Source organism: Herbidospora yilanensis, assembly GCF_001570565.1.
Lineage (GTDB): Bacteria > Actinomycetota > Actinomycetes > Streptosporangiales > Streptosporangiaceae > Herbidospora > Herbidospora yilanensis.
In genome coordinates, this window is sequence record NZ_BBXE01000015.1 from 172381 (window position 1) to 229018 (window position 56638).

The following is a 56638-nucleotide window of genomic DNA, read 5'->3' on the forward strand; positions in this document are numbered from 1 at the left end:
CCCGGAAAAGCGGCCACGCCCCAGAAAACCGCCCCCCATCCAGGCAGCGGCCGCGGCAACCCCCCGAGCCCCCCAAACCCCACAAGGGGAGGCGAACACACCCCCCAGGAGACCCGTCACCCCAGGACCCGACCCAAGAGAAGCAGCCAGGCAAGCCTGCCCTGACGAATGGACCGACACGTGGCTCTGGGAGATGTGCCAGGAGGAGGCCCGCAAGCCGGCCTGAAAACCCCTGCGAACGGTCCACAAGGCGCACAGGGCACAAGACACGTGAATCGGTATGTAACGGCTCCTACGACTCGGCCACGACCACGCATCCTGCTGTAGTAACGTGCGTCCCTGACCGAGGTCACGAATTCGCAAACGGAGGAGTCGAGCGTGCGATCAGCGGGACTGGTCGCGGCCGTCATGCTGGCGCTCTCTATGACCGCGCCGGCTCAGGCCGCGCCGACGCAGACCGCGCCGAAGAAGGATCCTGCCACGCTGACCGAGCTCCGACGGGATGCCGAAGAGGCGGCCAAGGGCATCGAGGCCGCCACCAAGGCGCTCGTGGCGCGACAGAAGGAGTTCGACACCTCCAACAAGCAGCTTGAGGCCAAGCTGACGCAGCTTCGGGTGGCCGACCAGCAGCTCGCGCGCATCCGGCAGCCGTTGTCCGACCTGATCGAGGTCATGTACCAGAATCCGGCCAGCCGGAACCTCGGGTCGCTCCTGACCAGCTCGAACGGTGAGGCGTCCCTGCGGGCGATGAGTGACGCCAACCAGCTCATCGCCGGGCGCAACATCGTGGTCGTCGACGCCACGCGCCTCTTCCAGGAGCGGGAGCAGCTGGCCGCGGAGGCGCAGGAGCTGCGGGCCACGAAGCTCCTGCAGGAGGCTCAGCTCACGTTCGAGATCGACACGCTGCGCAAGCAGTCGCAGAAGACGGTCAAATCGCTCACCACCGCCCTGGCCAAGCTCGGCGTGAAGCGGGGTGGGGGCGCGTGCGACCCGACGCGGGTCGTGCTGGCGGAGGAGTACGCGAACGGCCTGCTGCCCACGAACGTGCTCTGCCCGCTGCCCTTCAAGGGTGAGGAACTGCGCGCCGATGCCGCGATCGCCTTCGCCGACCTCAATCTGGCGTACAAGAAACGCTTCGGCCAGCCCCTCTGCGTCGTCGACAGCTACCGCAGCCTCCGTGACCAGCAGATCGTCTACTACCAGCGTCCCGGCCTGGCGGCCATCCCCGGCCGTAGCAACCACGGCCTGGGGTTGGCGATCGACTTCTGCGGCCCGATCCGCGTGTACAAATCCACCGAATTCGTCTGGCTCGAACAGAACGGCAAGAAATTCGGCTGGATCCATCCCGCCTGGGCCTACGTGAGCCCGTTCGAGCCCTGGCACTGGGAATACGACCCCAAGATCGGCTCCCTCCTCTAAAACCTTCCTGCTCCGTTACGGCTCCGCCCACCCCACCCCGCCCGCCGCCGAGCCCCCGCCCCGCACCCGGCGCCAACCGGCCGCGCTCCATCCGCGCCGCGACGCCGCGAAAACCCGCGTCTAACGTGGATGAATGGCGATCGACAACCGCGCCCCGGCCTGCGCCCGAGCCAGCGACGCGGCCTGACCGGTCGTCGTGGCCAGCACGAGCAACCCGCCCTCCTCCGACTGTGCCTTGGTCAACACGGTCACGCGTTCGGCCGCGGTCTCGGCATGCGTCTCATAGGCGGCCAGCACGTCGATCACATCCCCGGCCGTCACCAGCCCGGCCGCATCCGCGTCCTCGACCCGCACCGGCGTGGCCACCACCCCCCGCGCATCCGAGGCGAGCAACCCACCGCCCAACAGCCGGGCATCGGTGAGCACCTCCCCCCGCCGCGCGGGCGCGGTGAGCACCTTCCCGACGACAGGGGAACCGGCCGCCAGATAGCCATCAGGCAGCGCCGACGCGGGCACCCGGACCGTCGAAAGGTCCTCAGCCGCCAGGCGCCCGCCGGAAAGGTCGCGAGCCGCCACGAGAACGGCCACACCCGACGGAGACCGTACGGAAACGAGCACCCCGGCCACCGCCAGCCCCAGCAGAACAGCCGAGATCAACCGCCGACGCCGGGCAAGCACACGAGTCCACCGCGCCGGCACCGCGACACGCATGACGCATCTCCAAGGGCAGAAGGGGAGCAGCACCGGGTCGGCGAGCTCTCGCTGTGGCGTAACGAACATCGCGGGAAGAAGCGAGCGGCTCCCGCAGAACAGACAGATCGCGCTCGCCCGCACCCCTACGGCAAGAAGTGGCCCAGTGAAGTCGTCAGCCCGGGGGAAGATCTACGGCGATGGGACCGCACGGTCAGGGCAGTTCGAACGGCAGCTTGATCCCGTCCAGCGCGTTCCCGCAAGAACAGGCCCGTTCCTCCGGCAACGCCTGCACCACCTGCCCCACCAGTGACCGCATGCGTTCCACGTTGGCCGCGAAGAAGGCCAGCACCTCTTCATGGGTGACCCCTTCGCCGGTTTCCACCCCCGCGTCGTGATCGGTCACCAGGGACATCGACGTGTAGCAGAGCGCCAGTTCCCGAGCCAGCACCGACTCGGGGAAGCCCGTCATCCCGACGATCGAGCCCCCCATGCCGGCGAACCACTTCGACTCGGCCCGGGTCGAGAACCGAGGGCCCTCGATCACGACGAGGGTGCCGCCGTCGGTCACGTCCCATCCGGATGCGCTCGCGACGGAGACGGCGGCCGAGCGCCCGTCGGGGCAGTAGGGGTCGGCGAGGGACACGTGGACCGCGCCGCCCGCGTCGTAGAAGGACTGGACGCGGCCGGAGGTGCGGTCGATGAACTGGTCGGGGACGACCAGCGCGCCGGGGCCGAGTTCGGGGCGGAGGGAGCCGACGGCGTTGGGGGCGAGGACCTGGCGCACGCCGAGGGAGCGCAGCGCCCACAGGTTGGCGCGGTAGGGGATGCGGTGGGGCGGGAAGCCGTGGTCCCGCCCGTGGCGGGGGATGAAGGCGACGGTGCGGCCGCCGATGCGCCCGACCGTCACCTTGTCGCTGGGGGGCCCGTAGGGGGTCGCGACATCGATCTCCTCGGCGTCGTCGAGCAGGGAGTAGAACCCTGAACCGCCGATGACACCGATGTCCACACGATTGACCATGGCGCCGACACTAGCGCCCTGGGCCCCACCCGGTGAGGCCCCATACGCCTTCCTGTGGACAACCCGCTTCGTCGCAGGTCAGGCCGCTGGAGTGCTCGCGGGGGCGGGGCTCGCGGGGGTGCTCGGGGTGCTCGTCTCGGCCGGCTTGCTCTCGGTGGCCGGCTTTGACGGCGACGACGAGGTCGTGGACGACGACGTCGACGAGCGGTTGTCGGTCCGGTAGAAGCCGGAGCCCTTGAACACGATGCCCACCGCGTTGAAGACCTTGCGGAGGCGGCCCTGGCACGCGGGGCACTCGGTCAGGGCGTCGTCGGTGAACTTCTGGACGACTTCGAGCTGCTCACCACAATTGGTGCAGGCGTACTGGTAGGTGGGCACGCGGTCCTCCTCAGTGACTTGGCACTCGACCCAAGTGACTGCTAAATGATAAGGCAATCGGCAAGCTGCAACGTTGCCGCAGGGGAGTTTAGTCCCCTCTCTCCCCATACCAGCCTGCGAGTTTGCCTCTGCGAGAGACCGCGCGCAGGCGCTTTTCGACGGTTCGGCGCTGGGCGGCCGTCGTCACGACGAGCAGTTGGTCGTCGCGGCGCAGGCGGGTGCTGCCGTCGGGGACGAACGAGTGGCCGTCTCTGACGACCATGGTGACCGCGGCGTCCGACGGCAGGCGGAGCTCGAAGACCTCGACGCCGTGCAGCCTCGACTCGGCCGGGATCCGCACCTGGAGCAGGTCGGCGTTCAGCTCCTCCAGGGGGGCGGCCTCCACGTCGAGGTCGCGGGCCTCGCCCTCGTTCGACAGGCGCAGCACGCGGGCCAGGAACGGCAGGGTGGGGCCCTGGAGCAGGGTGAAGACCACCACGATGACGAAGACCTCGTTGAACAGCGCCTTCGCCCCGGGGACCCCGGCCGCCCATGGGATGGTGGCCAGGACGATGGGCACCGCGCCGCGCAGCCCGGCCCATGACAGGAAGACCTGTTCTCGCCAGCTGACCCGGTCGACGCGGGTCACCCGTACCGCCAGGGACGACAGGACGACCGAGATCGGGCGGGCCAGGAGCACCAGCGCCAGGCCGGCGACCAGGCCGGGGATGATCTGGCCGGGCAACTCGCCGGGGCTGACGAGGAGGCCGAGGATGACGAACAGGCCGATCTGGGCCAGCCAGGCCGCCCCTTCGGCGAACCCTCTCGTCGCGGCCCGGTGGGGGAGCCGGCTGTTGCCGATGATGAGCGCGGCCAGATACACCGCGAGGAAGCCGGAGGCGTGGAGCAGGACCGCGCCGCTGTAGGCGATGAACGACACCGCCAGGACCGCGATCGGATAGAGGCCCGAGGCGGGCAGCGCGACCCGGCGCAGCGCGTAGGCGGAGATCGGGCCCACGGCGCAGCCGACCGCCGCGCCCGCGGCCAGTTCCCACAGGGCGGTGCCCAGAACGTTCCACGCCGACGGCATGGGCGCGCTGACCTGGCTCAGCATCACGACGACGATCACCGTGGGGGCGTCGTTGAAGCCCGACTCGGCCTCCAGGGTGCCGGCCAGGCGGGGCGGCAGCGGGAGCCGGCGCAGCACGCTGAAGACCGCCGCGGCGTCGGTCGAGGCGAGGATCGCGCCCAGCAGCATGGCGGTGCGCCAGTCCATGCCGAGGAAGCCGAACACGGCCAGGGCCAGCACGATGATGCTGACCGCGACGCCGAACGTCGCCAGGACCAGCGCGGTCGGCACGGCCGTGCGCACGTGTTCCCAGTTGGTGGTCAGGCCGCCTTCGGCCAGAATGATCGCCAGCGCGATCATGCCGATCTGCTTGGCCAGCCCGGCGTCCTCGAAGTGGATGCCCAGGCCCGACTCGCCGAGGGCGACGCCCAGAGCGAGGTAGAGGAGCAGTGACGGCAGACCGGTGCGGTGCGCGATTCTGACCGATACCACGGCCGCGAGGACGATCACGGCGGACAGGAGGAGCCATCCGTCGATGTCCAGGCGCACCAGGTCCCCTTTCGTGATTTATGTAGATTCTTTCACAGGAATAACACGGATCCCGGACGGCAACGCCGCATACCTCACCCGCTGATCATGCGGTTCGGCGGGCACGCCCGGACGCAGTTCGCCCTCGTTGAGGAGGGCGACGGTCGGGACGTTGGGGCCCACCCTGGCCAGGGCGCGGTCGTAGGAGCCGCCGCCTCGCCCGAGGCGTACACCCGAATGGGGATCGACGGCGAGCGCCGGGACGATGACCAGCGCGGCCGTGCGGATCGTGTCGACGCCACGCCTGGTGTCGACCGGTTCCATGATCCCGTGGCGGCCGGGCGCGAGGGTGTCGGGACCGTCGTAGACCGCCCAGTCGAGGTCGTCGTCGTCGCGCAGCACCGGCAGGATCACGGTCGCGCCGTGTTTCCACAATGCGAACACCAGGCCCTCGGTGGCGGGTTCCGTTCCGGTCGACCAATAACAGGCGACGAGGCCGGCCATCTGGACCCATGGCTGGTCAAGCAGGTTTTCCCTGATCCGGCGAGCGCTCTCACGGCGGTCATCGACGTCCATGATGGAACGTTCACGCAGAATTTCACGCCTCAGCTCGAACTTGTCCAAAGAGGCCTCCACTAGCCTTCATCCATGGGTGCTGACTTCGACTCCGTGACCAAAGCCGTTGTCCCCGCCGCCGGTCTCGGGACGCGATTCCTGCCCGCGACCAAGGCCACTCCGAAGGAGATGCTGCCGATCGTCGACAAACCGGCGATCCAGTATGTCGTCGAGGAGGCAGTCTCCGCGGGGCTGCTCGACGTGCTGATGGTCACCGGGCGCAACAAACGATCGATTGAAGACCACTTCGACGTGGCCGCGGAGCTGGAGGGCGCCCTCCGGGCGAAGGGCGACGAGAAGCGCCTTTCCCAGATTCAGGAACCCGTCGACCTCGCGACCATGCACTACGTCCGCCAGGGCGAGCCGAAGGGCCTCGGCCACGCCGTGCTCTGCGCCAAGCAGCACGTCGGTGACGAGCCGTTCGCCTGCCTCCTCGGCGACGACATCATCGACCCGAGCGACCCGCTGCTCAAGCGCATGATCGAGGTACGCCAGCAGCGCGGCGGCAGCGTCATCGCGCTCATGGAGGTGCCAGAGGAGCAGGTCTCCCAGTACGGCTGCGCCGCCATCGAGGCGACCGACGAGGACGACGTCGTGCGGATCACCAACCTGGTGGAGAAGCCCCCGAAAGAGGAGGCGCCGTCCAACTGGGCCATCATCGGGCGATACGTGATCGACCCCGCCGTCTTCGAGGTGCTGGAGAAGACCCCGCCCGGCCGAGGCGGCGAGATCCAGCTCACCGACGCGCTGCGCACGCTCGCGTCGAGCACCCCCGAAGAAGGCGGCCCCGTCTACGGCGTGTTGTTCCGCGGCCGCCGCTTCGACACCGGCGACAAGCTGCAATACCTGCAGACCGTGGTGGAGTTCGCGGCGCGGCGGCAGGACCTCGCGCCCGAGTTCCTGCCCTGGCTGCGAGAATTCCTCAATGAGGCACAGCCCTAGCGATCTCAAACCGGTCGATCGGCACCTCGCCGACATCCTGGCGACCGTCCGCCCTCTCGCGCCCCTCGAACTGGACCTAGAGCGGGCGCTGGGGGCGGTGCTCGCCGAAGACGTGACCGCGCCGGTCGACCTGCCGCCCTTCGACAACTCGGCGATGGACGGCTACGCGGTCGTCGCCGCCGACGTCGCGGACGCGCCGGTCACGCTGCCGGTCACCGAGGACGTCGCGGCGGGCGACCCGCTGATCCGCGCCATAGGGCCCGGTCTCACCGCACGGATCATGACCGGGGCGCCGTTGCCGGCGGGCGCCGACGCGGTCATACCGGTCGAATACACCGACGGCGGCACCGCCAATGTGGTTATCCACAAGCAGGTCGAGCGCGGCAACGCGATCCGCCGGGCCGGTGAAGATGTGCGGGTGGGAGATGTGGTCCTGGCCGCGGGCACGCGCATCGGCGCGGCCCAGATCGGCATCCTGGCGGGGGTTGGGCGGCGGCGCGTGCTGGTCCGGCCGGTGCCCCGGGTGGCCGTGCTCTCGACCGGCGCCGAGCTCGCCGAGCCCGGAACCCCGCTCGGCTACGGCCAGATCTGGGAGTCCAACAGCTTCATGCTGGCCGCCGCGGTCCGCGAGGCCGGCGGCGAGGCGTTCCGCGTTGGCTCGGTGACCGACGACCCGCGCGTCTTCATGGAGACGCTCGACGCGCAGCTCGTTCGCGCTGACGCCGTGATCACCAGCGGCGGCGTCTCGATGGGCGCCTACGAGCCGGTGAAAGAGGGGCTGAGCCCGCTCGGCACGGTCCGGTTCGAGAAGGTCGCCATGCAGCCCGGCATGCCCCAGGGCTTCGGCGTGGTCGGCGACGACCAGATCCCGATCTTCACCCTGCCCGGCAACCCGGTCTCGTCCTATGTCTCCTTCGTCCTGTTCGTGCGCCCCGCCCTCCGCCGGATGCAGGGCCTGCCCGCCTCGCTCCCCTCGACGGTCCAGGCCGTCTGCGGCGCGAGGCTGCGGTCCCCGCAGGGCCGCCGCTCCTACCTCCGCGCCGTGCTGACCGGCGGCACGGTCACCCCCGCGCGCGGCCAGGGCTCCCACCAGCTCGCCGCGCTGGCCGCGGCCGACGCGCTGATCGTCATACCGGAAGACGTGACCGAGGTCCCGGAAGGGACGACTGTTGAGGTGATCCCGCTGTGAATCTCACCCATCTCGACGAATCGGGCCAGGCCCGCATGGTCGACGTGTCAGAAAAACCCGTCTCCGTCCGCACGTCCACCGCCTCCGGTCGTGTCCTGCTCTCCGAGGAGGCCGTGGCGATCCTGAGGTCGGGAGACACCCCGAAGGGCGACGCGCTCGGCGTGGCCCGCATCGCCGGGATCATGGGCGCCAAGAAGACCCCCGACCTGATCCCGCTCTGCCACCCCATCGCCCTCCACGGCGTGAAGGTCTCCCTGGAGATCGTCGACGAGGGCGTGGAGATCACGGCCCGGGTGAAGACGGCCGACAAGACGGGCGTCGAGATGGAGGCCCTCACCGCCGTCACCGTGGCCGCCCTCGGCCTGATCGACATGATCAAGGCCGTCGACCCCGCCGCCGTCATCACCGACGTCCGGGTCGAGGAGAAGACCGGCGGCAAGACCGGCGACTGGCGGCGCCCGTGATCCGCGCCCTGGTCATCACCGCCTCCAACCGCGCCGCCGAGGGGGTGTACGAAGACCGCTCGGGCCGGATCCTCTCCGCGCTCCTGGAGGAGCACGGCTGCACGGTCGACGGCCCGGTGGTGGTCCGCGACGGTGAACCGGTGTATGAAGCGTTGGTGAAGGGCCTTGAGTCGGCGTACCACGTCATCGTCACCACCGGCGGCACCGGGCTGACCCCCACCGACCTGACCCCCGAGATGACCCGGCGTGTCCTCGACCGCGAGATCCCCGGCATCGCCGAGGCGATCAGGCAGGTCAACCGGGAGAAAGTACCCACATCAGTGCTCTCCCGCGGCCTGGCCGGGCAGGCGGGCGCCACCCTGGTCGTCAACCTGCCCGGATCGACCGGCGGCGTACGCGACGGAATGGCCGTCCTGGGCCCCGTCCTCAGGCACGTGGTCGACCAGATCCGCGGCGGTGACCATCGCGTCTGATGGCGCGATTCGGTGAACAAGAGGGATGATTGACAAGTGGATCGACTTCGCGGCTGGCCCGCGACCCTGGCGGAGGGCCCGACCGGCCTCCGGCCGCTCCGGCTCCGCGACGTGCGCGTCTGGCGGGAAACCCGCCTGCGCAACGCCGACTGGCTGCGCCCCTGGGAACCCAGCAACCCCGAGACGCCCCTGTTCCGCACCGGCCTCAGCCCTTACGTCTCCATGGTCGGCACCCTCCGCCGCGAGGCCAGACAGGGCCTGGCCCTGCCGTGGGTCGTGACGTACAACGGCGCCTTCGCCGGCCAGCTCACCGTCGGCGCCATCGTCTGGGGCTCGGCCCGCTCCGCCCAGGTCGGCTACTGGGTCGACGGCGCCCTCGCCGGCAAGGGCATCATCCCCACGGCCCTGGCCATGGCCGTCGACCACTGCTTCTTCACCACCGGCCTCCACCGCCTCGAAGCCAACATCCGCCCCGAGAACCACGCCAGCCGCAGAGTCGTCGAAAAACTCGGCTTCCGCGAGGAGGGCGTACGCCGAAGGCAACTTCACATCGACGGAGCGTGGCGAGACCACATCTGCTACGCCCTGACCGTGGAAGACGTGCCGAGAGGCCTGCTCGTCCAGTGGCGCCGGGCCCGTGACTCATCGGCCGCACGTCACGGCGAGTCCCCGTAGGCGACAACAGCTTCGACGATCTCGCGACACACCGGACCGAATGCTCGTCAATCAGTGACACGCCGCCTTACGGTGCGTGACGTGAGCATGCAGGCGGGCCGAGTCCGGGAGGAGAGCAGCCGATGAGCAGCGTCCTCCTATATCTCGCCATCGTCGCAATGTGGCTCGGCGTCCTCGTCCCGATGTGGCTACGCCGCGACCGCTATGTCCTAATGGACGAAGACAAGGACAACACCGAGGGCGACACCTTGATCGAAACCCCCGATCAAGCCACCCCCTCGCCCGCGACGTCGGAAGAGGAGGCATCGGTGTCCGAACCCGCCGCCGCCTCCGACCCCCAGTTCGCGACCAACCGCCGCCGCGCCCGCATCAGGGTCCGCCGGCGCCGCACCCTGTTGTGGTGCGTGGCCATGGTCCTCGTCTCCTCGATCGCCGCCTTCCTCGGCGCGGTGCCGTGGTGGGGGGCCGCTCCGGCCGCGCTCCTCCTCGGGCTGTACGTGACGCTGCTGCGGGTGGCGTCCAAGCTGGAACACGAACAGCAGGACCTGGCGGCCCGGGTCCGGGCCGACCGGCTCCGGCGGGCTCGTGCGGAGGCCAGGCAGGCGGCTGCGGCGGCACTTGAGGCCGAGATCATCGAGCTGGAGAAGAAGCGCGGTGGCGTGTTCGACCAGTACGCGGATCACCGGCGAGCGGTTGGGGACTAGAGCGCGGATGGCGCGAAGGGGTGCTGGAGTTTGGTAGCCTAGATCTCGTTCACGGGGCTATAGCGCAGTCCGGTAGCGCACTTCGTTCGCATCGAAGGGGTCTGGGGTTCAAATCCCCATAGCTCCACCACGTGATAGCAGGTCAGAAGGGGTTTCGGAGATAATCCGAGGCCCCTTTTTCGATCTTTGAGGCCGTGGGGAGCCAAACGGGGAGCCACCTCACGCAGACTTACGCTTGCTCTTCTTGGCTGTGCCGAACACCTTGTTCATGGTGCCCGCGCCCGTGGCGATGACGGGCTTCAACTGGTGGCGGTAGACCTGTTCGGTGACGCGGGTGCCAGCGTGGCCTACGAGATCGGCGATCGTCTCTAAGGGCACGTCGTTGTCACTCATGATCGAGACAAACGAGTGACGGAGTTCGCGGGGGACCCAGTCACCTTCAAGGTTCGCCCGCTTGATGATGGCGCGGAATGGGCTTGATCCGGTTTGACGGACATCTGAGATCACGGGTTCGTCCCCGGAAGGATGTCCATTATGGAGAGCATGGGGAAGAAAAAGCGTCCTCGCCGCTCGTGTACGCCGGAGTTCAAAGCCGAGATCGTCGAGCTGTGCCGGCGCGGTGACCGTTCGGTCGGCCAGGTGGCCAAAGACTTCGAGTTGACCGAGACCGCGGTGCGGGCCTGGGTCCGCCAGTCCGAGGTCGACACCGGAGCGCGGGAAGGGCTGACCAGCGCCGAGCGGGAGGAACTGGCCGCCCTGCGGCGGGAGAACCGCCGGCTGCGCGAGGACGTCGACGTCCTCAAGCGGGCCACGGCTTTCTTCGTGCGGGAGACCCGGTGAACGTGGACCCGTTCATCGAGGCGGAGAAGCAGGGCGGCCACAGCGTCAAACGGGCGTGTGAGCTGCTGGAGGTCTCCCGCACCGCCTTCTACGCACGCCGCGAGGCCGTTCCCGGCCCTCGCGCCGTCCGCGATGAGGAACTGAGCGAGCGGATCGGCGGCGTGCACCGCGAGTCGCGCGGAACCTACGGCGCGCCCCGGATCCATGCCGCTCTGCGGCAGGAGGATGAGCGGTGCGGGCGCCGGCGGGTGGCCCGGCTGATGCGCACGCTGGGGTTACAGGGCAGGCACCGGCGACGTCGGCAGATCACCACGATCCCCGGCCCGGCCGCCGCGGAGCGGCCCGATCTGATCGGCCGAAACTTCGAGCCCGACGCCGGTGAGCTGGACGCGCGCTGGTGCGGCGACATCACCTATGTCAGAACCGATGAGGGCTGGTTGTATCTGGCGACGGTCATCGACATCGCCTCCCGCCGGGTGGTGGGCTGGGCCACGGCCGACCATTTGCGCACCGAACTGGTCAGTGATGCTCTGCGGCAGGCGTGGCGCAACCGCCGCCCGAGGGGCCCGGTGATCTTTCACTCCGATCGCGGCTGTCAATACGGCAGCGCCGCCTACGCCCGCCTGGCCGAGCGGCTCGGGGTTCGGCTGTCGGTCGGCCGCACAGGCCAATGCTGGGACAACGCCTTGGCCGAGTCGTTCTTCGCCACGATCAAGGGTGAACTCCTGGACGAACGCCGCTGGCCCACCCGGGCCGCCGCTCACAGCGCGATCTTCGAGTTCATCGAGAGCTGGTACAACCTGCGCCGTCTGCACAGCAGTCTCGGCTACGTTAGCCCCGCCGCTTACGAGGAAACTCTCGCGGCCTGACCACCACAACGACGGTGTCCGTCAAAGCGGAACAAGCTCAGTCAGGAAGACGTCAGGCAGAAGGGGTGGCCAGCCGGATCCAGGAGTACCCGCCAGCGTCCGTCGCCGGGCTGATGGGCCGGTTTGGCCGCGCCGAGTTCCAGCGCCAGCTCTTCCATCGCATCGAGGTCGTCAGCGCGGAAATCCAAGTGGAACTGTTGTGGCACGTCCTGACCCGGCCACTGCGGAGCCCGGTATCCGTCGACCCTCTGGAATCCCAGATCACAGCCGGAGTCGTCCGTCAGAGCGGCGAACTCGTCCGTACTGAATAGCTCGCGCATCCCGGTCAGTGCACCGTAGAAGCCCGCCAGCACCTGCGGGTCGGCACAGTCCAGAGTCACCCCTCGCAGTACAGCGCCTGGCACCATTCGCTCCTTCGTGTCCGCGCGTCTGTCTCCGTGAGCCGCCGCTGCACGCGATCACCGGCCACAGCCACACCGTACCCGCCACCTCCACCGCTGAAGTAGCGGTTTACCCCTGCCTCAGAGCGCCCCAGAGACTCGGCGAACGCTCTGACCAGCGAACTCTTCCCGATGCCTGGGGCGCCCCAGAGGAAGACGGGACGCACCAGGGCGACGTTGAGCAACACCTCGGGAAGCGCGGCCGGCGTGACGGTGACGGTGGCCTGCATGCCCACCAGCTTCTCGGATCACCTGATCTCCGGCCATCGGTTTACGAGCGCGCCCTTCGGGCCCGGCCCCGACGACTTCGGGGCCGTTCCCTCAGGGCCGTGCCGCCCCTGCGACTGCCCCTGTCAGCCGCAGTTGGTGCCGCGTTTGCCGCCCTCGGTGCCCGTGATGCGGCCCATCCAGTCGACGCAGCGGCCCGCCGCCGAGATGTAGATCGGGCCCGCGTAGGAGGTGTAGTTGCCTCCGTCGTACTGCGGCCAGTGGGTGCCGACCGGGTTGAGGCCCAGGCCCGCCTCGATCAGGACGCGGGAGCCGACGCTGTTGCGTTTGGCGACGACGCAGTTCTTGCCCGTCGAGGAGCTGTAGGTCAGGAAGACGGTGCCTTTGGTGCCGATCGGGGCCGAGTTGACGACGCCGTAGCCCGCGCCGCACTCGCCGCCGTAGGAGGCGGCCAGGGCCGGCTGGGCCGAGGTGAGGGTCGCGGCGAGCACGGCGGTGGCGCACGCGGCGGTGACGGTGGCCTTCTTGACGAGTTTCATTGGTCCCCTTCCAATGCCTTCGAGAACGGATGCTTCGATGCCGGCGTCAGCCGCAGTTGGTGCCGTCGCGGCCCACGCTGTGGGTGCCGATCGTGCCGCCCCAGTCGACGCAGGAGCCCGGGGCCGAGAGGTAGACAGGGCCGGCGTAGGTGGTGAAGTTGCCGCTGTCTTTGAGCCAGGTGGTCGTGCCGGAGCGGCGGATGTAGGCCTCCATGAACGTGGCGGCGCCCGGGGTCTCGCGCAGGGTCACGACGCAGTTCTTCTTGGTGGAGGCGTTGTAGGTCAGGTAGACCGTGCCTCGGCCGTCGGGGAAGACGCGCACGTTGACGACGTTGTAGCCGGAGCCGCACTGGTTGCCGTAGAGCACGGCGGCCGCCGGCGAGGCGGAGACCATGACCGTGGCGGCGGCCGCCGCGGCGGTGATTCCCAGCGCGGCGACCTTCCTCAGGATGCGCACGACAGAGATCCCTTTCCGTTGAGAGGTCGGTGCGCTTCACGCTGGCACGGGCTTCCGCCCAACCGGTAGCGATCTCCGTCCAGCATTTGTCCGTTGGACATTGGACAAATGAATTCGCAGGTCAGCTCACTCGGACGTCAAGGAAGATCGGGCGTTTGTCGGGGAACAGGAGGCGGCCCTCGGCGTCCACCATCTTCCAGAAGATCTTGCAGGCGCCCGGCTTCTCCGGCGCCTCCACCGTGACCCGGATGTCGACGGAGCGTCCCGGCGGGGTGTGCGGGATCTCGACCCTTCTGGGGGCGGCGCAGACGGTGTCGTTGACGCGCATGAGGAAGCGCCCGGCCCACTCGACCCCGCCGGTGTTCTTGATCCGCCAGACCTTCTCGAACGACTCGCCCTTCCCGACCAGGGTGCCGTCGGGAATCGTGACGTCTGCCTCGAACACGGACTCGTCGAGGGCGATGGGGGTCACCACCCGCGGCTTCGGCGACCCGCCGTTGAACAGGACCGCCCCGGCGACGGCGACCGCGACCGCGACGAGGGCGGCGGCGAGAACCTTCGGCCGGAACCGTCGCGGGCCTGGCGACCCCGGCTCGCGCAGGTCCCCCTCCGGCGAGGACGTGGCGTGGCCGTCGCGGGCGGTCGTGCCTGCGGAGAGCGGCGTGGAAAGAGCGGAGACACCCGAGGCGGCGTCGTCGGGATGGCGCCACGAGGGCGGGGTGGCAGCGGATGTGCCGGACTGGGCCGAAGCCGGGCCCGAGCCGGTAGAGGTGCGTGGATACGGCGGGGCGATGGTGTCGTCCGGACGGTCTTGGCCGCCCTCCGGAAGGAGGAGGGCCAGGTCGGCGAGGGCCTTCGCCCTGGTCCAGTGGGTTCGCCACTCGCGTTCGGCTGCCGCCGGATCGTGCCCCAGCCGCGCCACCGCGAGAACGCGGACGAACTCCCAGGTCACGCCCCAGCTCGGCAAGGTCCGCCCCTGGGCCGCCGCGGCGAGGGACGACTTCGAGGCGGCGGCGCCCTGGGCGCACATCTCGGCGAACGACGGGTCACCTGCGGCGATCTTGAGCTGCCACAGCCGGTCGGCGAAGGCCTCGACCGGGCCCGAGTCGGGGTCGGGGCGGTTGGGTCTGCGTCCGCGCCTGTCTCCGCCTGCGTGTCTCAACTGGCCCCCTGCCCGGTTGGATCCCGGTCGGATCAACGACTCGGCCGCCGACACTACCCAACACCGAACTTGACCGGTCGCGGTGAAGAACCGGCCTGTGGAAATCCGGAGGCCACCCGTTCCCGTCCCGGGCGGTGTCGGCTTCTTATGCTGCAATGGTGACTATCCGTGTTCAAAGAGGCCGTGTCCATCACTCCGCGCAGTCGACGTGGGGGCCTCGATGAACGCCCGGTTGCGGCTGGCTGCGTCGATCGTCCCGGCCGTGGCGATGCTGGCGCTCGTCCTCGTGTGGGGGCGCGGGCTGCCCGTGATCGTCGAGGTCGTGATCGTGTTGTTGCTGGCCGCGAGTGTGCTGGCGGCCGTGCACCACGCCGAGGTGGTCGCGCACCGGGTGGGGGAGCCGTTCGGGTCGCTGATCCTGGCGGTGGCGGTCACCGTCATCGAGGTCGGGCTGATCGTCACGCTGATGCTCGCGGGTGGTCCCGGCGTGGCCACGCTGGCCCGCGACACCGTCTTCGCCGCGGTGATGATCACCTGTAACGGCATCGTCGGGCTGTCGCTGCTGGTCTCGGCGCTGAAGAGGGGGACCGCGCCGTTCAATCCCGAGGGGACCGGTGCGGCGCTGGCCACCGTCATCACGCTGGCGACGTTGTCGCTGGTGCTGCCGACGTTCACCACCAGCAACCCCGGGCCGGAGTTCTCGGGGCCGCAGCTCGTCTTCGCCGCCGTGGTGTCTTTCGGGCTGTACGTCCTGTTCGTCTTCGTGCAGAGCGTCCGGCACCGGGACTACTTCCTGCCGGAGGGCGACGACGAACTCCACTCCTGGGTTCCGGCCAAGAAGACGGCCCTGATCAGCCTCGGCCTGCTGATCCTGGCGCTGGTCTCGGTCGTCGGGCTGGCGAAGGTCGAGTCGAAGAGCATCGAGGACGCCGTGGCCTTCGCGGGGCTGCCGCCCTCGGTGGTCGGGGTGGTGATCGCGCTGCTGGTGCTGCTGCCGGAGACCCTCGCCGCCGCCCGCAACGCGCGGCGCGACCGCACGCAGATCAGCTTCAACCTCGCGCTCGGGTCGGCCATGGCCAGCATCGGGCTGACCATCCCGACCATCGCGGTGGCCTCGATCTGGCTCTCGGGGCCGCTCATGCTCGGGCTGGGCGCGGTGCACATCGTGCTGCTGATGCTCACGGCCGTCGTCGGCACGCTCACCGTCCTGCTGGGGCGGGCCACGTTGCTGCAGGCGGGGGTGCACCTCGCGTTGTGCGGCAGCTACCTGTTCCTGGCGGCGGTGCCCTGACCGGTCACCGCAGGGCGTCCATGTCGATGACGGTCACCGTGTCGCCCTGCCGGTAGTAGCTCGCCCTGTCGCCGAGCACGAGGCTCGGGAGGCCGCCGTCGGGGCCGCGGTCCAGGATGATGTGCCCGGCCCGGCCGCTGGCCAGGTCGTAGAGGGCCGAGCCGGGTTCGCCGTTCGAGTCGGGCTGGATGAGGTGGACGACGTGCCAGCCCCACAACCGGGCCGACGGGCGGCCGGGGAAGGGGCGGGCGGCGGTGCCGTCGCGCCGCCATGCCTCCACCAGGTCGGCGCACCATTCGGGGCCGCAGCCGAACCAGTCCGTCCGGCCGGGCGGCACGGGCGCCGTCGACCGCGTTCCGTGGCGGAGGTCGAGCAGCCGGTCGCGTCCCCGGCCGGCCCAGGGCCACTCCATCAGGACGTATCCCGTCGAATCCGGCACCTCGCTGACCGCGCCGCCGGTCAGCGGGACCCGCCTGACGGCCGCGTCGACCGTCGACCAGACCACCAGGCCGTCCGCGATGCCGAGCCCGGTGAGCGACACGGGTGACGGCTCCAGGGTGACGAGCCGCCGGGGTTCGCCGCCGGTCAGCGGCACCGACCAGAGGGCCCCCGCGCTCCACCAGACGGCGTGGCCGTCGCCCGCGACCAGATAGGTCGTGTACGCGTTCACGGTCGCCACCACGCTGAAGGCGCGGCGGGTCAGGTCGTACAGGAGGATCGTCTCCTGTTCGCCCTTGCCGACGACCAGGTCGCCGACGACGTCGGCCGGGGTGAACGCGACCCCGCCCGGCCCTTCGGCCGGGACCTGGTGGACGGCCCTCGGCCACACCCGTTCGATGGGGGCGGCCGGCGGGGTGGCGTACGGCCCGGCGGGCGCCGGCCGGTCGGCGAGGCCGCGTACCGCCAGCATGATCCCGCCCGCCACGACGACGAGGCAGACCGCGACGGCGAGGGGCGCGAGCCAGCGCACCGGGAACGACCGGCGGGGCGGCGGCACGGGACGGGTGAGGCCGTCGTCGGCGACGGTGGCGGCCTTCGCGGCGAAGGCGTCTTTCAGCAGGTCCTCGATGTCGCTCATCCCGACGCCCTCAGCTCCCGTTCGAGGCGGTTCAGCGCCCGCGTGACAGTCGAGCGGACCGTGCTCTGGCGCAGGCCGGTCACGTCCGCGATCTCGGCGTCGGACAGGTCGAGGTAGTAGCGCAGCACCAGCGTCTCCCGCTGCCGGGCGGGCAGCCGGGTCACCGCGGTCAGCACCTCCTGGCGGGTCTCCCCGAGCAGCGCCGCCGCCTCGGCCGACTCCGCCGGAAGCGGCGCCGGGGGCGGTTTGTGCAGGGCCACCCTGCGGCGCCGTAACGTCGAGCGTGCCCCGTTGAGCACGCTCGACCGGACATAGGCCAAGGTCAGCACGTCTGGCCGGCGGCCGTGGAGCCGGGCGAAGACGTCTTGCACGATGTCTTCCGCGGTCTCCCGGTCGCCCACCAGCAGCAGCGCGAGCCGGATGAGTTCGAGCCGGTTGTCGCGATAGAGGGTGACCAGGGCAGCGCCCGACCCCTGGAGCATGTCACCCGTCATGTCTGTAGAACGCCCGACCCCCCGCATCCGCTGCGCGGGGTCAGGCTCCTATTTCAGCCGAGCCCCGCGTACCGCCGGGGCCGCAGGGCCTGGGTGCGCAGCGCCGACAATGCCGCCGCCTGCCCCACCGGGGTGAGCTGCCAGGTCGACCGCCAGTCACACGACACGCGCAGGTCGAGCGCGTCGAGGCGGCGCTGGAACTCGCCCATCGGGCCGCCCAGGTCGCGGGCGCTCACCTGGGCGCCCGCCGCCGAGCGCCAGCCCTCGCCGTTGACCACCTCGGCGACGCTCTCGCACAGGTCGGGATAGCTGTACGCCGCCCCGTCGGCCAGCAGCATCAGCGCCGATTCGCGGATGGACACCTCGAAGTCGTGTTCGCCCTTGGCCGGGGTGAGCAGGGTCGCCGTGACGGCCGTCCAGAGAACGTCGGGGTTGTCGGCCAGCTTGCGGCCCGCCGAGGTCAGCACGAGCTTGCGGCCGGTCCGCCGGACCGCCTTCAACTCGCTCATCATGATCTCGCGCAGCATCGTCAGGGTCGGCACGTCGGCCTCGCCCCGGACGGTGCCCGAGGTCAGCGTGTCCCAGCCGAACAACTCGACCGACTCGACCACCAGGGCGCGGGCGACGTTGAACTTCTGGGTCAGCGGCACCCCGCCGGTCTCGGCCCAGTCGAGCAGCCACCACAACGACGCCAGATGGGGCTCCTCGGGCGCCGGGACGGGCGCGTGCAGCCGCACCTCGAACGGCTGCGCGAGCTCCCGGCGGGCCCGGCCGCGGCCGAGCACCCACCGGTTGAGGCGCTCGCCGTGGACGCGGTGGAGCCAGCAGTCGCCGCCGAGCTCGGGGCGCGGGCTGGTCAGCCAGCGCCGGGTGAGGTCGAGTCGACCCTTCATGAACGCCTTCGCGCCGGGCTGCGGCAACTCGCCCGACACCAAAGCCAGTTCGAGGGCGGCCGCGCAGGCCACGTGGGCGCCCAGTTCCTCCGGACCCATGATGGAGCTCCAACTGAGCTCCGGGACGTCGGGAGGGAGGACTCCGGTCGCCTCCACGGCGTCCTGGTAGGCGGCGGTGCCGGCCTCCTCGCCCTCGCGGGCGTAGACGCGCAGGATCCGGGTGGTGGTGGGCGAGTCGCAGAGGGCGGCATATCGCTCCATGCCGCCCAGCTCGAACAGGCGCCCGAGGGCGCGGGCTATCCCGTGGCGGTCGCCCGTCACCTTGATCGGGAGGGCGTACCAGAGGAACTCGCAGACGTCGAGCTGGCTGATCGTCTCAAGGGCCTCACCGCCGGTGAGCCACTCCACGGCGACACGAGCCGAGTCGGCGACATCCGGCTCGGCTCGCTCCAGCTCGGCGAGGAGGGCCGCCACGTCAGGTGCGGGCATGACCCGCAGTCTGCCGTATGGCACCCACCGTTGACGACGACCGAGAGACACTCGGGACCACCCCCCTAGTGACTCACGATACGGACCGCCCCGCCAGAGGTCAGATCCAGCCCTTCTTGTACAACATCCGGTCGTACCAGTCCTGGTACGGCAGGAGCTCCGCCGACAACACCGGATAGAGCCACCAGAAGTTCAGCAGCGACAACAGGGCGAACACGCCGACCGCGATCGCGCCGGCGCGCCGCCGCTGCGACGGGGCGGTGGCCGGGCCGATGAGCAGGCCCGCCGCCAGCACGATGGCCAAGATCATGAACGGCACCATCGGGATGGCGTAGAAGAGGAACATCGTGCGGTTGTCGGCCCAGGCGAAGTAGAACCAGGGCAACCAGCCCGCCGCGTAGCCCAGCAGGACCGCCCCGGCCCGCCAGTCGCGGGTGGCGACGTACCAGGCGATCATGGCGATGAGGGCGGCGAGACCGGCGTACCAGATGATCGGGGTGCCGGTGCCGAGCACCGCCCACGAGCAACTGTCGGCGCCGCAGCCCGAGGGCGACTCGTAGAAGAACGCGACCGGGCGGGTGAGCAGCGGCCACTGCCACGGCTGCGACTGGTAGGGGTGGGTGGTCTCCAGCCCGGTGTGGAACGACAGGATCTGGGTCTGGTAGTCGATCCACGACCGCATCGAGCTGAACACGAAGTTCTGCCAGCCGCCCGTGGTGGCCTCGGCCCAGTTGCGGCCGTAGCCGCGTTCACCCGCGAACCAGCCGGCGAACGAGACGACGTACACGACCAGAGACAGGATCGCCACCCAGGCGAACGCGAGCGGCACGTCGAGCTTCAGCGTCGCCAGCACCGGGCGGCGCAGCCCGACCGCCCGGCGGGCGCCCAGATCCCACAGGACGGTCATGATCCCGAACGCGGCGATGAACAGGATGCCGGTCCACTTGGTGGCCAGCGCCGCGCCCAGGCACAACCCGGCGGCCAGCCGCCACGGGCGCAGGCCCAGCTTGGGGCCCAGATCGCTGACGGGGGAGTTCTCGTACCAGTCGGCCAGCCGCTCGCGCGACTTGTCGCGGTCGACGACCAGGCAGGCGAACCCGGCCAGCAACCAGAACATCAGGAAGATGTCGAGCAGGGCGGTGCGCGACAACACGAAGTGGAGGCCGTCGACCGCCAGCAGGAACCCGGCCAGGCAGCCCAGGACGGTCGAGCGGGTCATCCGCCGGGCCAGGCGGGCCAGCAGGAAGATCGAGATCGTGCCGACCAGCGCGGCGGCGAACCGCCAGCCGAACGGGTTCAGCCCGAACATCCACTCGCCGAGGGCGATCATCCACTTGCCGAGCGGCGGGTGGACGACGTAGGAGCCGCAGTCGACGACGTTCTGACACACCTTGAAGATGTTGTCGTCGCCGCGCAACATCGCCTGGTTGGCCGCGTCGCCGTCGAGGAACTGGGTCTCCACGCCGTATTTCAGCGTCGACCAGGCGTCTTTGGCGTAGTAGGTCTCGTCGAAGACCACCGCCTTCGGCACCTCAAGGCGGTCGAACCGCAGGAACCCGCCGAACAGGGCGAGGAGCGCGGGGCCGAGCCAGGCCCACAGCCCGTCGGCCGGCATCGGCGGCAACAGCCGCTCGCGCACGGAGAGCACCTGTTCCTTCGGCTCGGGCTGTTCGGGCGCCTTGTCAGTGAAATCTGTCACGGCCACGGCGACACACTACTGGCGACACGCCGTCACGAACACGACGTACACCCCGATTCCTGACCCCGCCGCCCGAACTGACGGAGCACCGCCACCACGGCGACCAGACCGGAGAAGACAAGACGCCGGATGCGAGGGCACGCCGGAGAGCGGAACGCCGCAGCGCGCCGACGCCCGGACTGAGGAAGTCGGCAGGGCGGCGACCAGAGCGGAGGAGGAAAGACGCCGGATGCGAGGGTACGGCGGAGACGCGGAACGCCGCAGCGCGCCGACGCCTGGACTGACGGAGCGCCGGGAGCGCAGCGACCAGAGCGGAGGAGGGAAGGCGTCGGACATGAGCGCGAGGACCGCCGCGCCGCAGGCGCGGCCAATAGACCCGCGCGGCACGACTTCCTGAAGCTTTCATACTGAGGGGGTGACGGACTACGGAACTCTCGTGCTGGCCGGGGCCCCCATCGGGCAGCCGGGCGACGCCTCACCACGGCTGCGGGCCGCCCTGGAGAGCGCCGACGTGATCGCCGCCGAGGACACCCGGCGGCTGCGCCGCCTGGCCGGCGACCTCGAAGCGGAGATCACCGGCCGGATCGTCTCCTACTACGACCAGAACGAGGCCGCCCGCGCCCGCGAACTGCTCGGCCACCTGCTCGACGGGCAGAAGGTGCTGGTCATCACCGACGCCGGCATGCCGGGCGTGTCCGACCCCGGCTACCGGCTGACCCGGCTCGCGGTCGAGGCCGGGGTGCGGGTGACCGCGCTCGCCGGTCCGTCGGCCGTCACCACCGCCCTGGCCGTCTCGGGACTGCCCAGCGACCGGTTCTGCTTCGAGGGGTTCCCGCCCCGCAAGGCCGGTGATCGTGGACGCCGGCTGGAGAAGCTCGCCGGCGAGGAGCGCACCATGGTGTTCTTCGAGGCGCCCCACCGGCTGGAGGCCTCACTGCTGGCCATGGCCGAGGCGTTCGGCGCCGACCGGCCCGCCGCGGTGTGCCGGGAGCTGACCAAGACCTATGAAGAGGTGCGGCGCGGCACGCTCGCCGAACTCGCCGCGTGGGCGCCCGAGGCCAAGGGCGAGATCACGATCGTGGTGGCCGGGGCGGCGCCCCGAGAGGTCTCCGTCGACGACCTGCTCGGCGAGGTGGCCCGCCTGGAGGCGACCGGGGTGACCCGCAAGCAGGCGATCAGCGACGTCGCCCGCGACGCGGGCGTGTCGAAGCGGGACCTCTACAACGCGGTGCACTCCAGCTAGGACCCGACTCAGGACACGACCGGCTCGGCCGCCGACGGCTCCCCCGCGTGCTTCCGGTTGATCCGCACGTGCCGCAACGCGATCGCCGCCGCCAGGCAGGCCAGCGGGACGGCCGGGAGCAGGTAGCGGTAGTCGAACTCGGCCGTGGCCGCCGGGGCCAGCACCAGGCCGGCCGCCCCCAGGAACGGCAGCAGCACCGGCCCGCCCAGGGTGCGCCAGCGCTGCACCACGCCGACCAGCCCGGCCAGCAGCAGCAGGCCGAGGATCGTGCCCGGCAGCCGCGCCACCGACTGGTAGCTCATCATGAACGTCGAGAACGGGGCGACCTTGACCGTCGCGGCCTCGCCGTTCTCGTAGCGCGTGGCGTCGCCGTGGGTCGTGCCCCGGTAGGAGCTCCACTGGGGGAGCTTCGTGGTGGTGTTGTTGCTGAACTCGTAGAGGCCGAAGGTCTTGTTGTCGGGGAAGACCGGGCGGCCCCACTGGAAGGCGCGGAAGAAGTCTTTGGCGATGGCGGCCAGGTAGTCGAGCGGCTGGGCCATGATCGCGCGTTTGGCGAACTCGCTGGCGATCTGGTTGGTCTCGGCGTCGAACTTGCGGCCCGCGCCGAAGACGTGGAGCTGGTTCTCGTTGTCCCACCAGAGATAGGCCTGCGCCGACTTCTCGCGCTCGGCCACCGGCGTGTTGATGCACAGCAGCGCCAGGTCGAGGTCTTCACGCGGGTCGAGGCCCATCTTGTCGCAGTCGGCGAACAGGGCGGTGCGCATGTAGAGGATCACGCCGTCGCTCTGGGTCATCGCGAAAGGGCCGTTGACCGCCTTGAACCAGCCCATGTAGCCGATGACCGGGATCACGCACGCGACCAGCATGGCCGCGACGGGCTTCCAGCCGACCCGCTTGATCAGCATGAACGCCACCACGAGGGCCAGGATCGGCAGCCCGATGCTGCGGGTCAGCGCGGTCAGCGCGAGCAGCCCGCCGACGGCCGCGCCGACCTTCCAGGTCATCGACCGGTGCCAGAGCACCAGCACGATCACCCCGGTGACCAGCAGGGTGAACATGGCGTCGCTCATGATGAGCTGTTCGAGCTGGATCTGGTAGGCGTCGAACAGCACCGGCAGGGTGGCCAGGGTGGCCGCCCACCCGGCCATGGCGAACCTTTTGACCAGCAGCGCGTAGATCAGCCCGGCCGTCGCCAGGCCCATCAGGTGTTGCGTGAGGACAACGAGGCTGAAGCTGTGAAAGGGTCGGAGCAGCAGGAGCCAGAAGGCGTAGCCATCAGGCCTGATCGGGTGGGGCCTCGGGTGGAGCGCGACCGACACGTAGTCGTAGGAGTCGTTGAACCACATCGCCGGGCCGAAGCCGAGCATCGTGACGAGCCGCAGAAGCGCGCCGGCCGCGAGCGCGGCGGCGAACCAGCGATGATTGCGCAGCGTGACGACGAGACGCTCCTTCCAGGTGACCTGGGGGGCGCCTGTGACGGCGGGTTCCGCGACCGCGACCATGGTTACAGAATGCCAGGGGTTTTCGGGACTTGACCCGCCCCCCTTGGGGCAGACGGCATCATGGTCTGATTACTGACCGGTGATCACAGGTGTAAACGGCAGGGGTAACGAACGTGGAACTGACAGTGGTCATGCCGTGCCTCAACGAGGCGGAGACCGTGGAGGTGTGCGTAACGAAGGCCCTGGCCTGCATGCGCGAGAACGGGATCGACGGCGAGGTGGTGATCGCCGACAACGGCAGCACCGACGGCTCGCAGCAGCTCGCCCGTGACGCCGGCGCCCGGGTCGTGCACATCGACCAGAAGGGCTACGGCAACGCCCTCATCGGCGGCATCCGCGCCGCCCGCGGCAAATACGTGATCATGGGCGACGCCGACGACTCCTATGACTTCACCAACCTGATGCCGTTCGTCGAGGAGCTGCGCAAGGGCGGCGAACTCGTCATGGGCAACCGCTTCAAGGGCGGCATCGCCCCCGGCGCCATGCCCCCGCTCCACCGCTACCTGGGCAACCCGGTCCTGTCGTTCGTGGGCCGTCTGTTCTTCCCCAGCGCGATCGGCGACTTCCACTGCGGCCTGCGCGGTTTCCGCCGCGACTCCATCCTCAAGCTGGGGCTCCAGACCGGGGGCATGGAGTTCGCCTCCGAGATGGTCGTCAAGGCCACCCTCCAGGGCCTCGACGTACGCGAGGTGCCGACCACCCTGTCGCCCGACGGCCGCTCCCGTCCGCCGCACCTGCGCTCGTGGCGCGACGGCTGGCGCCACCTGCGCTTCCTGCTCCTCTACAGCCCCCGCTGGTTGTTCTTCATCCCCGGCCTGGCCCTGATGATCTTCGGCCTGGTCGTCGGCACCGCCCTGACCTTCGGCCAGGTCCGCATCGGCCAGCTCGCCTTCGACGTCGACACCCTCGTCGGCGCGTCGGCGATGGTGGTGATCGGCTTCCAAGCGGTCCTGTTCGCCCTGTTCACCAAGGTGTACGCGGCCGAAGAGGGCTTCCTGCCCGAGTCGCCGCGCATCAGGAAACTGATCGACATCGTCACCCTCGAACGCGGCCTCATCATCGGCGGCCTGCTGGCCCTCGCCGGTCTGCTCGGCCTGGTGGCCTCGCTCGCCCACTGGGGCGGCAAGGGCTTCGGCGAGCTGATCCCGGCCGAGTCGCTGCGCCTGGTCGTGCCGTCGGCGACCGCGTTCATCATGAGCTTCCAGACGATCTTCGCCTCGCTCTTCATCTCGATCCTGGGCATCCGCCGCTCGCGCGAGACCCCGGTCGACATCGCCGCCTCGGCCGCGGAGGAGGCCGCCGAGGCCGTCAATAAGCAGCCAAGCCTGTAGTCGGATGCCTCTAGGCTTGGAGGCATGTCTCAGCACATCTTGACCGCCGTCGCGTGGCCCTATGCCAACGGGCCACGCCACATCGGGCACGTCTCCGGGTTCGGCGTGCCGTCCGACGTCTTCAGCCGCTACCAGCGGATGGCGGGCAACAAGGTGCTGATGGTCTCCGGCACCGACGAGCACGGCACGCCGATCCAGGTGCAGGCCGACAAGGAGGGCCTCTCGGCCCGGGAGCTCGCCGACCGCTACAACCGGATCATCGCCGAAGACCTGACGGCCCTCGGCCTCTCCTACGACCTGTTCACCCGCACGACCACGCTCAACCACTACGCCGTCGCCCAGGAGATCTTCCTCGGGCTGCACAAGAACGGCTACATCTTCCCGAAGACCACGATGGGTGCGATCTCCCCGTCCACCGGGCGCACCCTCCCCGACCGCTACATCGAGGGCACCTGCCCGATCTGCGGTTACGACGGCGCGCGTGGCGACCAGTGTGACAACTGCGGCAACCAGCTCGACCCGATCGACCTGATCAACCCGAAGTCGAAGATCAACGGCGAGACGCCGAAGTTCATCGAGACCGAACACTTCATGCTCGACCTGCCCGCCTTCGCCGACGCGCTCGGCACCTGGTTGCAGGGCAAGCAGGGCGAGTGGCGGCCCAACGTGCTGAAGTTCTCGCTCAACCTGCTGGGCGACCTGCAGCCGCGCGCGATCAGCCGTGACCTCGACTGGGGGGTGCCGATCCCGCTCGACGGCTGGAGCGACCGCAACGACAAGCGCCTCTACGTCTGGTTCGACGCGGTCATCGGCTATCTGAGCGCCTCGGTCGAGTGGGCCCGCCGGTCGGGCGACCCCGACGCGTGGCGGGCGTGGTGGCAGAACCCCGACGCCCGGGGTTACTACTTCATGGGCAAGGACAACATCGTCTTCCACTCCGAGATCTGGCCGGCGATGCTGCTCGGCTACAACGGAGAGGGCGCCCGGGGTGGTGCGGCCGGGTCGCTGGGGCGGCTCGACCTGCCCTCCGAGGTGGTGTCGAGCGAGTTCCTGACCATGGAGGGGCGCAAGTTCTCCTCCTCGCGGTCGGTCGTGATCTACGTCCGCGACTTCCTGGAGCGCTATTCGGCCGACGCGCTGCGCTACTACATCGCGGTGGCCGGGCCCGAGAACCAGGACACCGACTTCACCTGGTCGGAGTTCCTCAACCGCAACAACGGCGAGCTCGTCGCGGCCTGGGGCAACCTGGTCAACCGGTCGATCTCGATGGCGTCCAAGAACTTCGGCAAGATCCCCGACGCGGTCGACCTGACCGACGCCGACCGGGCGCTGCTCCAGCGGTCGAAGGCGGCCTTCCCGGCGGTCGGGGCCGAACTCGGGCGGTCGCGGTTCAAGAACGCGGTCACCGAGGCGTTCGACGTGGTGCGCGACGCCAACCGCTACCTGGCCGAGCAGGAGCCCTGGAAGATCAAGGACGACCCGGTGCGCCAGGGCAGCATCCTCCACGTGGCGCTCCAGGTCGTCGACGACGCGAAGACGCTGCTCACCCCGTTCCTGCCGAACTCCTCCAACAAGATCCACGAGATGCTCGGCGGCCAGGGCGTCTGGTCCGGCATGCCGGAGATCCGCGAGGTCGACGAGCCGGGCGGGCGCTCCTACCCGGTCATCACCGGCTCCTATGAGGGCGCGGCGCAGTGGGAGCACCGGCCGATCCAGTCGGGGACCCCGCTGGCCCCGCCGAAGCCGCTGTTCGCCAAGCTCGACGCGAAGATCGTCGACGAAGAACTGGCCAGACTGGAAAGCTGATGTCCGTCCCGCTCCCCGAGGCGCTCGGCGCCGAGGTGTTCGACAGCCACTGCCACCTCGACATCATGGTCGGGGAGCGCAAGGCGTCGTCAGGCGACCCCGTCGCCCTGGCCGCGCAGGCGGCCGGGGCGAGCGTCGACCGCATCGTCGACGAGGCCAGGTCCGTCGGGGTGACGCGCCTGGTGACGATCGGCTACGACCTGCGCTCCTCCGAGTGGGGCGCCGAGATCGCCCGCGACCACGAGGGCGTCTACGCGGGTGTGGCGATCCACCCCAACGAGGCCCACGCGGCGACTCCGGAGGTGCTCGACCGCATCGAGGAACTGGCCCGGCTTCCGCACGTGCGGGCGGTCGGCGAGACCGGCCTCGACTTCTTCCGCGACTGGGCGTCCAAGGACGACCAGCACGCCTCGTTCCGGGCGCACATCGAGATCGCCAAGCGCACCGGGAAGGTGCTGGTGATCCACGACCGCGACGCCCACGACGCGGTCCTCGACGTGCTCGACGAGGTGGGCGCCCCCGACGTGGTGGTCTTCCACAGCTATTCGGGCGACGCCGAGATGGCCGAGCGCTGCGTCAAGGCGGGCTACTACCTGTCGTTCTCGGGCCCGGTCACCTACAAGAACGCCGCCTACCTGCGCGAGGCCGCGAAGGTCGCGCCGGCGGAGCTGATCCTGGTCGAGACCGACGCGCCCTATCTGCCGCCGACGCCCCACCGGGGCAAGCCCAACGCGCCCTACCTGATCCCGCTGACGCTGCGCTGCCTCGCGGAGGTGAAGGACACGGCACCCGAGGCGCTCGCGGAGATCATTAACGCGAACGGTCCGCGCGTTTTCGGTGATTGGTAATGCGGTGTCACGGTACGGTGTGAGTTGACCATGGCGCTTCCGGAAGGACGCATCCGTGTATTCCCCGACGTTGGAGAGCCCCGCGCGCGACACGGGCAGCCAACTGTCGGGCTGGGAACACCCGGTCGAGAAACCCGCTGAGACGCCGTCCCGGTTGAGGGCGCTGGTCCGTCCGTGGCTGGCCGTGTTGTGCGCCGCCGCGCTGGGGGTGTCGGTCGGGGTGGTCATCGGGGTCGGGCTGGCCCGCGAGATCACCCTCGACGTCGACGGCAAGCTGACCACCCACCGTTCGTTCGCGGCCGACGTGCGCGGCGCGTTGAAGGCCGCGGGGGTGCCCTACGAGACGGGCGACATGGTCTCGCCCCCGCCGTCGGCCGAGATCGGCGACGACATGACGATCGTGGTCAGGCACGCCCGCCCGCTGACGCTGAACCTCGACGGGACCTCCAGCACCCATCTGACCACGGCGCTCAACGTCCAGGACGCTCTCCTAGAGCTCAAGATGAACCCCAACAAGCTGCAGCTCTCGACGACCCGGCTGCGGCAGATCCCGGTCGAGGGGTTCGAGCTCGACGCGCGCTCCCAGCGCAAGGTGACGATCGTGGCCGGCAGCATGCGCATCGAGACCACGACGATCGGCCGGACGGTCGAAGAGGTGCTGAAGGAGTCGAACATCGAACTCGGCGAGGGCGACAAGGTGTCGCCCGGCCTGTCGACGTTCCCGCCGGAGGACACGGTGATCCGGGTGACCCCCGGCCTGCCGCCCCACACGATCCCGATCTCGGCCGACGTGGCCGCGCTGAACTGGGACGCGCTGGCGCGATGCGTGTCGGGGAACGACGCCAAGTCGGCGCCGGGAGGGCTCTACGGGTTCGGGCTGAAGATGTGGCGCGCGGTCGGCGGCGAGAAGCGGCCGGTCGACTGGCCGGAGGCCGAGCAGACCTACCGGGCGCAGCTCCTCTACCAGCGGCTGGCGGGCGACTGGAAACGCGCCTGGCCGGACTGCGGCGACCGCCTCTGACCGTTCAGCCGACGGCATGGCCGTAGTCGACCGCTCCCGCCGGGGCGGGGGTGGCCGCCGAGGTGTAGACCGCGCCGACGCCGTCGCGGTCGGGCGCGCCGATCAGCAGTCCGGCTGCCCCGTCGGCCGCCAGTGACCAGCCGTAACGCTGGCCCGGCTGGGGCGGGACCGGCAGCGGGGCCACGGTCCCGTCGACGGTGCTGGTGTGCACGCCCCCCGTCGCTCCCTTCGTATAGGGGTGGCCCATGGCGAGCCTCCCGTCGCCGGTGAACGCCAGCGACCAGCCGAGGCCCGTCGTGCCGGGCACGGTGATCGCCTTGACGGGGGCGAGGCCGGCCCAGAGCTGGACCATGCCGGCGTCGCGCGGCCCGGCGAGCGGGGCGCTCGCGGCCAGGTAGGAGGTGCCGCCGATCCGGGTGGCCGCCAACGTCCAGCCGAAGCGGTTGCCCGCCTCTTCGGGCACCTCCTCGGTGGCCTGGCCGAGGTCCCACTTCCTGGTCGTGTACGGCGCCCCCGACAACACGTCCTTGACGACGACGACCGTCCCGGCGTCGACGATGCCGCTGGCGACCTGGACCCCCGTGCCGTCGTTGTCCTCGTAGGGCACGCCGACGGCCAGGTCGGGCCGGGCGGGGTCGCCGTGGAAGGCCAGCGACCAGCCCCACATGTCGCCGACCTCGCCGTTGCCGATCACGCCGTCGGACTCCTGGTTGAGCCGCGTCCGCCCCCGAGGGGAGAACAGGTGTACCGCCCCGGCGTCGGTCAGCGGGTCGTCGGCGTGGGGTTCGCCGACCGCCAGCACCCAGCCGGCCGGCAGGTCGGCCGCCGCCAGCGACCAGCCGAAGTGGGCGTCCTTCTGCGGGTCCCGTGCGGTCAGGGTCCGCACGCCGCCCGCTGAGAACACGTAGACCGCGCCCTCGTCGTCGGCGCCGGCATAGGGGGCGCCCACGACGACGTCGAGGCAGCGGTCGCCGTCGATGTGGGCGGTGGCCACGGCCCAGCCGAAGCCGGTGCCGCTCTCGCCGCCCGGGGGTCTGAGGGTCTGGCCGCCGAAGGTCACGGTCTCGGCGAAGGGGTCGCCGACGGCGTGGGTCGCGGCGGGGCAGGGGGCGGCGGAGGCCGTACCGGAAGGGACGAGCGCCGACCCGAGCAGGAGAGCGGTGAGCAGCCGGGTCACAGAGCCACCTCCAGGCCGCCGCCGAACTGGAGCCGGGCGGGAACGCGGTCGCCGGGGAGGTCGAACACGAGCCTGCCGTCGGAGCGCCCGCCGGGCCGCAGCCCGCTCGGCAGCGGCGTGGAGAGGCGATGGGCCCGGTAGGCCGTGCCCGAGGTGTCGAGCAGCACCGGCGTGGCGTTGATCGCGACCAGCTCGCCGCCGGTGTTGACCATGCTCCACGGGATCACGCAGAACGCCCCCTGCGAGGCCGTGACCCCTTCGTAGTCGGGGAGCCCGCACCGTGGATCCCTGGTGATGACCAGGTCCACCCCGAACCCCGCGCCGACGCTGATCCGCTTGGCGACGTCGCCGCCGGCGGCCTCCCGCGCGGCGATCTGCACGGCGGTGCGCGGCTCGTTGTCCCCCGACACGACCAGCACCCCGACGCTGACCACGAACGCCACGAAGATCACCACGGCCGCGACGAGCCACCGGTCCGAACGCGACCGTGGTGGTCTCATCGGTGGTCCCGTGGAGGTGTCGGGGCCGCTTGAGGCGACCACGGTGACCGGTTCGGCGGTGCGGTCGATCCGCTCGCCGGAAGCCGGGATCTCGTCGGCGGGTTCGGGGAGGCTCTGCTGGAGGGTCCGGTTGAGTTCCTCCACCGGCATCAGCGGCTCGGCCCGCCGGACCTCCGGGTCGCGGGCCGAGACCGCCGGCAGGGCGCCGCCGACCAGGGCGATCAGCAGGTCCTGGGCGGTCGGGCGGCGGGTCGGGTCGGGGTCGGTCGCCAGGCGGACCAGCTCGTTCAACGGCTCGGGCAGCGCGCCCAGGTCGGGGCGGCCGTTCAGGACGCGGGCCGCCAGGGTCACCATGTTGCCCTGGCCGTAGGGGTGACGGCCGGTGCCCGCGTAGGCCACCAGGCAGCCCCAGGCGAAGACGTCGGTCCACGGGCTGACCGGCTCGCCGCGCACCTGTTCCGGCGCCCACCAGCCGGGGCTGCCGAGGAGCTCCCCGGCCTGGGTGAAGTCGTGGGAGGCGTCCAGGGCCCGGGCGATGCCGAAGTCGATCACGCGGGGCCCCGACAGGGACAGGATCACGTTGGCCGGTTTCAGGTCGCGGTGCACCAGGCCCGCCACGTGGATGGCCGCCAGCGCCGCCGCCACGCCCAGGGCCACACCGTGGAGCGGTCCCGGCTCAAGCGGGCCCTCTTGGACGATCTGCCGGTTGAGCGGGGTTCCGGCGATGTACTCGGTCACCATGTAGGGCCGCCCGTCGGGGGTGTTCCCGTTGTCGAGCACCTGGGCGGTGCAGAACGACGCCACCTTGCGCGCGTTCTCGACCTCGCCGTGGAAGCGGGCCGCGAAGGCGTCGTCGGCCAGTTGGGAGCGGACCACCTTGAGGGCCACCAGACGGCCGTCGGCCACGGCCAGGTAGACCGTGCCCATGCCGCCCTCGCCCAGGCGGCCCAGAAGCCGGTAGGTCCCGATCGTGGCGGGATCGTCGGGGCGGAGCGGCTCGGCGCCGGTCGGTTCCATCTGGGGGCTCTCCTACGGCCTGTGCAGGTTCGTGAACACTTCGAAGCGATCGCCAGCATGGATTGCCCGCGGGGGTCGCGAACAGGTAAATCGACGCGTTCGCATGCCCGACACTGGTTGCATGAGTCTGCTCGGGCCCGTTGAGGTGCGCACGCTTGCGGAGAAGTTGAACATCCGGCCCACCAAGAAGCTCGGGCAGAACTTCGTGATCGACGGCGGCACCGTCCGCAAGATCGTCAGAGTCGCCGAGGTGTCGCCCGACGACGTGGTCATCGAGGTCGGCCCGGGGCTGGGGTCGCTGACGCTGGCGTTGTTGTCGGAGGTCGCCGAGGTCGTCGCGGTCGAGATCGATCCGGTGCTGGCGGGACAGCTCCCCGAGACGGTCACGGTCATGCTTCCTGACTACGCCGACCGGCTGAGGGTCGTCCAGGCCGACGCCTTGCGCATCACTCCGGACGACCTGTCGGCCCGGCCGACCGCGCTGGTCGCCAACCTGCCCTACAACGTGTCGGTCCCGGTTGTCCTGCACCTGCTGGAGATCCTGCCCGGGCTGCGCCGGGGCCTGGTGATGGTGCAGTCGGAGGTCGCCGACCGGCTGGCCGCCCGGCCCGGCTCCCGGGTCTACGGCGTGCCGTCGGTCAAGGCCGCCTGGTACGCCGACGTCCGCCGCGCGGGCCCGGTCGGGCGCAACGTCTTCTGGCCGGCCCCCAACGTCGACTCGGGCCTGGTCTCCCTGGTCCGCCGTGAGCCCCCGGCCACCACCGCCACCAGGAAAGAGGTGTTCGCCGCGATCGACGCCGCGTTCGCCCAGCGGCGCAAGACCCTGCGCGCCGCCCTGGCGGGCTGGGCGGGCTCCCCGGCGCTGGCCGAGGAGGCGCTCGTGAAGGCGGGCGTCGACCCGCAGGCCCGGGGCGAGCAGCTCGACGTGGCCGACTTCGCCCGAATCGCCGAACACCGCCGCTAGGCTCCCGTCACGTGATTACCGTGCGTGTGCCCGCCAAGGTCAATCTTCAGCTCTCCGTCGGCCCGCTGCGCGACGACGGCTTCCACGACCTCGTCAACGTCTTCCAGGCCGTCTCCCTGTTCGACGAGGTCACCGCGGCGGAGTCAGACCGGGTCGAGGTCGTCTGCGACCACGCCGACGTGCCGCTCGGGGCCGACAACCTGGCCGTCCGGGCCGCCCACGCGCTCGCGCCCGGCAGGGGCGTCCGGCTGGAGATCAAGAAGACCATCCCGATCGCGGGCGGCATGGCCGGGGGCAGCGCCGACGCCGCCGCCGCGCTCGTCGCGTGCAACGCCCTCTGGAAGCTCGGCAGGACGCGTGAGGAACTGATGGAGATCGGCGGCACGCTCGGCAGCGACGTGCCGTTCGCGCTGCTCGGCGGCACCGCCGTCGGCGTCGGCAAGGGCGAGGTCCTGACGCCGATGGAGACTTCGGGCACCTTCCACTGGGTGTTCGCGCTGGCCGACGGCGGGCTGTCGACGCCGCAGGTCTACGGCGAGTGCGACCGCATCAGGGAGGCCACCGGCGAGCAGGCCGCCTGGCCGATTTTGAGCGACCCGCTGACCAGGGCGCTGGCCGACGGCGACGCCGCGGCCCTCGGGGCCGCGCTCGTCAACGACCTCCAGCCCGCCGCCATCATGTTGCGCCGCTCCCTCCACCGCACCCTCGACGAGGGCCGCGAGCTGGGCGCGCTCGGCGCGCTCGTGTCGGGGTCCGGGCCGACGTGCGCGTTCCTGGCCGCCGACGAGATGCACGCGCGGGAACTCGCCGTCGCGCTCACCAGTTGCCGCCAGGCCGTCATCGCCTCCGGACCGGTGCCGGGAGCCGCGATCGTCTAGATAGGCTTGGCAGGCGATGAATCTGGTCAATCTCGAATCCGTCTCCCATGCCTTCGGCCCGAAGGCGCTGCTCACCGGGGTGTCGCTCGGGGTCGAAGCGGGCGAGCGCATCGGTGTCGTCGGGCGCAACGGTGGCGGCAAGACCACCCTCGTCTCGATCATCGCCGGTGAGCTCACCCCCGACAGCGGGCGGGTCACCCACACGCGCAACCTGCGCGTAGGGGTGCTCGCCCAGCGCGACCTCTTCGACCCGAACGCGCCGATCCGCGACATCGTGCTCGGCGAGCAGGCCGAACACGAGTGGGCCGGCGACGCGCAGGTCCGCGAGATCCTCGCCAACCTGCTCGGCGACCTCGACCTGTCGGCCCACGCGGGCGCCCTGTCCGGTGGCGAACGCCGCCGGACCGCGCTGGCGAAACTGCTCATCGGCGACCACGACCTGATCGTGCTCGACGAGCCCACCAACCACCTCGACATCGAGGCCATCGCCTGGCTGGCCGGCCACCTGTCGGCGCGCAAGTCGGCCCTCCTGGTGGTCACCCACGACCGCTGGTTCCTCGACGCCGTCTCGACCCGCACCTGGGAGGTCGTCGACGGCACCGTCGAACGCTACGAGGGCGGCTACGCCGCCTATGTGCTGGCCAAGGCCGAACGGGCGCGCATCGCCCAGGCGGCCGAAGACCGGCGGCAGAACCTCATGCGCAAGGAGATCGCCTGGTTGCGGCGCGGCCCGCCCGCCCGCACGTCCAAGCCGAAGTTCCGCATCAACGCCGCCGAGGCGCTGATCGCCGACGTGCCGCCGGCCCGGGAGACCGTCGAACTGCTCAGGTTCGCGACCGCGCGCCTCGGCAAGACCGTGTACGACCTGGAGAACGTCACCCTCCACGCGGGCGGCCCGAACACGGGCCCGCTGGTGCTCGACCACTGCACCTGGCAGTTCGGCCCCGGCGACCGCATCGGCCTGATCGGCGTCAACGGCTCGGGCAAGTCGACGGTGCTCCGCCTGCTGTCGGGCACGGTCACACCCGACGAGGGCAGGCTGGTCCAGGGCCGCACGGTCAAGCTGGCCCACCTGTCGCAGGAGCTCGCCGAGCTCGACCCGACCCGGCGCGTGCTGGAGACGGTCGAGGAGGTCCGCAAGTACATCACCGTCGGCAAGAAGGAATGGACCGCCTCCCAGCTGCTCGAACGCCTCGGCTTCAAGGGCGAGGCGCAGTGGAAGGTGGTCGGCGACCTGTCGGGCGGCGAGCGGCGGCGGCTCCAGCTCCTGCGGCTCATCATGGACGAACCCAACGTCCTGCTGCTCGACGAGCCGACCAACGACCTCGACATCGAGACGCTGACCGAGCTCGAAGACCTGCTCGACGGCTGGCCCGGCACCCTCGTCGTGGTCAGCCACGACCGCTACTTCCTGGAGCGCGTCTCCGACCGCACGGTCGCGCTGCTCGGCGATGGCCGGTTGTCGATGTTGCCGGGCGGTGTGGACGAATACCTGGAGCGCCGCGCCGCCGGAACCGCGGTGTCGGCCCGTGCCGCGTCGGCGGAGCCCGTGGCAGCCGCGGAGGCTCCGGCCGAGAAGAAGGTCTCCCAGAAGGAGCTGCGGGAGCTCCAGAAGGAGCTGAGCCGGCTGGAGCGGCAGCTCGACAAGCTCTCCGAGCGTGAGGCGAAGGTGCACGCCCAGATGGCCGAGGCGGCCAGCGACTTCGAGAAGCTCGGCAAGCTCGACGCCGAGCTGCGCGACCTCGGGGCCCAGAAGGAGGCCACCGAGCTCGAATGGATGGAGCTCGCGGAGCGCATCGGCGAATAGCGCCACAAATGAGAAGGAGCCCGGTTGGCCGACCGGGCTCCTTCTTTTTGCTTCAGATGACTTGGGGCACCAACCGAGTCATCTCAGCACTACGTGGTTGGAAGATCAGACGATCTTGCCGGACCAGAGAGCCGCCGCCACCTTGTAGACGCCGAAGGTCTCACCGTCGAAGTACGGGGAAACCGAGGTGTCGTAGCGCTTGTTGCCGTCGGTGTCAGCGACACCGATGGTCACGCCGTTCAGGTAGCCGAGGCGACGGGCGCTCTTGTACTGCGACAGCCACGACGAGCCCAGCGAGCCCTCGCCCGTGAAGGACGACTTGACCCCGATGATCTCCTCGGCCTTGATGTCCGAGGCCTTCGCCGCGAACGTCTTGCCGTAGGTCCACTTCAGGGTGTGGCCGGTGAAGGCGTGGTTGCCGTCCGGGTGCTTCCCGCTCGGGTAGCCGAAGACGTAGACCGACTGGCCGACCTTCTGGTTGTACGCCAGACCCTGGCCACCGACGTTGTCACCGAGGCGACCGACGTCCTTGAGGCCGATGGACAGAACGATGCCCTTGACCTTGTAGTCGAGGTCGTAGTTGACCCAGAAGGTCCGCTTGACGTACTTCCAGGTGTTGCCGATCTTGTACGAGAAGACGAAGGTCTTGTCGTTCAGCCAGTAGCTGTCGCCGTCGTTCTGCGTGCCAGCCGGCGCGCGGAACTCGTTCTGGGTGATGAAGGCGTCGACCACGCCGGTGCCGGCCTTGTAGCTGTTGGCGGGCGCCTTGGGGTCGAGACCCTGCTTCGGCCAGTTCGCCTTCTTGAAGGCGTCCCAGTCGACGTCGACCTTCTTGCTCTCCGGGGTACCGACCGGAACGACCTTCCAGTGGTCCAGGTACTCGATGATCTCGAGCTTGGAGTAGCCGGTCTCCTTCTTCGCCTCCAGCTCAGCCTTGGCCTTCTCGGCCTGGGCCTTGGTGGGGTAAGGCTTGGAGACCCAGTCGACGTCGGTGCCGCCGGCGACGGGGAGCACACCGTTGTACACGTTCACGAACGCGTAGTTGCGGTCGCCGTCCTCGTAGACGTCGAAGTCGTAGTGCGTGAAGGCCTGCTTGCCGACGTAGATGCCCCACGGGGTCTTGCCCTGGTAGTAACCGGGGATGAAGACCCACTTGTCGAGGGTGGCCTTGTTGGACGCCGTGTCGTAGACACAGTGACCAGCGGTGGCGACGAGGTTCTTGTAGCTGCTCTGGAGCGAGGTGCCGGTGCACCAGTGCGGCTTGCCGTCAGCGCCGATGAAGAACACCTTGCCCGTGGTCTTGGGCAGGTTGACGTTCTTCGAGACGCTGGTGGTCTTCTTCTCGTCACCGATGGCCGGGACGACGCCAGGCTTCGTGTCGGCGGTGGGACCACCGGTCGACACGTGCTTGCCGACGACCTGAGTCTCGACGTTGTAGGGCGTGGCGCCGATCAGGTTGGCCTTCATCTCGCCGTACCAGAAGGCAGCGACCTGCTGCGCGGCGAGGTTGGTGCTGGCCAGGCTGTCGGAGGCGACGTCGCCAGCAGCCTGCGCCGGAGCGGCCACGACCGCGGAGGCAAGCAGCCCCGCGCTCAGACCGCCCAGAATGAGCGTGCGCTTCATGTGGAACTCCCAGGTCTGTCGTGGGACGTCACTTGCGCCCCATGCGTCAGGAAAGGAACGTTCAAGAAGCTATAAGACGGAATGAGGGTGTGAAAGCAAAAAGACCAACTGGCCGAGGCCGTTGGGGTGTGGAAAGTTGCTGTAAACCTGTGGGGTTCCTGTGAAGATTCCGTTATTTCCGCTGATCGTGGGGCATGCCGATCGGTCACTTCATGGATCGATCCAGCTCTGGCGTGTGATGTAAATCACACAGCCCTGAAGGGAACCGGAAAGAGGGTCAACCCCGTCTTAGTCCGTCACGACTACGCGGAGTCGCTGGTGTCGAACGGCACGAGAAGGGTGCGCAGGAGCCCGGAAAGATCTTGTTGCTGCTGCCGGCCGAGGGCCGCGAGCAGGTCCTGCTCCCGCCTGAGCAGGTCGGCGAAGGCCGCGTCGACGCGTCCGAGCCCTTTGGTGGTCAGTCGCACCAGCACGCCGCGCCGGTCGTCGGGGTCGGGGTTGCGGGTGACGAGTCCGGCGGCGGCCAGCCGGTCGATGCGGTTGGTCATGGTCCCGGACGTCACCAGGGTGGCCCGCAGCAGCGCCCCCGGGCTCATCTCGTAGGGGGAACCGGCGCGGCGCAGCGCCGTGAGGACGTCGAACTCCCAGGGCTCCAGCCCGTGTTCGGCGAAGGCGGCCCGCCTGGCCCGCTCCAGATGACGGCTCAGCCGCGACACGCGGCTCAGCACCTGGAGCGGCGTCACGTCGAGGTCGGGGCGCTCCTGCCGCCAGGCCGCGACGAGCCGGTCGACTTCATCCTCGGCTGAGCTCATGGATGACGAGTCTAGCTTTCCTTGACGTCAAGACATCTCTCTTGATATCAAGTATCTCTATGTCGAGAGAAATGTGGCAGCGGATATGAGCGCGAGGACCGCCGCGCCGGAGGCGCGGCAATGACACAGTGGGATCCGGCCGTCTACGGTCGGTACGCCGATGAACGTTCCCGGCCCTTCTATGAGCTCACCGCGCGGATCAGGGCCGACGATCCCGGCTACGTCGTCGATCTCGGCTGCGGCACCGGAGACCTGACCGTGTCGCTGGCGGTCCGCTGGCCCGACGCGCGCGTTCACGGGGTCGACTCCTCGCCCGAGATGATCGCCAAGGCCCCCGAGGGCGCCACCTTCGAGGTCGCCGACGTGCGCGACTGGCGTCCGGCCGAGCCGGTCGACGTCATCGTGTCGAACGCGTTGCTCCAGTGGGTGCCCGAGCACCGGGAACTGCTCCTCGACTGGGCCGGGGAGCTGAACCAGGGCGGCTGGCTGGCCTTCCAGGTGCCGGGCAACTTCGCCGCGCCCAGCCACCAGGTCGTCAGGGAGCTCTGCCGGAGCCCCGAATGGGCCGCCGAGCTGGCCGACCTCGCCTGGCGCGACCCGGTCGACTCCGCCGGGGAGTATCTGGAGTTGCTGGCGGGCGCGGGCCTGATCGTGGACGCCTGGGAGACCACCTACGTCCACGTCCTCCAGGGCGACGACCCGGTGCTCAGATGGGTCACCGGCACGGCGTTGCGGCCCATGCTGACCCGGCTGAACCCCGAACGCCGCGAACGTTTCCTCGCCGACGCCGGCCGTGCGCTCGCCGAGGCCTATCCCCCCCACGACTACGGCACCCCGTTCGAGTTCCGCCGCATATTCACCGTGGCACACAAATGATCACCAGTATTCGTATTAAGGGCATTCATCGGTGATGGACGCAGACACGCCCAAGTGTCCTGGATCGGGGAAATCGCAGGCCGCAGCGCGCCGACGCCTGGACTGACGGAGCGCCGGGAGCGCAGCGACCAGAGCGGAGGAGGGAAGGCGTCGGATATGAGCGCGAGGACCGCCGTGCCGAAGGCGCGGCCATCGAATAGGCGATTTGTTCACCTTCAGGTGGCATCATGGCCGCAATTCGGCCGTGTCACGTTTACCTGGAGGTGCTGGTGGCGATCGAGATCGAGGACAAGTTCGATGTCCCAGACGAGTTCGTGGTGCCAGATCTGCTCGGCGTGAAAGGCGTCGAAGCGATCTCCGGGCCCAAATCCCACCAGCTCGTGGCCGTTTACTTCGACACTCCCGATCTGCGGCTCGCCGCTCGCGGCATCACCCTGCGGCGGCGCCGCGGCGGCGACGACCCCGGCTGGCACCTGAAACTGCCCAAGGCCGCCGGAGTGCGGCAGGAGATCCAGCTACCGCTCACCCGCAGCGCCAAGGTGGTGCCGGCCGACCTGGCCGCGCAGGTGCTCGTCTACACGCGCGGCCACGCGCTCGTGCCGGTCGCCGAACTCGACACGAAGCGGTCGGTGACCCGGCTGCTCGACGGGGACGAGCAGGTGCTCGCCGAGGTCGCCGACGACCGCGTCAAGGGGACCGTCTACGGCGACGCCCCGCGCGTCGAGCGGTGGCGGGAGGTCGAGGTCGAGCTCGTCAAGGGTGACGAGGCGCTGCTGAAGCGGGTGGGCAAGCGGGTGATCAAGGCGGGGGCTGCCACAGGCGGTTCCGCCAACAAGCTGGGGCGGTTGTTGGGCGAAGCCGTACAGAAACTGCCGAAGTCGCCTGCCGAGGGGACGGTCGGCGCCGCGGTGTTCGCCTACCTGCGGAGCCAGACCGACGCGCTGATCGCGCAGGACGGCCGGGTGCGGCGGGCCGAGGAGGACGCCGTGCACAAGGCGCGGGTGGCGTGCCGGCGGATGCGCAGCGCGTTCAAGGCCTTCTCCTCGATCGTGACCGAGTCGGACGCGATCCAGGAGGAGTTGCGCTGGCTCGGCGCGGTGCTCGGCGAGGTGCGCGACCTCGAGGTCATCCAGGCTCGTTTCGGCAAGGAGCTCGACGGGCTCGACGACCACCTGATCGTCGGCCCGGTCCGGGCCCGGCTGCTCGACGACCTCAAGCTCCAGGAGCAGGAGGGGTACGAGCGGGCCCGCGAGGCCATGAACGGGGAGCGCTACTTCGCCCTGCTCGACGCGCTCGACGAGCCCTACGTCTTCACCGGCCGGGCGACCCGCGAGGCCGGGCCCGAGCTGGCCAAGATCGTGGGCAAGGAGTGGAAGCGGGTCCTCCGGAGGCACGCGACCGCCCAGGCCATCGACGACCCGCACGAGCGCGAGATCGCCATGCACGACGTGCGCAAGGCGGCCAAGCGCGCCCGCTACACCGCCGAGGCGGCCGGCATGGGCGACGAGGCCGCCCGCGCCGAGGCGATCCAGGAGGCCCTGGGCCTCTACCAGGACGGCGTGGTCGCCCAGGAGACCCTGGAGAAGGAGGCCGCCAAGGCCCGGGAGGCCGGCGAGGACACCTTCACCTACGGCGTGCTGGCCGGCCTGGAGCGCGCCGCCGCCGACCGCGCCCGCGACCGCTTCCCCAAGTTGTGGAAAAAATTTACGTGACGTAGCGGTCGACGCTGACCAGTTCGCCCTCTGCGTGGTGGAGGACGGCGAAACCGCCCTTTCGTAGGTGAGTGTCGCCGATGCGCCCGTCGGAGAGGGCGTCGAGCAGGTCGGGGAGGACCTTGCCGTGGCTGCAGACCGCGGTCGGTTCGGTCAGTTTGCGGACCAGCCGGAGGGTGTCCTTCGGGTCGTAGCCGGGCTCGGAGAGCAGCTTCTCCTTGCGGATCGGCAGGCCCGAGGCGGTCGCGTAGGGCTTGAGGGTCTGGGTGCACCTGCGGCTGGGGGAGCTGACCAGGTGCCGCGGCGCGTAGGCGGCCAGGGCCTCGGCGAGTGTCTCGGCCTGGGCCAGGCCGAGAGCGTCGAGCGGACGCCGGTCGTCGTGGCCCTTCCACTCCGGGCGGTTGCCCGCCAGGCCGTGCCTGACCAGGATCAGCGGCACCGTCGCCAGTGGGGCCGCTGTCAGTGCCCGCAGCAGGCCCGCGTCCCACTCGTAGGTGAGCCGGTCGCGGGCCTCGCCGAGAGACATCCAGACGACCTCGTCGACCTCGTCGACCGCCGTCAGGTCGTTTTTCCCGCTGACCCGCGCGGCCCAGTAGTCGACCCGCTTGAGGCGGCCGTCCTTCAGGTAGTGGACGGGCGGCAGCGAGCGGCCCAGCACGACCGACAGGCCGGTCTCCTCCCGGACCTCGCGCAGCGCGCCGGTGATGACGTGCTCGCCCGACTTGAGTTTGCCCTTCGGGAACGACCAGTCGTCGTACTTGGGCCGGTGCACGACCGCGACCTCGGGGGAGGCCTCGTCGCCGCGCCAGATCACGGCGCCGGCGGCGTGGATCACGTCGGTCATTTGCCGTCGTCCACGGTCCGCCAGCGTCGTGTGCCGATGAGGTGTTGTTGTAGATCGGCGCCGCCATTTTGGCGAAGCCAACGGCCATCTGAGGTGAGCCACCATGTGTCCGTCCCGTCGGAGAACGCGCGGTCGAGCAGGTCGGCGATGTAGGACCGGTGTTGTGCTCCGGTCACCTTCACCAGGGCCTCCACCCTTCGGTCGAGGTTGCGTCGCATCAGGTCGGCGCTGCCGATCCACATCTCGGGCCGTCGTCCGCCGCCGAACTCGTAGATGCGGGAGTGCTCCAGGAAGCGCCCAAGAAGGCTTCTGACCCTGATCGTCTCGGACAAACCCGGTACGCCGGGCCGCAGCGTGCAGATGCCGCGCACCCACAGGTCGATCGGCACGCCCGCCTGCGAGGCGCGGTAGAGGGCGTCGATCACGGGTTCGTCGACGAGCGAGTTGGTCTTGATCCGGATCCGGGCCGCGCGGCCCGCCTTGTGGTGGGCGATCTCCCGGTCGATGCGGGCCAGCAGGCCGTGCCGCAGCGAGTGGGGCGCCACCAGCAGCCGCCGGTAGGCCGAGTGGTTGGAGTAGCCGGTGAGGTGGATGAACAGGTCGGTGACGTCCTCGCCGACGAGCGGGTCGGACGTCAGGAGGCCGAAGTCCTCGTACATGCGGGCGGTCTTCGGGTTGTAGTTGCCGGTGCCGATGTGGCAGTAGCGGCGCAGTTCGCCGTTCTGTTCCTGGCGCACGACCAGGGCCAGCTTGCAGTGGGTCTTCAGGCCCAGCACGCCGTAGACGACGTGGCAGCCGGCCTTCTCCAGTTTCCTGGCCCACGAGATGTTGGCGTGCTCGTCGAACCTGGCCTTGATCTCGACGACCACGACGACCTGCTTGCCCGCCTCGGCGGCGTCGATGAGGGCGTCCACGATCGGGGAGTTGCCGCTGGTCCGGTAGAGCGTCTGCTTGATCGCCAGCACCTGCGGGTCGGCCGCGGCGTGCTCGATGAACCGCTGCACGCTGGTGGAGAAGCTGTCGTAGGGGTGGTGCAGCAGGATGTCCTTCTCCCGCAGCATCGCGAAGATGTCGTCGTCGGCGTGGATCACCTCGGCCGGCACGAACGGCCGGTAGCTGAGCTCGCCCCGGTTGTGGGTGGGCCCGAGGTCGGCGATGGTGTGCAGCCCCGACAGGTCGAGCGGGCCGGGCACCCGGTAGATCTCGTGGTCCTGTACGCCCAGCTCCTCGACCAGCAGGTCGAGCACCTCGGGCGTGATCGTGTCCTCGACCTCGATGCGCACCGGCGAGCCGAACCGGCGACGGCGCAGTTCGCGTTCGAGGGCCTGCATCAGGTTCTCGGTGACGTCCTCGTCGACGTCGAGGTCCTCGTTGCGGGTGACCCGGAAGACGTGGTGCTGGACGATCTCCATGCCCTTGAAGAGCTGGCCGAGGTGGGCCGCGATGACGTCCTCAAGGGGTACGAACCGGTCTTTGGCCACCTTCACGAAGCGGGGGAGCTGCTGGGGCACCTTCACCCGTGCGAAGACCGTGTTGCCGTTGACGGGGTTGCGGACCGTGACCGCCAGGTTGAGCGACAACCCCGAGATGTTGGGAAACGGGTGGGCCGGGTCGACGGCCAGCGGCGTCAGCACCGGCCGGATGCGCTCCCGGAACAACTTCCGCATGACCGTGCGCTCGTCGCGCCCGAGGTCGGCCCAGCGGACGATCTCGATGCCCTCGGCCACCAGTTCGGGCACGATCGTCTTGTGGAACAGGGCCGAATGGCGCTGCACCAGGACGTCGGCGATCCCGTTGATGCGCTCCAATTCGTCACTGGGCTTCAGCCCGCTCTGCGCTCTGAGCAGGAGTCCCGTTGCCATCCGCCGTTTCAGGCCCGCGACCCGCACCATGAAGAACTCGTCCAGGTTGCTCGCGAAGATCGCCAGGAACCGCACCCGTTCGAGCAGGGGAAGCTGGGCGTCCTCAGCGAGTTCGAGCACACGTTCGTTGAACTGGAGCCAGCTCTCCTCTCGGTTGAGGAATCGCTCATGAGGGAGGGGGAGTTCCTCCGGGGAGATGGGCACGGAAATTTCGGCGGACATGTCCTGAATATGCCCGAGTTTGTTGAACGACGTGTTAACTTCCCCGCAACGAAATCGCCAGTCTCAGCCTTCACTCTCGCGGGCACGTGCTAGCTTCTCGTTCTCCCTCGCCTCGCGGGCGCGGATCTTCTCCTGCTCCCGCCGGAGCTTCTCGGCCTCCTTGGCCTCGCGCTCGCGCTGCTTCTCGGCCTCGCGCCAGAGCCTCTCCTGCTCCTTGCGCTGACGGCTGAGCTCTTTGGGATCGGTCAGCGGGCCGGCGGGCAGTGGGGGCGCCAGCACCAGCCCCCGGGAGGCGTTGGTCAGCGCCGGGGCCGCGTCGAGGTCGCTCAGCCCGTTCCAGCACAGGTTCACCAGGTGGGCGGCGACCGCCTCACGGCTGGGTTTGCGCACGTCGAGCCACCACTGGCCGGTCAGTGCGACCATGCCGACGAGCATCTGGGCGTACATGGGGGCGGTCTTGGGGTCGTAGCCCCGGCCGGCGAACTCGTCGGCCAGCACGTCTTCCACCTGGCTGGCGATGTCGCTGATCAGGCTGGCGAAGGTGCCGGTGCCGGAGGCGGCGTGGGAGTCGCGGACCAGGATCCGGAAGCCCTCGCTGCTCTCCTCGATGTACTGGAGCAGCGCCAGGGCGGCCCGCTCCAGTTTCACTCGCGCGTGGGTGGCCGACAGGGCCTGCGTGACGAGGACGAGCAGGCGTTGCATCTCGCGGTCGATGACCACGGCGTAGATGCCTTCCTTGCCGCCGAAGTGCTCGTACACCACGGGCTTCGACACGCTGGCGTGTGCGGCGATCTCCTCCACCGAAGTGCCGTCGAAGCCCTTCTCCGCGAAGAGGGAGCGACCGATCTGGATCAGCTGCTCGCGCCGTTCCGCGCCCGTCATTCGCCTGCGGGATCTGGATTCGGTCACGGCACCATAATGGCGGGCCGTGAGAGTGACGGCACAAGCACGCCCTCGCACGGCCCTCGGTATGGGCTAGGCAATGCGCTTCGCCGCCAGTCGCTCTGGATTGGGCCACCGCACGTCATAGGCCCAGCCGAAGCGCTCGAAGATCTTGATCAGACCGGCGCTGAGATCGATCTGGCCCTTCAGCACGCCGTGCCGCGCGCAGGTGGGGTCGGAGTGGTGCAGGTTGTGCCACGACTCGCCGAACGAGGGCAGCGCCAGCCACCAGACGTTGCGCGACTTGTCGCGCGACTCGAAGGCCTCGTCGCCGAACACGTGGCAGATCGAGTTGATCGCCCAGGTGACGTGGTGGAGCAGGCCGATGCGGACCAGGGTGCCCCAGAAGAATGCCGTCGCGGCGCCCTGCCACGACCAGGTGATCAGGCCGCCGAGGACGCCCGGCAGCACCAGCGAGGTGATCGCCAGCACCGGGAACATCTTGTGGAACTTGACGATGTCCGGGTCTTTGACCAGGTCGGGGGCGTACTTCTCGCGGTTGGCGCGCTCGGCTTCGAACAACCAGCCCATGTGGGCGTACAGGAGGCCCTTGGTGACCGCCCAGAACGAGGTGCCGAAACGCCACGGCGAGTGCGGGTCGCCGTCCTTGTCGGAGAACTTGTGGTGCTTGCGGTGGGTGGCGACCCAGTCGAGGACCGACATCTCCAGCGACATGCTGCCCGCGACGCCCAGGGCGATCTTCAGCGGGCGCTTGGCCTTGAAGGAGCCGTGGGTGAAGTAGCGGTGCAGGCCCACCGTCACCCCGAGACCGGTGAACATGTAGAAGACGAACGCGATGGCGATGTCGACCCAGCTCAGCCAGCCCCAGGCCCAGGCCACCGGCACCGCGAGCGCCAGCGCCACCAGGGGCAGGCCCACCACCGCGCCGAAGGTGATGATCTCGGGGGTGGTCTTCCTCTCGGGATCCATGTCAGGTTTGGGCTGCTTGGGGCCCGGGCGCTCCGAGACTACGGTCATGAAGTACCTCGCGATCTGTGATAAGTGGTCCGGTTACGCCACCGTAACCTACGCCATCGTAAGTTAGGAAGTCCTAAGTCGAGAATGGGGAGAAGGTGTATCGTGGGCGGCCATCTCATGGCGCGAAACTGTCTTGCGGGAAAAGCCGCTGGTCTGCTATGGCGTGGCACGTTCCGGAAGTGACGCTTAACCACCACCCTTTCCGTGGGTGTGCCCGGTAAGCTTGGTGGCGATCCGGCGTTGGGTAATTGGCAGCCCGCCAACCTTTGGAGTTGGTTTGTCCTGGTTCGAGTCCAGGCGCCGGAACCAAATCGGGTCTCAGGTAAGCTCACGTTGTCGAGCGGGTGACCGTGCGGCATCCGTCAGCTGACCGTTTCGTTCGCGGATCCGAGGGAGCTCCCACAGTGAGTGCGCCGCGCCCGGCCGCCGTCATCGTCCTCGCCGCCGGCGAGGGCACCCGGATGAAGTCGGCCACACCCAAGGTCCTCCACGAGGTCTGCGGCCGCACACTCGTCGGCCACATGCTCCACGCCTCTCGGGAACTCGACCCCGAGCGCCTGATCGTTGTGGTCGGACACGCCCGGGAGCAGGTCCAGGGCCATCTGTCCTCGGTGTTCCCCGGGGTCGTCCCGGTCGTACAGGAACAGCAGAACGGCACCGGCCACGCCGTGCGGGTGGTTCTCGAGAACGTCGGCGTGATCGACGGAACGGTCCTGGTCGTGTACGGCGACACGCCCCTCCTGCGCGGCTCCACGCTGGCCGGGCTGCTGGAGCGGCACGCGGCCGACGGCAACGCCGTCACCGTGCTCACCGCCCACGTGCCCGACCCGACGGGATACGGCCGCATCGTCCGCGGCGACGACGGCGCGGTCCTCGCGATCGTCGAGCACAAGGACGCCACGCCCGAGCAGCTCGCCATCGACGAGATGAACTCCGGCGTCTACGCCTTCGACGGCGCCCTCCTGGCAGATGCCGTCAAGCGCGTGTCGACCGCCAACTCCCAGGGCGAGGAATACCTCACCGACGTGTTGTCGATCCTCCGCGAGGAGGGCCACCGCGTCGGCGCCCACGTCGCCGCCGACCACGTCGAGGTCGAGGGCGTCAACAACAAGGCCCAGCTCGCGTTCGTCCGGCGGGTGCTCAACGACCGCATCCTCCACGAACACATGATCAACGGCGTGACGATCGTCGATCCGGCCTCGACCTGGGTCGACGCCGACGTCACGCTGGAGGCCGACGCCGTGATCCACCCCGGCACCCAGCTCCACGGATCTTCCTCCGTGGGCGCCGGCGCCGAGGTCGGCCCGGCCACCACCCTGACCGACACCGTCGTCGGCGCGGACGCCGTGGTCCGCAACGCCGTCTGCGACTCGGCCGAGATCGGCCCCGGAGCGTCGGTGGGCCCCTTCGCCTACCTGCGCCCCGGCACGCGGCTGGGCGCGAAGGGCAAGATCGGAACCTATGTCGAGACCAAGAACGCGGTCATCGGCACCGGCTCCAAGGTGCCCCACCTCACCTACGTCGGCGACGCGACGATCGGCGAGGGCGCCAACATCGGCGCCGCGACCGTCTTCGTCAACTACGACGGAGTCGACAAGCACCACACCACCGTGGGCGACCACGCCCGCGTGGGCAGCGACACCATGCTCGTCGCGCCGCTGACGATCGGCGACGGCGCCTACACGGCCGCCGGCTCGGTGATCGTCAACGACGTTCCCCCCGGCGCGATGGCCGTGGCACGCGGCCGCCAGCGCAACGTCGAGGGCTGGGTGATCCGCCGCAGGTCCGGCAGCAAGTCGGCCGAGGCGGCCCAGCGGGCCCTCGAAGAAGGTTCATAACAGTTCAAGGCGCGGGTAGACCCGCGTATCACTCGGTTTCCCCGGGGCCAGGAGGAGCAAGTCGCATGAGCGGGATCCAGACCATGGGCCAGAAGAACCTGATGTTCTTCTCGGGCCGGGCATACCCACAGCTTGCCGAGGAGGTCGCGCGCAACCTGGGGGTGGAGATCACCCCGACCTCCCTGCGTGACTTCGCCAACGGAGAGATCTACGTCCGCTACCTCGAATCGGTCCGGGGCTGCGACGCGTTCGTGATCCAGAGCCACACGGCTCCGATCAACCAGTGGATCATGGAACAACTGATCATGGTGGACGCGCTGAAGCGGGCGTCGGCCAAACGCGTGACCGTCATCATGCCCTTCTTCGGGTACGCCCGTCAGGACAAGAAGGGCCGCGGCCGCGAACCCATCACCGCGCGCCTGATGGCCGACCTGTTCAAGCAGGCCGGGGCCGACCGGCTCATGTCGATCGACCTGCACACGTCGCAGATCCAGGGCTTCTTCGACGGCCCGGTCGACCACCTGTTCGCCATGCCGATCCTGATCGACTACCTGCGCGACAAGATCGACCCCGCCACCACGACGATCGTCTCGCCTGACACCGGGCGGGTGCGCCTGGCCGAACGGTGGTCCGACGCCCTGGGCACGCCGGTGGCCTTCATCCACAAGCGGCGGGACCTGGACGTGGCGAACCAGGTGAAGGTGAACGAGGTCGTGGGCAAGGTGCGCGGACGCACCTGCGTGCTGATCGACGACATGATCGACACGGGTGGGTCCATTTGCAAGGCGGCCGACGCGCTCTACGACCACGGGGCGACCAACGTGATCGTGGCGGCGACGCACGCCGTCTTCTCCGATCCGGCCGTCGACCGGTTGAAGAACTCGGCGATCTCCGAGGTCATCGTGACGAACACGCTGCCTATCTCGGAGGAGCAGCGCTTCGACAAGCTGACGGTGTTGTCGATCGCCCCGCTGATCGCGAGGGCCATCACCGAGGTCTTCACGGACGGTTCGGTGACAAGCCTGTTCGAAGGCGATTCGTAGTTCGATTTGCGTGTGCTCCGCACACGCGGCCCGAGCGCTTTGATCCGGCGTCTTCCCTCCTCCGCTCTGGTCGCTGCGCTCCCGGCGCTCCGTCAGTCCAGACGCCGGCGCGCTCGGGCAAGGCATGACTAGACGTGGTTAGCCCGTCTGGCGTGGCTATGAGCGCGTCTGGCGTGGTTATCAGGGTGTCTGGCGTTTATCGGCGCGTTTTCGTGGCTGGCGGCGGGTTTGGATGGGCCGGGGGTCTCGGAGGTTGCACTAAGCTGGAATGAGTGCCTGTAACGCCTTCCGCTAGGGCGGGTGAGGGGTGGCGCTACATCCGAATCGAGATCCCTAGGAGATCGTCGTGTCCGAAGTCAAGATCGCTTCCGAGCTGCGTGACCAGTTCGGCAAGGGCGCCGCTCGTAAGATCCGCCGCGCCAACCAGGTGCCCGTCGTCCTCTACGGGCACGGGACCGAGCCGCGTCACCTCACGATGCCCGGGCACGACCTGCTCCTCGCGCTCCGCACGCCCAACGTTCTCATCCGCATCGAGGGCGCGGTCAACGAGCTCGCTCTGCCCAAGGGTGTGCAGCGTGACCCGATCAAGGGTTTCCTGGAGCACGTCGACCTGATCCTGGTTCGCCGGGGCGAGAAGGTCACCATCGAGATGCCGGTCACCGTCACCGGTGACGTCGTCAACGGCGCCATCCTCGACCAGCAGCTCGTGCAGATCTCGGTCGAGGCCGAGGCCACCAGCCTGCCGAGCGGCGTCGAGATCGACGTCGACGGCAAGGACGTCGGCTTCACCGTCAACGCCGGTGACCTCGACCTGCCGAAGGGCACCACCCTCGCGGTCGAGCCCGACACGCTGGTGCTCCACGTCATCGCCGCGCCGACGGCCGAGCTGCCCGAAGAGGGCGAGGCCGCCGAGGCTCCCGCCGCCGAGGCCGCCGAAGAGGCCGCCGAGGGCGAGCCGGCCGCTGCCGCCGCCGAGTAAGGCGTTTCTGTAAGGTCCCCCACAGGGAGATCCTGTGGGGGACCTTTCCGTGTGAGGAGACATGCAGTGGACCGCTGGCTGATCGCCGGGCTGGGCAATCCCGGGCCCGAGTACGCCGGGAACCGGCACAACGCGGGCTTCATGGTGGCCGACGAGCTGGCCGCGCGGGTCGGCGGGCGGTTCAAGGCCCACCGGTCGCGCGCGGAGGTGCTCGAAGGGCGGCTGGCGGGGATGCCGGTGGTGCTGGCGAAGCCCATGACGTACATGAATCTTTCCGGCGGGCCGGTGAAGGCGCTCGCCGACTTCTACAAGACCGGGCTGAACCTCATCGTCGTCCACGACGAGCTCGACGTGCCCTACGGCGCGCTGCGCGCCAAGAAGGGCGGCGGCGACAACGGGCACAACGGGCTGAAGTCGATCACGAAGGCGATGACCGCCGAATATCTGCGGTTGCGGTTCGGGATCGGGCGGCCTCCGGGGCGCATGGACACGGCCGTCTACGTGCTGAAGGACTTCGCGACCGCCGAGCGCAAGGACCTGCCGTTCCTGGTCGACCGGGCGGCCGACATGGTCGAGTCGCTGATGGTCAACGGGCTGGAGCCGACGCAGAACAAGTTCCACGCCGCCGACCTCAACCCGGTCAAGCCGCCGCGCTAGCCCATTCGGGCGTCCACGTGCCGGCTCCGGGCCTGACGGTGCCCAGATGGTCGCGCAGGTCGCCGAGCGCGGCGTGCGGGTTGCCGCGCCGCCAGATCAGCGAGTGGGGGTAGACCGGGGTCGGATCCTGTACGGATATGCGGCGCAACCCCTGGTCGGCCGGCCAGACCAGCCGGGTCAGCTCGCCCACGAAGGTCGCCAGCGACGGCGACCCGGCGAGTGTGTCGAGCAGGGGCTCGGTGCCGAAGCCGGGGCCGGTGACCTCGATGCCGAGCCCGAACGCGGCGGCGAGCGCGTCGTAGTAGGCGGCCCACTCGGTCCCGGCCACGATGCCGGGCATCCAGATCCGGTGCCCGGCCAGGTCGGCGGGGGTGACCGACGCGGCGTCGGCGAGCGGATGGCCGGGCCCGGTGAGCAGTTGGATGGGCTCGTCGAAGACCCGGGCGGCCGCGATGTCACCCGAGAGCCGCGACGGGTCGACGGCCCGGAACGACGCGTCGATCGAGCCCGAGGCGAGCGCCTCGACGGCCGCGCCGACGTCGAACAGCGTGACGACGTCGAGTTCGACCTCGGGACGCGCCCGATGGAACCCGCCCAGCACCGACGCGGGCGCGAGCCGCCGGCCGATCACGTCGACCCGCAGCGCCCGGCGGCCGGGGCGGACGCTGGCGAGTGCCCGTTCCTCGGCCCGCAGCAGGTCACGCGCGTGGGGGAGGAACGCCTGCCCGTCGACGGTGAGCCGGGCGCCCCGCGCGGTCCGGGTGAACAGCCGCACCCCGAGCGTGCGTTCCAGCGCGGCGATGCGCTTGGACACGGCCTGCTGGGTGATCGACAGGTCGTCGGCGGCGTCCTGGAAGCGGCCCGCGTCGACGACCGCCACGAAGCTGCGCACGACGTCCAGATCCACCCCCGCAGGGTAGCGGCCACAACGTTCCGTTGTGCGGCTCGGGATCGATGGTTGTTTGAGCCGGTTCGGGCCGATCCGCTTCGATGCTCAGCGTGGATCGGCGGTTCGGGTGGGTGTGGGCGGCGTACGCGGTGAGTGCCTATGGCACGTGGCTGGGGTTCGGGGCGTTTCCGCTGATCGCGGTGCTCGTGCTCGATGTCGGGCCGGCGTGGGTGTCGGCGTTGTCGGCCGCCGGGCTGGCCGTGGGCGCGGTGGTCGCGGTGCCGCTCGGGCCGTGGGTGGAGTTCCGGGGGAAGCGGCAGGTGATGGTCGCGGCGGACCTGGTCCGGTCCGCGGCGCTCGTGAGCGTGCCCGTCGCGTTCGTGTTCGGGTGGCTGAGCTTCGCGCAGCTCGTGGTCGTCTCGGTCGTCGCCGCGGCGGCGAAGATCGCCTTCAACGCCGCCGCCGGCGCCTACCTGAAGGGCCTGCTCTCGCCGCGGGACCTGCTCGTCGCGAACGGGCGGCTGGAGTCGACGATGTGGTCGGCGAGTGTGGTCGGCCCGCCGCTCGGCGGGGCGGCGATCGGGTTGTTCGGCCCGGTGGTGACGGTGCTGGCCGACGCGGTCAGCTATCTGGTGTCGGCCGTGTGCGTGCGGGCGATCGGCGGCGGCGAGCCGCCTCCGGCGCCGCGTCCCGTGCGGCTGCGGCCCGCCGACCTGCTCGACGGGTGGCGCGAGATCTGGGCCCATCGGGCGCTGCGGCGGCTGTTCTGCGCCACGGTCCTGTTCAACGGCCTGCTGATGGCCACCGAGCCGCTGCTGGCCGTGCTGCTGCTCGACCGGCTCGGCTTCACCCCGTGGCAGTACGGGCTGGTCTTCGCGCTTCCGTGCCTGGGCGGCCTGGCCGGGGCGAGGCTGGCCCGGCGTTTCGCGGCCCGGTTCGGCCAGGCCCGGGTGCTGCGCGTCGCCGGGATGCTGCGGACGTGCTGGCCGGTCTGGCTGGCGTTCGTCCAGCCGGGCGTGCCCGGGATCGTGCTGGTGATCGTCGTCCAGTTCGGGCTGGTGTTCTGCTGCGCGGTGTTCGCGCCGGTGCTGGCGACGTACCGGCTGGAGCACATCGCCCCCGACCGGGTCGCCCGCACCCTGACCGCCTGGTCGGTCACCGGCAGCCTCGCCATCGCGGGCCTGACCGCGATCTGGGGCCTGCTGGCCGCCGCCGTCGGCCCCCGCGAGGCCATCGCCGCAGCCGGGGCGCTCATTCTGCTCACCGGGTTGTCAGGGAAGCCCTGACGCATTAATTTGTCAGGCAATCCCTGACGAGTAGGAGCGTCCCATGACAGTGGAAGCCCGCCTCCGGTGTTCCTTCTGCGGAAAGCCCGACACCGAGGTCGAACGGATCGTCGCCGGTCCCGGCGTCTACATCTGCGACCAGTGCGTCGGCCTGGCCGTGACAGTGATCGAACAGAGCGCCGCCCTGGCTGAGGAGGGCGAGACGAAGCCGAAGCTCCCGATGTGGAGTTCCCTGTCGGACGACGAGATGCTGAACCACATCCCCAGAGTGGCCGCCCACATAGACGCAACCGAAGCCGACCTGGTCGCCTGGGTGCGCGAACTCCGCCGCCGAGGCGTCACGTGGACCAAGATCGGCGAGTCTCTCGGCATCACCCGCCAGTCGGCTTGGGAACGCTTCTCCGGCGAAGAGTAAGCAACCCCGCCAGACGCAGGTGTCACGTCTACTCATGATCTGCCCGAGCGCGCCGGCGTCTGGACTGACGGAGCGCCGGGAGCGCAGCGACCAGAGCGGAGGAGGGAAGACGCCGGGTCAAAGCGCTCGGGCCGCGCGTGCGGAGCATGCGCCATCAAATGGTGTCATCCTCTCCATTCCATGATGTTCTGGAACAGCTCCGCCTGCTCGATCGCGTCATCCAAGGCGTGATGTGAGTGCGGATGCGTGGAACGTAGCTCTTTCGGCATCTGTCGTTTCGACGACCAGGTGAGGGGAACACCCGCTTTCGCGGCATACAAGGTCTTGATGTCGAGTGCCCTCGAATGCCCGAACGGTGAATCGCCCGCGAAATTGATGAAGTACCAGTACATCCACATCCAGTCAAAGGACAATGGAAACGCGACCAGCACCGGAGTCGTCCCCTCGCATACCTTACGCACCCACGCCGCCGCCGACTCCATCGCCTCTTTGGGGTCGCGGCCCTCACGTAGCAGCAGGTCACGGTCGAGGCCGCTGACCTCCAGCGCCGACGGCACAAATTCGTCGCTGATCGGGCGCAGTTCCGCGTAGAAGGTGGTCTGGGTCGGATCGTGCCGGGTGAACTCACGCCCGAGCCGCCGGCCCGCGACCGTCATCCCGAAACTCACCATGGAATATGGGCCGGGAATGGGGCCGTCCGCCTCGATGTCGACGGAAATGTACGTCTCGGCTTTCACTGAATTCTCCCAGGAGCGGGCGCTAGCATTCCTGCGGTCGGTAAACGTTCGGTAAAGGGGGCTTGTGGGTGACAGTCGTCGATCGGCCGAGAACGGCCGTGAAGCGCGTGGGTCCGGGGTGGGCGGCGCGATATCGGGCCACGGTGATCGTTTCCGACATTCTGTGTGCCCTTCTCGCCGGCGGTCTGGCGGTCGTCGTCCGGTTCGGTGAGGTTACTCCCTACGTCGAGCCTTACGCATTGTCAAGCGCGGCGTTGCCACTGTTGTGGGTCGTCGTCGTCGGGCTGAGCCGGGCCTACGAACCGCGCTTCGCGGGGGTCGGGTCGGAGGAGTTCCGGCGGGTCGCGCGGGCCGGGGTGATGCTCACCGCCGCCGTCGCCGTGCTGGCGTACGTGACCAAGATCGACGTCGCACGGGGTTACGTTATCATCGCGTTACCACTGATGACGGTTTTAACGTTGCTTGCCCGATATGCCCTGCGGCGCAGGCTGCACCGTAAACGGACCAGGCTCCAGTGCATGCGGCGGGTCATCGCGGTGGGTCACCAGGGGTCGGTCGCCGACCTGGTGCGCCTCCTGCAGAAGGAGCGTTACCACGGCATGCACATCGTCGGGGCCTGTCTCCCCGACGAGAGCGCCTCCGCCCAGGAGGTGGGCGTGCCGGTTCTCGGCGGGTTCTCCGACGTGCCCCTCGTGGTGGCGCAGGCCCAGGCCGACACGGTCGCGGTGCTCGCCTGTCCCGAGCTCGACGGTTCGGCGCTGCGGCGGCTCGCCTGGCGGCTGGAGAAGTCGCGCACCGATCTGGTGGTGGCCCCGGCGCTGATGGAGGTCGCTGGGCCGCGTACGACGATCAGGCCGGTGGCGGGCATGCCGCTGCTGCACGTCGAGCACCCCGAGCTGGCCGGCGGGCGACGGCTCGTCAAGAACGTCTTCGACCGCGTCGTCGCGGGGCTCGGCCTGCTGCTGGTCTCCCCGCTGTTCCTGCTCATCGCGGTCGCCGTGCGCGCGACCAGCCCGGGGCCGGCGTTCTTCCGGCAGACCCGGGTCGGCAAGGACGGCGCGACGTTCACCATCGTCAAGTTCCGCACCATGGGCGTCGACGCCGAGAGCCGCAAGGTCGAGCTGACCAGTGACATCGACGGCGTCCTGTTCAAGGTCAAACACGACCCCCGCGTCACCCGCGTCGGCGCCTTCCTCCGCCGTCACTCGCTCGACGAGCTGCCCCAGCTCGTGAACGTGGTCAAGGGTGACATGTCCCTCGTCGGCCCCCGCCCGCCGCTGCCCGAGGAGGTCGCCCGCTATGGCGACGACGTCCGGAGGAGACTTCTCGTCAGGCCGGGCATGACCGGGTTGTGGCAGGTCAGCGGCCGATCGGATCTGTCGTGGGAGGAAGCGGTACGGTTGGACCTGCGCTACATGGAAAACTGGTCACTCACCCTCGACCTCCAGATCATGTGGAAGACGTGGTCGGCCGTGGCACGCGGATCGGGAGCCTACTAACCAGTGATGACGATCAGAGACGATCATTCGCTCGCCGGAGACCTCGCGACGGAGGCGGGTGAGAAACTGCTCCGCCTGCGCGCCCAATTCGGGTTCGACGACGCCAAGGCGCTGAAGGACGCGGGCGACCGTTCGTCCCACGACTTCCTCGTCGAATCGCTCGAACGGCTGCGCCCGAGCGACCACATCCTGTCCGAGGAGGGCGAGCGCACCAACCCGGCGCGGTTGTCGGCCAACCGGGTCTGGATCGTCGACCCCCTCGACGGCACCCGCGAGTTCTCCGAGGCCGGCCGCACCGACTGGGCCGTCCACGTGGCGTTGTGGGAAGACGGCAGGCTGGCCGCCGGGGCCATCGCGCTCCCGGCCCAGGGCGCGACGCTGACCACCGCCAACCCGCCGAAGCTGCCGGTCGCCGGCAACCAGCGCATCCGGATCGCGGTGTCCCGCACCCGCCCGCCGGAGTTCGTGCAGAAGCTCGCCTACCTGGTCGGGGCCGACCTCGTCCCCATCGGCAGCGCCGGCGCGAAGATCGCCGCCGTGCTGACCGGTCAGGTGGAGGCGTACGTCCACGCGGGCGGGCAGTATGAATGGGACTCGGCCGCCCCGGTGGCCGTGGCGCTGGCCGCCGGAGCCCATGCGAGCCGGATCGACGGGTCGGAACTGATCTACAACCAGGCCGACCCCTCGTTGCCGGATATTCTTGTTTCCCTACCGGACTTGGCGCCGACCCTGCTCGCCGGGATCCGTGATCTTCACCAGTAACTCGATAAGGAACCGTTTTGCTTCAGCATGACTACACGACGTCACAGCTTGACGTCCTCGAAGCCGAGGCGATCCACATCATGCGTGAGGTCGCGGCCGAATTCGAGCGACCCTGTCTGCTCTTCTCCGGCGGCAAGGACTCGATCGTCATGCTGCGCGTCGCGGAGAAGGCCTTCTGGCCGGCGCCGATCCCGTTCCCGCTCATGCACGTCGACACGGGCCACAACTTCCCCGAGGTGATCGACTACCGCGACCGGCGGTCGGCCGAACTCGGGGCGCGGCTGGTGGTGGCGTCCGTACAGGACTCGATCGACGCCGGACGCGTGGTCGAGGAGACCGGGCGGCGCGCCTCGCGCAACCGGCTCCAGACCACCACCCTCCTCGACGCGATCGAGGAGCACGAGTTCGACGCCGTGTTCGGCGGCGCGCGCCGCGACGAGGAGAAGGCCCGCGCCAAGGAGCGGGTGTTCTCCTTCCGCGACGACTTCGGCCAGTGGGACCCGAAGAACCAGCGGCCCGAGCTCTGGAACCTCTACAACGCGAAGATCCGCAAGGGTGAGCACATCCGCGTCTTCCCGCTGTCGAACTGGACCGAGCTCGACGTGTGGGACTACATCCGCCGCGAGGGCATCGAGATCCCGTCGATCTACTTCGCGCACACCCGCAGCGTCTTCGAGCGCGACGGCATGCTGCTGCCCGACGCCGACGTGGTACAGCGCGGCGACGACGAGCCGCTGTTCGAGTCGCTGGTGCGTTATCGCACGGTCGGCGACATGACCTGCACCGGCGCCGTCTCGTCGAGCGCGGCGACGGTCGACGAGATCATCGCCGAGATCGCGGCCACCCGGATCACCGAGCGCGGCGCGACCCGCGCCGACGACCGCGCGTCCGAGGCCGCCATGGAGGACCGCAAGAAGGAAGGCTACTTCTAATGGACATCCTTCGTTTCGCGACGGCGGGCAGTGTCGACGACGGTAAGTCCACCCTGATCGGGCGCCTCCTGTTCGACTCCAAGGCGATCTTCGAAGACCAGCTCGAAGCGGTCGAGCGCACCAGCCGCGACCGGGGCACCGAATACACCGACCTGTCGCTGCTGACCGACGGCCTGCGCGCCGAGCGCGAGCAGGGCATCACGATCGACGTGGCCTACCGCTACTTCGCCACGCCGAAGCGGAAGTTCATCATCGCCGACACCCCGGGCCACATCCAGTACACCCGGAACATGGTGACCGGCGCCTCGACCGCCGACCTGGCCATCATCCTGATCGACGCGCGCAAGGGCGTGCTGGAGCAGTCGCGCCGCCACGCCTTCCTGACCACGCTGCTGCGGGTGCCCCACCTGGTGCTCGCCGTCAACAAGATGGACCTGGTCGACTACTCCGAGGAGCGGTTCGAGGAGATCCGCGAGGAGTTCACCCAGTTCGCGTCCAAGCTGAACGCGAGCGACCTGACCTTCATCCCGATCTCGGCCCTCCACGGCGACAACGTGGTCTCCCGCTCGGAGAGCATGCCCTGGTACCAGGGCCCGTCGCTGCTCCACCACCTGGAGCACGTCCACATCGCCTCCGACCGCAACCTGGTCGACGTGCGGTTCCCGGTGCAGTACGTCATCCGCCCCCACAAGACCGAGTTCCACGACTACCGCGGTTACGCCGGTCAGGTCGCGGGCGGCGTGCTGAAGCCGGGCGACGACGTCATGCACCTGCCCTCCGGCCTGACCACGAAGATCGCCTCGATCGACACCTTCGACGGCCCGGTCACCGAGGCGTTCCCGCCCATGTCGGTGACCCTGCGGCTCGAAGACGACATCGACATCTCGCGCGGCGACATGATCTGCCGGCCGAACAACCAGCCGCAGGTCGCGCAGGAGGTCGACGCGATGATCTGCTGGATGGCCGACACCGTGAAGCTGAGCCCCCGGGCCAAGCTGACCATCAAGCACA

General features: G+C 69.5%; 55 protein-coding genes, 2 tRNA genes and 1 pseudogene (1 of these 58 cut by a window edge). 32 read left to right on the forward strand and 26 right to left on the reverse strand.

Translation table 11 applies throughout. The features are described 5' to 3' along the window. Positions 1-378 precede the first annotated feature (378 nt). Entirely contained in the window at positions 379-1419 is a 1041-nt protein-coding gene (locus AW273_RS07070; RefSeq protein WP_198168039.1) for a D-alanyl-D-alanine carboxypeptidase family protein, read from the forward strand. A gap of 120 nt (positions 1420-1539) precedes the next feature. Here the strand turns inward: AW273_RS07070 and AW273_RS07075 are convergent, their stop codons facing one another. From AW273_RS07075 to AW273_RS07095, 5 genes are all read right to left on the reverse strand, one after another. After that, positions 1540-2130, reverse strand: a complete 591-nt coding sequence (locus AW273_RS07075; protein ID WP_062346459.1) for an SAF domain-containing protein — start codon at positions 2128-2130, stop codon at positions 1540-1542. Positions 2131-2323: 193 nt separating this feature from the next. Next, positions 2324-3130: an S-methyl-5'-thioadenosine phosphorylase gene (locus tag AW273_RS07080; protein WP_062346461.1), complete on the reverse strand. Its 807-nt coding sequence runs from the start codon at positions 3128-3130 to the stop codon at positions 2324-2326. A 78-nt stretch (positions 3131-3208) separates the two neighbouring features. Next, positions 3209-3508 carry an FmdB family zinc ribbon protein gene (locus AW273_RS07085; protein ID WP_062346463.1) on the reverse strand — a complete coding sequence of 100 codons (300 nt, stop codon included), beginning with the start codon at positions 3506-3508 and terminating at the stop codon, positions 3209-3211. An 88-nt stretch (positions 3509-3596) separates the two neighbouring features. After that, complete coding sequence (locus AW273_RS07090; protein WP_369409030.1) at positions 3597-5105, reverse strand: potassium/proton antiporter; 1509 nt, start codon at positions 5103-5105, stop codon at positions 3597-3599. An 18-nt stretch (positions 5106-5123) separates the two neighbouring features. Further along, a complete protein-coding gene (locus tag AW273_RS07095; protein WP_062346465.1) occupies positions 5124-5708 on the reverse strand; it encodes a 5-formyltetrahydrofolate cyclo-ligase in 585 nt (194 codons plus the stop codon). 24 nt (positions 5709-5732) lie between these two features. Between AW273_RS07095 and galU the strand changes: the two genes are divergently transcribed. From galU to AW273_RS07130, 7 genes are all read left to right on the forward strand, one after another. Then, positions 5733-6641 carry a UTP--glucose-1-phosphate uridylyltransferase GalU gene (galU, locus tag AW273_RS07100; RefSeq protein WP_062346466.1) on the forward strand — a complete coding sequence of 303 codons (909 nt, stop codon included), beginning with the start codon at positions 5733-5735 and terminating at the stop codon, positions 6639-6641. Further along, positions 6625-7830, forward strand: a complete 1206-nt coding sequence (glp, locus tag AW273_RS07105) for a molybdotransferase-like divisome protein Glp (protein ID WP_062346468.1) — start codon at positions 6625-6627, stop codon at positions 7828-7830. Before galU ends, glp begins: the two co-directional genes overlap by 17 nt. Next, a complete protein-coding gene (gene moaC, locus AW273_RS07110) occupies positions 7827-8294 on the forward strand; it encodes a cyclic pyranopterin monophosphate synthase MoaC (RefSeq protein WP_062346470.1) in 468 nt (155 codons plus the stop codon). Before glp ends, moaC begins: the two co-directional genes overlap by 4 nt. Beyond that, positions 8291-8767 (forward strand): MogA/MoaB family molybdenum cofactor biosynthesis protein, encoded by a 477-nt coding sequence (locus AW273_RS07115; protein ID WP_232327135.1) that lies wholly within the window; start codon positions 8291-8293, stop codon positions 8765-8767. The genes moaC and AW273_RS07115 overlap by 4 nt, the downstream gene beginning before the upstream one ends. A 36-nt stretch (positions 8768-8803) precedes the next feature. Further along, entirely contained in the window at positions 8804-9442 is a 639-nt protein-coding gene (locus AW273_RS07120) for a GNAT family N-acetyltransferase (RefSeq protein WP_062346474.1), read from the forward strand. Between the two features lie 122 nt (positions 9443-9564). Beyond that, positions 9565-10146, forward strand: coding sequence for a divisome protein SepX/GlpR (gene sepX, locus AW273_RS07125; RefSeq protein ID WP_062346476.1), 582 nt, complete (start codon positions 9565-9567; stop codon positions 10144-10146). A gap of 53 nt (positions 10147-10199) precedes the next feature. After that, positions 10200-10276: transfer RNA gene (locus AW273_RS07130), tRNA-Ala, on the forward strand. 89 nt (positions 10277-10365) lie between these two features. Here the strand turns inward: AW273_RS07130 and AW273_RS36060 are convergent. Next, positions 10366-10653, reverse strand: coding sequence for a tyrosine-type recombinase/integrase (locus AW273_RS36060; RefSeq protein WP_198168041.1), 288 nt, complete (start codon positions 10651-10653; stop codon positions 10366-10368). A gap of 36 nt (positions 10654-10689) precedes the next feature. On the opposite strand from AW273_RS36060, the gene AW273_RS07135 reads away from it, so the two are divergent. Together AW273_RS07135 and AW273_RS37035 are read left to right on the forward strand one after the other, a co-directional pair. Further along, on the forward strand, positions 10690-10986 hold the full coding sequence (locus AW273_RS07135) for a transposase (protein ID WP_198168042.1): 297 nt from the start codon (positions 10690-10692) through the stop codon (positions 10984-10986). Next, positions 10983-11855, forward strand: a complete 873-nt coding sequence (locus AW273_RS37035; RefSeq protein ID WP_062346480.1) for an IS3 family transposase — start codon at positions 10983-10985, stop codon at positions 11853-11855. Before AW273_RS07135 ends, AW273_RS37035 begins: the two co-directional genes overlap by 4 nt. 41 nt (positions 11856-11896) lie before the next feature. Here the strand turns inward: AW273_RS37035 and AW273_RS07145 are convergent, their stop codons facing one another. The 5 genes and pseudogenes from AW273_RS07145 to AW273_RS07165 form a co-directional block, all read right to left on the reverse strand. Then, a complete protein-coding gene (locus AW273_RS07145; RefSeq protein WP_232327136.1) occupies positions 11897-12235 on the reverse strand; it encodes a VOC family protein in 339 nt (112 codons plus the stop codon). 149 nt (positions 12236-12384) lie between these two features. Then, positions 12385-12525, reverse strand: a pseudogene (locus AW273_RS37040) (MoxR family ATPase); the annotation flags it as partial. A gap of 123 nt (positions 12526-12648) precedes the next feature. After that, a complete protein-coding gene (locus AW273_RS07155) occupies positions 12649-13062 on the reverse strand; it encodes a hypothetical protein (protein WP_062346483.1) in 414 nt (137 codons plus the stop codon). 46 nt (positions 13063-13108) lie between these two features. Beyond that, the gene (locus AW273_RS07160; RefSeq protein WP_062346485.1) at positions 13109-13519 is read right to left on the reverse strand and encodes a hypothetical protein; all 411 of its coding nucleotides are present in this window, start codon (positions 13517-13519) and stop codon (positions 13109-13111) included. A 121-nt stretch (positions 13520-13640) separates the two neighbouring features. Next, on the reverse strand, positions 13641-14681 hold the full coding sequence (locus AW273_RS07165; RefSeq protein ID WP_062346486.1) for an NBR1-Ig-like domain-containing protein: 1041 nt from the start codon (positions 14679-14681) through the stop codon (positions 13641-13643). Positions 14682-14901: 220 nt separating this feature from the next. Here AW273_RS07165 and AW273_RS07170 point away from each other — a divergent pair, with 220 nt between their 5' ends. Next, positions 14902-15972, forward strand: coding sequence for a calcium:cation antiporter (locus tag AW273_RS07170; protein WP_062346488.1), 1071 nt, complete (start codon positions 14902-14904; stop codon positions 15970-15972). 4 nt (positions 15973-15976) lie between these two features. Here AW273_RS07170 and AW273_RS07175 read toward each other — a convergent pair whose 3' ends face one another. From AW273_RS07175 to AW273_RS07190, 4 genes are all read right to left on the reverse strand, one after another. Next, positions 15977-17050 carry a hypothetical protein gene (locus AW273_RS07175; RefSeq protein ID WP_062346490.1) on the reverse strand — a complete coding sequence of 358 codons (1074 nt, stop codon included), beginning with the start codon at positions 17048-17050 and terminating at the stop codon, positions 15977-15979. Further along, the gene (locus AW273_RS07180; RefSeq protein ID WP_232327138.1) at positions 17047-17544 is read right to left on the reverse strand and encodes a sigma-70 family RNA polymerase sigma factor; all 498 of its coding nucleotides are present in this window, start codon (positions 17542-17544) and stop codon (positions 17047-17049) included. Before AW273_RS07180 ends, AW273_RS07175 begins: the two co-directional genes overlap by 4 nt. Before the next feature lie 53 nt (positions 17545-17597). After that, positions 17598-18926 carry a hypothetical protein gene (locus tag AW273_RS07185; protein WP_062346773.1) on the reverse strand — a complete coding sequence of 443 codons (1329 nt, stop codon included), beginning with the start codon at positions 18924-18926 and terminating at the stop codon, positions 17598-17600. Between the two features lie 100 nt (positions 18927-19026). Further along, complete coding sequence (locus tag AW273_RS07190; protein ID WP_062346493.1) at positions 19027-20631, reverse strand: dolichyl-phosphate-mannose--protein mannosyltransferase; 1605 nt, start codon at positions 20629-20631, stop codon at positions 19027-19029. 409 nt (positions 20632-21040) lie between these two features. Between AW273_RS07190 and rsmI the strand changes: the two genes are divergently transcribed. Beyond that, positions 21041-21868 carry a 16S rRNA (cytidine(1402)-2'-O)-methyltransferase gene (gene rsmI, locus AW273_RS07195; protein WP_062346495.1) on the forward strand — a complete coding sequence of 276 codons (828 nt, stop codon included), beginning with the start codon at positions 21041-21043 and terminating at the stop codon, positions 21866-21868. An 8-nt stretch (positions 21869-21876) separates the two neighbouring features. Here the strand turns inward: rsmI and AW273_RS07200 are convergent, their stop codons facing one another. Continuing rightward, positions 21877-23370, reverse strand: a complete 1494-nt coding sequence (locus AW273_RS07200; protein WP_062346496.1) for a hypothetical protein — start codon at positions 23368-23370, stop codon at positions 21877-21879. A 113-nt stretch (positions 23371-23483) separates the two neighbouring features. Between AW273_RS07200 and AW273_RS07205 the strand changes: the two genes are divergently transcribed. From AW273_RS07205 to AW273_RS07220, 4 genes are read left to right on the forward strand one after another with little or no spacing between them, the layout of a single operon-like run. Further along, positions 23484-24701 carry a glycosyltransferase family 2 protein gene (locus tag AW273_RS07205; RefSeq protein WP_063909865.1) on the forward strand — a complete coding sequence of 406 codons (1218 nt, stop codon included), beginning with the start codon at positions 23484-23486 and terminating at the stop codon, positions 24699-24701. Positions 24702-24725: 24 nt separating this feature from the next. After that, complete coding sequence (gene metG / locus AW273_RS07210) at positions 24726-26507, forward strand: methionine--tRNA ligase (protein ID WP_062346498.1); 1782 nt, start codon at positions 24726-24728, stop codon at positions 26505-26507. Further along, the gene (locus tag AW273_RS07215; protein ID WP_062346500.1) at positions 26507-27355 is read left to right on the forward strand and encodes a TatD family hydrolase; all 849 of its coding nucleotides are present in this window, start codon (positions 26507-26509) and stop codon (positions 27353-27355) included. The genes metG and AW273_RS07215 overlap by 1 nt, the downstream gene beginning before the upstream one ends. Before the next feature lie 55 nt (positions 27356-27410). Next, positions 27411-28376, forward strand: a complete 966-nt coding sequence (locus AW273_RS07220; protein ID WP_083949569.1) for a resuscitation-promoting factor — start codon at positions 27411-27413, stop codon at positions 28374-28376. Between the two features lie 4 nt (positions 28377-28380). On the opposite strand, the gene AW273_RS07225 is transcribed toward AW273_RS07220, so the two are convergent. Together AW273_RS07225 and AW273_RS07230 are read right to left on the reverse strand one after the other, a co-directional pair. Continuing rightward, positions 28381-29553, reverse strand: a complete 1173-nt coding sequence (locus AW273_RS07225) for an FG-GAP repeat protein (RefSeq protein WP_062346504.1) — start codon at positions 29551-29553, stop codon at positions 28381-28383. After that, the gene (locus tag AW273_RS07230) at positions 29550-31070 is read right to left on the reverse strand and encodes a serine/threonine-protein kinase (RefSeq protein WP_062346506.1); all 1521 of its coding nucleotides are present in this window, start codon (positions 31068-31070) and stop codon (positions 29550-29552) included. Before AW273_RS07230 ends, AW273_RS07225 begins: the two co-directional genes overlap by 4 nt. Before the next feature lie 121 nt (positions 31071-31191). Between AW273_RS07230 and rsmA the strand changes: the two genes are divergently transcribed. Genes rsmA through AW273_RS07245 form a run of 3 tightly spaced genes read left to right on the forward strand, consistent with a single transcriptional unit; the run spans position 31192 to position 34719 of the window. Then, positions 31192-32034: a 16S rRNA (adenine(1518)-N(6)/adenine(1519)-N(6))-dimethyltransferase RsmA gene (gene rsmA / locus AW273_RS07235; protein WP_157555621.1), complete on the forward strand. Its 843-nt coding sequence runs from the start codon at positions 31192-31194 to the stop codon at positions 32032-32034. Positions 32035-32048: 14 nt separating this feature from the next. Beyond that, positions 32049-32912: a 4-(cytidine 5'-diphospho)-2-C-methyl-D-erythritol kinase gene (locus tag AW273_RS07240; protein ID WP_062346777.1), complete on the forward strand. Its 864-nt coding sequence runs from the start codon at positions 32049-32051 to the stop codon at positions 32910-32912. Between the two features lie 16 nt (positions 32913-32928). Further along, positions 32929-34719 (forward strand): ABC-F family ATP-binding cassette domain-containing protein, encoded by a 1791-nt coding sequence (locus tag AW273_RS07245; RefSeq protein ID WP_062346509.1) that lies wholly within the window; start codon positions 32929-32931, stop codon positions 34717-34719. Between the two features lie 105 nt (positions 34720-34824). On the opposite strand, the gene AW273_RS07250 is transcribed toward AW273_RS07245, so the two are convergent. Together AW273_RS07250 and AW273_RS07255 are read right to left on the reverse strand one after the other, a co-directional pair. Beyond that, positions 34825-36342: a trypsin-like serine peptidase gene (locus AW273_RS07250; protein ID WP_062346511.1), complete on the reverse strand. Its 1518-nt coding sequence runs from the start codon at positions 36340-36342 to the stop codon at positions 34825-34827. A 302-nt stretch (positions 36343-36644) separates the two neighbouring features. After that, positions 36645-37154 (reverse strand): MarR family winged helix-turn-helix transcriptional regulator, encoded by a 510-nt coding sequence (locus AW273_RS07255; RefSeq protein ID WP_062346513.1) that lies wholly within the window; start codon positions 37152-37154, stop codon positions 36645-36647. Between the two features lie 120 nt (positions 37155-37274). On the opposite strand from AW273_RS07255, the gene AW273_RS07260 reads away from it, so the two are divergent. Both AW273_RS07260 and AW273_RS07265 read left to right on the forward strand, forming a co-directional pair. After that, the gene (locus AW273_RS07260) at positions 37275-38030 is read left to right on the forward strand and encodes a trans-aconitate 2-methyltransferase (RefSeq protein WP_062346515.1); all 756 of its coding nucleotides are present in this window, start codon (positions 37275-37277) and stop codon (positions 38028-38030) included. A 227-nt stretch (positions 38031-38257) separates the two neighbouring features. Next, a complete protein-coding gene (locus AW273_RS07265; protein ID WP_063909866.1) occupies positions 38258-39742 on the forward strand; it encodes a CYTH and CHAD domain-containing protein in 1485 nt (494 codons plus the stop codon). Here AW273_RS07265 and AW273_RS07270 read toward each other — a convergent pair. The 4 genes from AW273_RS07270 to AW273_RS07285 all read right to left on the reverse strand — a co-directional run bounded on the left by AW273_RS07270 (position 39735) and on the right by AW273_RS07285 (position 44590). Further along, positions 39735-40586, reverse strand: a complete 852-nt coding sequence (locus tag AW273_RS07270) for an NUDIX hydrolase (RefSeq protein WP_062346519.1) — start codon at positions 40584-40586, stop codon at positions 39735-39737. The genes AW273_RS07265 and AW273_RS07270 overlap by 8 nt on opposite strands. Continuing rightward, positions 40583-42670: an RNA degradosome polyphosphate kinase gene (locus tag AW273_RS07275; RefSeq protein ID WP_062346520.1), complete on the reverse strand. Its 2088-nt coding sequence runs from the start codon at positions 42668-42670 to the stop codon at positions 40583-40585. Before AW273_RS07275 ends, AW273_RS07270 begins: the two co-directional genes overlap by 4 nt. Before the next feature lie 63 nt (positions 42671-42733). Next, positions 42734-43579 carry a TetR/AcrR family transcriptional regulator gene (locus tag AW273_RS07280; protein ID WP_232327141.1) on the reverse strand — a complete coding sequence of 282 codons (846 nt, stop codon included), beginning with the start codon at positions 43577-43579 and terminating at the stop codon, positions 42734-42736. 66 nt (positions 43580-43645) lie between these two features. After that, positions 43646-44590 carry an acyl-CoA desaturase gene (locus AW273_RS07285; protein WP_062346524.1) on the reverse strand — a complete coding sequence of 315 codons (945 nt, stop codon included), beginning with the start codon at positions 44588-44590 and terminating at the stop codon, positions 43646-43648. Positions 44591-44823: 233 nt separating this feature from the next. On the opposite strand from AW273_RS07285, the gene AW273_RS07290 reads away from it, so the two are divergent. The 5 genes from AW273_RS07290 (at position 44824) to pth (ending at position 49107) form a co-directional block, all read left to right on the forward strand. Further along, positions 44824-44899: transfer RNA gene (locus AW273_RS07290), tRNA-Gln, on the forward strand. 95 nt (positions 44900-44994) lie between these two features. Then, a complete protein-coding gene (glmU, locus tag AW273_RS07295) occupies positions 44995-46428 on the forward strand; it encodes a bifunctional UDP-N-acetylglucosamine diphosphorylase/glucosamine-1-phosphate N-acetyltransferase GlmU (RefSeq protein WP_062346526.1) in 1434 nt (477 codons plus the stop codon). A gap of 65 nt (positions 46429-46493) precedes the next feature. Beyond that, on the forward strand, positions 46494-47471 hold the full coding sequence (locus AW273_RS07300; RefSeq protein WP_062338888.1) for a ribose-phosphate diphosphokinase: 978 nt from the start codon (positions 46494-46496) through the stop codon (positions 47469-47471). Positions 47472-47817: 346 nt separating this feature from the next. Then, positions 47818-48450: a 50S ribosomal protein L25/general stress protein Ctc gene (locus AW273_RS07305; protein WP_062346528.1), complete on the forward strand. Its 633-nt coding sequence runs from the start codon at positions 47818-47820 to the stop codon at positions 48448-48450. 66 nt (positions 48451-48516) lie between these two features. Further along, positions 48517-49107 (forward strand): aminoacyl-tRNA hydrolase, encoded by a 591-nt coding sequence (gene pth / locus AW273_RS07310; RefSeq protein ID WP_062346530.1) that lies wholly within the window; start codon positions 48517-48519, stop codon positions 49105-49107. On the opposite strand, the gene AW273_RS07315 is transcribed toward pth, so the two are convergent. Further along, on the reverse strand, positions 49091-50014 hold the full coding sequence (locus tag AW273_RS07315; RefSeq protein ID WP_062346532.1) for a LysR family transcriptional regulator: 924 nt from the start codon (positions 50012-50014) through the stop codon (positions 49091-49093). The genes pth and AW273_RS07315 overlap by 17 nt on opposite strands. A gap of 83 nt (positions 50015-50097) precedes the next feature. Here AW273_RS07315 and AW273_RS07320 point away from each other — a divergent pair, with 83 nt between their 5' ends. Continuing rightward, positions 50098-51282 (forward strand): MFS transporter, encoded by a 1185-nt coding sequence (locus AW273_RS07320; protein ID WP_062346534.1) that lies wholly within the window; start codon positions 50098-50100, stop codon positions 51280-51282. 43 nt (positions 51283-51325) lie between these two features. Next, positions 51326-51697 (forward strand): ClpX C4-type zinc finger protein, encoded by a 372-nt coding sequence (locus AW273_RS07325; RefSeq protein WP_062346535.1) that lies wholly within the window; start codon positions 51326-51328, stop codon positions 51695-51697. Positions 51698-51861: 164 nt separating this feature from the next. On the opposite strand, the gene AW273_RS07330 is transcribed toward AW273_RS07325, so the two are convergent. Beyond that, on the reverse strand, positions 51862-52434 hold the full coding sequence (locus tag AW273_RS07330; protein ID WP_062346537.1) for a 3'-5' exonuclease: 573 nt from the start codon (positions 52432-52434) through the stop codon (positions 51862-51864). Between the two features lie 68 nt (positions 52435-52502). On the opposite strand from AW273_RS07330, the gene AW273_RS07335 reads away from it, so the two are divergent. The 4 genes in view from AW273_RS07335 to cysN are tightly spaced (at most 17 nt apart) and all read left to right on the forward strand, a layout consistent with a single transcriptional unit that may run on beyond the window. Beyond that, complete coding sequence (locus AW273_RS07335) at positions 52503-53933, forward strand: sugar transferase (RefSeq protein ID WP_439648618.1); 1431 nt, start codon at positions 52503-52505, stop codon at positions 53931-53933. A gap of 6 nt (positions 53934-53939) precedes the next feature. Continuing rightward, positions 53940-54695 (forward strand): 3'(2'),5'-bisphosphate nucleotidase CysQ, encoded by a 756-nt coding sequence (locus tag AW273_RS07340; RefSeq protein ID WP_198168044.1) that lies wholly within the window; start codon positions 53940-53942, stop codon positions 54693-54695. Between the two features lie 17 nt (positions 54696-54712). Continuing rightward, positions 54713-55627: a sulfate adenylyltransferase subunit CysD gene (gene cysD / locus AW273_RS07345; protein ID WP_062346540.1), complete on the forward strand. Its 915-nt coding sequence runs from the start codon at positions 54713-54715 to the stop codon at positions 55625-55627. Beyond that, positions 55627-56638 carry the 5' portion of a sulfate adenylyltransferase subunit CysN gene (gene cysN, locus AW273_RS07350; RefSeq protein ID WP_062338901.1) on the forward strand. 233 nt of this gene lie beyond the right edge of the window, so only the first 1012 of its 1245 coding nucleotides appear in the window; its start codon is at positions 55627-55629; its stop codon lies off the right edge, out of view. Before cysD ends, cysN begins: the two co-directional genes overlap by 1 nt.

What these genes read in the sequence shown, in the direction of transcription:
- AW273_RS07340 (WP_198168044.1), top strand. Translation starts at nt 53,940, where the DNA reads ATGACGATCAGAGACGATCATTCGCTCGCCGGAGACCTCGCGACGGAG.
- AW273_RS07080 (WP_062346461.1), bottom strand. Translation starts at nt 3,130, where the DNA reads ATGGTCAATCGTGTGGACATCGGTGTCATCGGCGGTTCAGGGTTCTAC.
- AW273_RS07155 (WP_062346483.1), bottom strand. Translation starts at nt 13,062, where the DNA reads ATGAAACTCGTCAAGAAGGCCACCGTCACCGCCGCGTGCGCCACCGCC.
- AW273_RS07175 (WP_062346490.1), bottom strand. Translation starts at nt 17,050, where the DNA reads ATGAGCGACATCGAGGACCTGCTGAAAGACGCCTTCGCCGCGAAGGCC.
- rsmA (WP_157555621.1), top strand. Translation starts at nt 31,192, where the DNA reads ATGAGTCTGCTCGGGCCCGTTGAGGTGCGCACGCTTGCGGAGAAGTTG.
- AW273_RS07270 (WP_062346519.1), bottom strand. Translation starts at nt 40,586, where the DNA reads ATGACCGACGTGATCCACGCCGCCGGCGCCGTGATCTGGCGCGGCGAC.
- AW273_RS07250 (WP_062346511.1), bottom strand. Translation starts at nt 36,342, where the DNA reads ATGAAGCGCACGCTCATTCTGGGCGGTCTGAGCGCGGGGCTGCTTGCC.
- AW273_RS07320 (WP_062346534.1), top strand. Translation starts at nt 50,098, where the DNA reads ATGCTCAGCGTGGATCGGCGGTTCGGGTGGGTGTGGGCGGCGTACGCG.
- AW273_RS07260 (WP_062346515.1), top strand. Translation starts at nt 37,275, where the DNA reads ATGACACAGTGGGATCCGGCCGTCTACGGTCGGTACGCCGATGAACGT.
- AW273_RS07200 (WP_062346496.1), bottom strand. Translation starts at nt 23,370, where the DNA reads ATGGTCGCGGTCGCGGAACCCGCCGTCACAGGCGCCCCCCAGGTCACC.
- AW273_RS07245 (WP_062346509.1), top strand. Translation starts at nt 32,929, where the DNA reads ATGAATCTGGTCAATCTCGAATCCGTCTCCCATGCCTTCGGCCCGAAG.
- AW273_RS07265 (WP_063909866.1), top strand. Translation starts at nt 38,258, where the DNA reads ATGGCCGCAATTCGGCCGTGTCACGTTTACCTGGAGGTGCTGGTGGCG.
- glp (WP_062346468.1), top strand. Translation starts at nt 6,625, where the DNA reads ATGAGGCACAGCCCTAGCGATCTCAAACCGGTCGATCGGCACCTCGCC.
- AW273_RS07285 (WP_062346524.1), bottom strand. Translation starts at nt 44,590, where the DNA reads ATGACCGTAGTCTCGGAGCGCCCGGGCCCCAAGCAGCCCAAACCTGAC.
- AW273_RS07300 (WP_062338888.1), top strand. Translation starts at nt 46,494, where the DNA reads ATGAGCGGGATCCAGACCATGGGCCAGAAGAACCTGATGTTCTTCTCG.
- AW273_RS07255 (WP_062346513.1), bottom strand. Translation starts at nt 37,154, where the DNA reads ATGAGCTCAGCCGAGGATGAAGTCGACCGGCTCGTCGCGGCCTGGCGG.
- AW273_RS07215 (WP_062346500.1), top strand. Translation starts at nt 26,507, where the DNA reads ATGTCCGTCCCGCTCCCCGAGGCGCTCGGCGCCGAGGTGTTCGACAGC.
- AW273_RS07275 (WP_062346520.1), bottom strand. Translation starts at nt 42,670, where the DNA reads ATGTCCGCCGAAATTTCCGTGCCCATCTCCCCGGAGGAACTCCCCCTC.
- AW273_RS07185 (WP_062346773.1), bottom strand. Translation starts at nt 18,926, where the DNA reads ATGCCCGCACCTGACGTGGCGGCCCTCCTCGCCGAGCTGGAGCGAGCC.
- sepX (WP_062346476.1), top strand. Translation starts at nt 9,565, where the DNA reads ATGAGCAGCGTCCTCCTATATCTCGCCATCGTCGCAATGTGGCTCGGC.
- AW273_RS07180 (WP_232327138.1), bottom strand. Translation starts at nt 17,544, where the DNA reads ATGACGGGTGACATGCTCCAGGGGTCGGGCGCTGCCCTGGTCACCCTC.
- AW273_RS07230 (WP_062346506.1), bottom strand. Translation starts at nt 31,070, where the DNA reads ATGGAACCGACCGGCGCCGAGCCGCTCCGCCCCGACGATCCCGCCACG.
- AW273_RS07135 (WP_198168042.1), top strand. Translation starts at nt 10,690, where the DNA reads ATGGGGAAGAAAAAGCGTCCTCGCCGCTCGTGTACGCCGGAGTTCAAA.
- AW273_RS07170 (WP_062346488.1), top strand. Translation starts at nt 14,902, where the DNA reads ATGAACGCCCGGTTGCGGCTGGCTGCGTCGATCGTCCCGGCCGTGGCG.
- metG (WP_062346498.1), top strand. Translation starts at nt 24,726, where the DNA reads ATGTCTCAGCACATCTTGACCGCCGTCGCGTGGCCCTATGCCAACGGG.
- galU (WP_062346466.1), top strand. Translation starts at nt 5,733, where the DNA reads ATGGGTGCTGACTTCGACTCCGTGACCAAAGCCGTTGTCCCCGCCGCC.
- AW273_RS07075 (WP_062346459.1), bottom strand. Translation starts at nt 2,130, where the DNA reads ATGCGTGTCGCGGTGCCGGCGCGGTGGACTCGTGTGCTTGCCCGGCGT.
- AW273_RS07325 (WP_062346535.1), top strand. Translation starts at nt 51,326, where the DNA reads ATGACAGTGGAAGCCCGCCTCCGGTGTTCCTTCTGCGGAAAGCCCGAC.